The 54,684-nt window shown below is 38.4% G+C and carries 56 protein-coding genes and 2 rRNA genes; 2 read left to right on the top strand and 56 right to left on the bottom strand.

Annotated elements, in window-relative coordinates; translation table 11 throughout:
- From ACFFHF_RS00290 to metG, 46 genes are all read right to left on the bottom strand, one after another.
- A 16S ribosomal RNA gene (locus tag ACFFHF_RS00290) occupies positions 1-305 on the bottom strand; the annotation flags it as partial.
- Between the two features lie 309 nt (positions 306-614).
- Entirely contained in the window at positions 615-2,108 is a 1,494-nt protein-coding gene (gene lysS / locus ACFFHF_RS00285; RefSeq protein ID WP_377057359.1) for a lysine--tRNA ligase, read from the bottom strand.
- A 202-nt stretch (positions 2,109-2,310) separates the two neighbouring features.
- The gene (gene dusB, locus ACFFHF_RS00280; protein WP_377057358.1) at positions 2,311-3,312 is read right to left on the bottom strand and encodes a tRNA dihydrouridine synthase DusB; all 1,002 of its coding nucleotides are present in this window, start codon (positions 3,310-3,312) and stop codon (positions 2,311-2,313) included.
- 26 nt (positions 3,313-3,338) lie between these two features.
- Positions 3,339-3,554: a helix-turn-helix domain-containing protein gene (locus tag ACFFHF_RS00275; protein WP_160548447.1), complete on the bottom strand. Its 216-nt coding sequence runs from the start codon at positions 3,552-3,554 to the stop codon at positions 3,339-3,341.
- Complete coding sequence (gene folK / locus ACFFHF_RS00270; protein WP_160548446.1) at positions 3,506-4,033, bottom strand: 2-amino-4-hydroxy-6-hydroxymethyldihydropteridine diphosphokinase; 528 nt, start codon at positions 4,031-4,033, stop codon at positions 3,506-3,508. The genes ACFFHF_RS00275 and folK overlap by 49 nt, the downstream gene beginning before the upstream one ends.
- Positions 4,030-4,395, bottom strand: a complete 366-nt coding sequence (gene folB / locus ACFFHF_RS00265) for a dihydroneopterin aldolase (RefSeq protein ID WP_160548445.1) — start codon at positions 4,393-4,395, stop codon at positions 4,030-4,032. The genes folK and folB overlap by 4 nt, the downstream gene beginning before the upstream one ends.
- The gene (folP, locus tag ACFFHF_RS00260) at positions 4,388-5,161 is read right to left on the bottom strand and encodes a dihydropteroate synthase (RefSeq protein ID WP_160548453.1); all 774 of its coding nucleotides are present in this window, start codon (positions 5,159-5,161) and stop codon (positions 4,388-4,390) included. Before folP ends, folB begins: the two co-directional genes overlap by 8 nt.
- Positions 5,162-5,236: 75 nt before the next feature.
- A complete protein-coding gene (gene pabC / locus ACFFHF_RS00255; protein WP_377057357.1) occupies positions 5,237-6,097 on the bottom strand; it encodes an aminodeoxychorismate lyase in 861 nt (286 codons plus the stop codon).
- Entirely contained in the window at positions 6,097-6,696 is a 600-nt protein-coding gene (gene pabA / locus ACFFHF_RS00250) for an aminodeoxychorismate/anthranilate synthase component II (protein WP_377057356.1), read from the bottom strand. Before pabA ends, pabC begins: the two co-directional genes overlap by 1 nt.
- The gene (locus ACFFHF_RS00245; protein ID WP_160548442.1) at positions 6,693-8,093 is read right to left on the bottom strand and encodes a chorismate-binding protein; all 1,401 of its coding nucleotides are present in this window, start codon (positions 8,091-8,093) and stop codon (positions 6,693-6,695) included. Before ACFFHF_RS00245 ends, pabA begins: the two co-directional genes overlap by 4 nt.
- Before the next feature lie 105 nt (positions 8,094-8,198).
- On the bottom strand, positions 8,199-9,125 hold the full coding sequence (gene cysK / locus ACFFHF_RS00240) for a cysteine synthase A (RefSeq protein ID WP_377057355.1): 927 nt from the start codon (positions 9,123-9,125) through the stop codon (positions 8,199-8,201).
- A 131-nt stretch (positions 9,126-9,256) separates the two neighbouring features.
- Positions 9,257-10,129 carry a peptidyl-prolyl cis-trans isomerase gene (locus tag ACFFHF_RS00235; RefSeq protein WP_377057354.1) on the bottom strand — a complete coding sequence of 291 codons (873 nt, stop codon included), beginning with the start codon at positions 10,127-10,129 and terminating at the stop codon, positions 9,257-9,259.
- Between the two features lie 17 nt (positions 10,130-10,146).
- Positions 10,147-11,028 (bottom strand): Hsp33 family molecular chaperone HslO, encoded by an 882-nt coding sequence (gene hslO / locus ACFFHF_RS00230; protein WP_377057353.1) that lies wholly within the window; start codon positions 11,026-11,028, stop codon positions 10,147-10,149.
- Positions 11,029-11,064: 36 nt separating this feature from the next.
- Entirely contained in the window at positions 11,065-11,841 is a 777-nt protein-coding gene (locus ACFFHF_RS00225) for a type III pantothenate kinase (RefSeq protein WP_160548438.1), read from the bottom strand.
- A gap of 122 nt (positions 11,842-11,963) precedes the next feature.
- The gene (gene ftsH / locus ACFFHF_RS00220) at positions 11,964-13,943 is read right to left on the bottom strand and encodes an ATP-dependent zinc metalloprotease FtsH (protein WP_340901760.1); all 1,980 of its coding nucleotides are present in this window, start codon (positions 13,941-13,943) and stop codon (positions 11,964-11,966) included.
- A gap of 108 nt (positions 13,944-14,051) precedes the next feature.
- Positions 14,052-14,600: a hypoxanthine phosphoribosyltransferase gene (gene hpt / locus ACFFHF_RS00215; protein WP_340906120.1), complete on the bottom strand. Its 549-nt coding sequence runs from the start codon at positions 14,598-14,600 to the stop codon at positions 14,052-14,054.
- Positions 14,601-14,627: 27 nt separating this feature from the next.
- Complete coding sequence (tilS, locus tag ACFFHF_RS00210; RefSeq protein WP_340901758.1) at positions 14,628-16,022, bottom strand: tRNA lysidine(34) synthetase TilS; 1,395 nt, start codon at positions 16,020-16,022, stop codon at positions 14,628-14,630.
- An 88-nt stretch (positions 16,023-16,110) separates the two neighbouring features.
- Positions 16,111-17,130 (bottom strand): serine/threonine protein kinase PrkT, encoded by a 1,020-nt coding sequence (prkT, locus tag ACFFHF_RS00205; protein ID WP_377057352.1) that lies wholly within the window; start codon positions 17,128-17,130, stop codon positions 16,111-16,113.
- Positions 17,099-17,836, bottom strand: a complete 738-nt coding sequence (locus ACFFHF_RS00200) for a vWA domain-containing protein (RefSeq protein WP_377057351.1) — start codon at positions 17,834-17,836, stop codon at positions 17,099-17,101. The genes prkT and ACFFHF_RS00200 overlap by 32 nt, the downstream gene beginning before the upstream one ends.
- A 90-nt stretch (positions 17,837-17,926) precedes the next feature.
- Positions 17,927-20,401, bottom strand: coding sequence for a stage II sporulation protein E (gene spoIIE / locus ACFFHF_RS00195; RefSeq protein WP_377057350.1), 2,475 nt, complete (start codon positions 20,399-20,401; stop codon positions 17,927-17,929).
- Positions 20,402-20,738: 337 nt separating this feature from the next.
- Positions 20,739-21,218, bottom strand: a complete 480-nt coding sequence (locus tag ACFFHF_RS00190; protein WP_160548431.1) for a S1 domain-containing RNA-binding protein — start codon at positions 21,216-21,218, stop codon at positions 20,739-20,741.
- 95 nt (positions 21,219-21,313) lie between these two features.
- Positions 21,314-21,703, bottom strand: coding sequence for an FtsB family cell division protein (locus tag ACFFHF_RS00185; RefSeq protein WP_377057349.1), 390 nt, complete (start codon positions 21,701-21,703; stop codon positions 21,314-21,316).
- A gap of 15 nt (positions 21,704-21,718) precedes the next feature.
- Positions 21,719-22,351: a spore cortex biosynthesis protein YabQ gene (gene yabQ, locus ACFFHF_RS00180; RefSeq protein WP_160548430.1), complete on the bottom strand. Its 633-nt coding sequence runs from the start codon at positions 22,349-22,351 to the stop codon at positions 21,719-21,721.
- Entirely contained in the window at positions 22,348-22,653 is a 306-nt protein-coding gene (yabP, locus tag ACFFHF_RS00175) for a sporulation protein YabP (protein WP_160548429.1), read from the bottom strand. Before yabP ends, yabQ begins: the two co-directional genes overlap by 4 nt.
- 101 nt (positions 22,654-22,754) lie before the next feature.
- The gene (locus ACFFHF_RS00170; protein ID WP_119706218.1) at positions 22,755-23,024 is read right to left on the bottom strand and encodes an RNA-binding S4 domain-containing protein; all 270 of its coding nucleotides are present in this window, start codon (positions 23,022-23,024) and stop codon (positions 22,755-22,757) included.
- Positions 23,025-23,037: 13 nt separating this feature from the next.
- Positions 23,038-24,501 (bottom strand): bifunctional methyltransferase/pyrophosphohydrolase YabN, encoded by a 1,464-nt coding sequence (gene yabN / locus ACFFHF_RS00165; RefSeq protein ID WP_377057348.1) that lies wholly within the window; start codon positions 24,499-24,501, stop codon positions 23,038-23,040.
- 5 nt (positions 24,502-24,506) lie between these two features.
- Entirely contained in the window at positions 24,507-26,114 is a 1,608-nt protein-coding gene (locus ACFFHF_RS00160; protein ID WP_340901751.1) for a putative polysaccharide biosynthesis protein, read from the bottom strand.
- 124 nt (positions 26,115-26,238) lie between these two features.
- Positions 26,239-26,775 (bottom strand): stage V sporulation protein T, encoded by a 537-nt coding sequence (gene spoVT, locus ACFFHF_RS00155; RefSeq protein ID WP_160548451.1) that lies wholly within the window; start codon positions 26,773-26,775, stop codon positions 26,239-26,241.
- 233 nt (positions 26,776-27,008) lie between these two features.
- Positions 27,009-30,548 (bottom strand): transcription-repair coupling factor, encoded by a 3,540-nt coding sequence (gene mfd, locus ACFFHF_RS00150; RefSeq protein ID WP_160548426.1) that lies wholly within the window; start codon positions 30,546-30,548, stop codon positions 27,009-27,011.
- Positions 30,549-30,626: 78 nt separating this feature from the next.
- On the bottom strand, positions 30,627-30,857 hold the full coding sequence (gene fin / locus ACFFHF_RS00145; protein WP_377057347.1) for an anti-sigma-F factor Fin: 231 nt from the start codon (positions 30,855-30,857) through the stop codon (positions 30,627-30,629).
- A gap of 131 nt (positions 30,858-30,988) precedes the next feature.
- Positions 30,989-31,549, bottom strand: a complete 561-nt coding sequence (pth, locus tag ACFFHF_RS00140; protein WP_377057346.1) for an aminoacyl-tRNA hydrolase — start codon at positions 31,547-31,549, stop codon at positions 30,989-30,991.
- An 80-nt stretch (positions 31,550-31,629) separates the two neighbouring features.
- On the bottom strand, positions 31,630-32,262 hold the full coding sequence (locus ACFFHF_RS00135; protein ID WP_377057345.1) for a 50S ribosomal protein L25/general stress protein Ctc: 633 nt from the start codon (positions 32,260-32,262) through the stop codon (positions 31,630-31,632).
- 131 nt (positions 32,263-32,393) lie between these two features.
- Positions 32,394-33,353: a ribose-phosphate diphosphokinase gene (locus ACFFHF_RS00130; protein ID WP_160548422.1), complete on the bottom strand. Its 960-nt coding sequence runs from the start codon at positions 33,351-33,353 to the stop codon at positions 32,394-32,396.
- 17 nt (positions 33,354-33,370) lie between these two features.
- Entirely contained in the window at positions 33,371-34,747 is a 1,377-nt protein-coding gene (glmU, locus tag ACFFHF_RS00125) for a bifunctional UDP-N-acetylglucosamine diphosphorylase/glucosamine-1-phosphate N-acetyltransferase GlmU (protein ID WP_377057344.1), read from the bottom strand.
- 209 nt (positions 34,748-34,956) lie between these two features.
- Positions 34,957-35,247: a septation regulator SpoVG gene (gene spoVG, locus ACFFHF_RS00120; protein WP_003347151.1), complete on the bottom strand. Its 291-nt coding sequence runs from the start codon at positions 35,245-35,247 to the stop codon at positions 34,957-34,959.
- 150 nt (positions 35,248-35,397) lie between these two features.
- Positions 35,398-35,772, bottom strand: coding sequence for a RidA family protein (locus ACFFHF_RS00115; RefSeq protein WP_160548420.1), 375 nt, complete (start codon positions 35,770-35,772; stop codon positions 35,398-35,400).
- A complete protein-coding gene (purR, locus tag ACFFHF_RS00110; RefSeq protein ID WP_377057343.1) occupies positions 35,769-36,605 on the bottom strand; it encodes a pur operon repressor in 837 nt (278 codons plus the stop codon). The genes ACFFHF_RS00115 and purR overlap by 4 nt, the downstream gene beginning before the upstream one ends.
- A gap of 55 nt (positions 36,606-36,660) precedes the next feature.
- Complete coding sequence (gene ispE / locus ACFFHF_RS00105) at positions 36,661-37,530, bottom strand: 4-(cytidine 5'-diphospho)-2-C-methyl-D-erythritol kinase (RefSeq protein WP_160548450.1); 870 nt, start codon at positions 37,528-37,530, stop codon at positions 36,661-36,663.
- Between the two features lie 177 nt (positions 37,531-37,707).
- Positions 37,708-37,884: a small, acid-soluble spore protein, alpha/beta type gene (locus ACFFHF_RS00100; protein WP_119706206.1), complete on the bottom strand. Its 177-nt coding sequence runs from the start codon at positions 37,882-37,884 to the stop codon at positions 37,708-37,710.
- A 178-nt stretch (positions 37,885-38,062) separates the two neighbouring features.
- On the bottom strand, positions 38,063-38,326 hold the full coding sequence (gene veg, locus ACFFHF_RS00095; protein WP_066059266.1) for a biofilm formation stimulator Veg: 264 nt from the start codon (positions 38,324-38,326) through the stop codon (positions 38,063-38,065).
- Between the two features lie 271 nt (positions 38,327-38,597).
- Positions 38,598-39,476, bottom strand: a complete 879-nt coding sequence (gene yabG / locus ACFFHF_RS00090; protein WP_340901738.1) for a sporulation peptidase YabG — start codon at positions 39,474-39,476, stop codon at positions 38,598-38,600.
- Positions 39,477-40,218: 742 nt separating this feature from the next.
- Positions 40,219-41,097: a 16S rRNA (adenine(1518)-N(6)/adenine(1519)-N(6))-dimethyltransferase RsmA gene (rsmA, locus tag ACFFHF_RS00085; protein ID WP_160548416.1), complete on the bottom strand. Its 879-nt coding sequence runs from the start codon at positions 41,095-41,097 to the stop codon at positions 40,219-40,221.
- Positions 41,090-41,650, bottom strand: coding sequence for a ribonuclease M5 (gene rnmV / locus ACFFHF_RS00080; protein WP_160548415.1), 561 nt, complete (start codon positions 41,648-41,650; stop codon positions 41,090-41,092). The genes rsmA and rnmV overlap by 8 nt, the downstream gene beginning before the upstream one ends.
- A gap of 177 nt (positions 41,651-41,827) precedes the next feature.
- Positions 41,828-43,012: a ubiquitin-like domain-containing protein gene (locus ACFFHF_RS00075; protein ID WP_160548414.1), complete on the bottom strand. Its 1,185-nt coding sequence runs from the start codon at positions 43,010-43,012 to the stop codon at positions 41,828-41,830.
- A gap of 240 nt (positions 43,013-43,252) precedes the next feature.
- Positions 43,253-44,020, bottom strand: coding sequence for a YchF/TatD family DNA exonuclease (locus ACFFHF_RS00070; protein WP_160548413.1), 768 nt, complete (start codon positions 44,018-44,020; stop codon positions 43,253-43,255).
- A gap of 170 nt (positions 44,021-44,190) precedes the next feature.
- Positions 44,191-46,149: a methionine--tRNA ligase gene (metG, locus tag ACFFHF_RS00065; RefSeq protein WP_160548412.1), complete on the bottom strand. Its 1,959-nt coding sequence runs from the start codon at positions 46,147-46,149 to the stop codon at positions 44,191-44,193.
- Between the two features lie 463 nt (positions 46,150-46,612).
- Between metG and abrB the strand changes: the two genes are divergently transcribed.
- A complete protein-coding gene (gene abrB / locus ACFFHF_RS00060; RefSeq protein WP_066059282.1) occupies positions 46,613-46,897 on the top strand; it encodes a transition state genes transcriptional regulator AbrB in 285 nt (94 codons plus the stop codon).
- Positions 46,898-46,938: 41 nt separating this feature from the next.
- Here the strand turns inward: abrB and rsmI are convergent, their stop codons facing one another.
- From rsmI to ACFFHF_RS00015, 9 genes are all read right to left on the bottom strand, one after another.
- Positions 46,939-47,814 carry a 16S rRNA (cytidine(1402)-2'-O)-methyltransferase gene (rsmI, locus tag ACFFHF_RS00055; RefSeq protein ID WP_160548411.1) on the bottom strand — a complete coding sequence of 292 codons (876 nt, stop codon included), beginning with the start codon at positions 47,812-47,814 and terminating at the stop codon, positions 46,939-46,941.
- Positions 47,792-48,577 carry a tRNA1(Val) (adenine(37)-N6)-methyltransferase gene (locus ACFFHF_RS00050; RefSeq protein ID WP_340901729.1) on the bottom strand — a complete coding sequence of 262 codons (786 nt, stop codon included), beginning with the start codon at positions 48,575-48,577 and terminating at the stop codon, positions 47,792-47,794. Before ACFFHF_RS00050 ends, rsmI begins: the two co-directional genes overlap by 23 nt.
- A gap of 70 nt (positions 48,578-48,647) precedes the next feature.
- A complete protein-coding gene (gene yabA / locus ACFFHF_RS00045; protein ID WP_340901728.1) occupies positions 48,648-49,025 on the bottom strand; it encodes a DNA replication initiation control protein YabA in 378 nt (125 codons plus the stop codon).
- 31 nt (positions 49,026-49,056) lie between these two features.
- Complete coding sequence (locus tag ACFFHF_RS00040) at positions 49,057-49,866, bottom strand: PSP1 domain-containing protein (RefSeq protein WP_119706196.1); 810 nt, start codon at positions 49,864-49,866, stop codon at positions 49,057-49,059.
- Positions 49,859-50,866, bottom strand: a complete 1,008-nt coding sequence (gene holB / locus ACFFHF_RS00035; RefSeq protein WP_160549851.1) for a DNA polymerase III subunit delta' — start codon at positions 50,864-50,866, stop codon at positions 49,859-49,861. The genes ACFFHF_RS00040 and holB overlap by 8 nt, the downstream gene beginning before the upstream one ends.
- Positions 50,867-50,878: 12 nt before the next feature.
- Positions 50,879-51,319 (bottom strand): DUF327 family protein, encoded by a 441-nt coding sequence (locus ACFFHF_RS00030; RefSeq protein WP_160549852.1) that lies wholly within the window; start codon positions 51,317-51,319, stop codon positions 50,879-50,881.
- 14 nt (positions 51,320-51,333) lie between these two features.
- A complete protein-coding gene (gene darA / locus ACFFHF_RS00025) occupies positions 51,334-51,663 on the bottom strand; it encodes a cyclic di-AMP receptor DarA (protein ID WP_119706193.1) in 330 nt (109 codons plus the stop codon).
- Between the two features lie 161 nt (positions 51,664-51,824).
- On the bottom strand, positions 51,825-52,460 hold the full coding sequence (gene tmk, locus ACFFHF_RS00020) for a dTMP kinase (protein WP_377057342.1): 636 nt from the start codon (positions 52,458-52,460) through the stop codon (positions 51,825-51,827).
- Positions 52,461-52,487: 27 nt separating this feature from the next.
- The gene (locus tag ACFFHF_RS00015) at positions 52,488-53,918 is read right to left on the bottom strand and encodes an aminotransferase class I/II-fold pyridoxal phosphate-dependent enzyme (protein WP_377057341.1); all 1,431 of its coding nucleotides are present in this window, start codon (positions 53,916-53,918) and stop codon (positions 52,488-52,490) included.
- A 232-nt stretch (positions 53,919-54,150) separates the two neighbouring features.
- On the opposite strand from ACFFHF_RS00015, the gene ACFFHF_RS00010 reads away from it, so the two are divergent.
- On the top strand, positions 54,151-54,342 hold the full coding sequence (locus ACFFHF_RS00010; protein WP_377057360.1) for a sigma factor G inhibitor Gin: 192 nt from the start codon (positions 54,151-54,153) through the stop codon (positions 54,340-54,342).
- A gap of 90 nt (positions 54,343-54,432) precedes the next feature.
- On the opposite strand, the gene rrf is transcribed toward ACFFHF_RS00010, so the two are convergent.
- Positions 54,433-54,548 (bottom strand): 5S ribosomal RNA (rrf, locus tag ACFFHF_RS00005).
- Between the last annotated feature and the right edge of the window lie 136 nt (positions 54,549-54,684).

Here is a 54,684-nt window from a genome sequence, read left to right as displayed (position 1 = left end):
CCCAGTGTGGCCGATCACCCTCTCAGGTCGGCTACGCATCGTCGCCTTGGTGAGCCGTTACCTCACCAACTAGCTAATGCGCCGCGGGCCCATCTATGAGTGATAGCCGAAACCATCTTTCAGCTTTCCTACATGTGTAGAAAAGAATTATCCGGTATTAGCCCCGGTTTCCCGGAGTTATCCCAGTCTCATAGGCAGGTTGCCCACGTGTTACTCACCCGTCCGCCACTAACNATCCGCTCGACTTGCATGTATTAGGCACGCCGCCAGCGTTCGTCCTGAGCCAGGATCAAACTCTCCAATAAAGAGTAAGATTAGCTCTTAAAGTTAAAACGTTGGCTAGTGTATTTTTCAACACTAATCATTTTTTGTTGACGTATGATTTGTTTAGTTTTCAAAGAACATTTTATAACCCGTCGCTCTTGGGCGACTTTTTAATATTACCAGAAGCGATTGTTAGAGTCAATAACTTTTTTCATTTATTTTCTCATAACCTTAACTTCTTTTGCGGCAACAAATAATAATATATCACCTATTCGAATTGAATGCAACATGTTTTTTACAAAAAAATAGCGGACAAGAATAATTCATATTCTTGTCCGCTATTTAGATAGTTAACGATGTCTCATTGCCGGGAATAACAATACATCTCTAATAGAAGGTGCACTTGTTAGAAGCATAACAAGTCTGTCAATTCCGATTCCTAACCCACCTGTAGGAGGCATCCCATACTCAAGAGCTTCGATAAAGTCATCATCCATCATATGAGCTTCATCATTTCCTTCTTCACGCTCTTTTAATTGTGCTTCAAAACGTTCACGCTGGTCAATCGGATCATTCAGTTCAGTGAAAGCATTCGCATGTTCACGAGCCACAATAAATAATTCAAAACGATCTGTGAAACGCGGATCTTGGTCATTTTTCTTTGCAAGAGGGGAAATTTCAACTGGATGACCATAGATAAATGTCGGTTGAATTAACTTTTCTTCTACTTTTTGCTCGAAGAACTCATTAACAATATGACCGTACAGCATGGTATCCTTAATTTCTACTCCATGTTCCTTCGCTAAAACTCTTGCTTCTTCTACACTCATTTCCTTCCAGAAATCAGCACCTGTATATTCCTTAATTGCATCTACCATATGAAGCCTCTTCCACTCTGGCTTAAGGTTTACTTCATTTTCACCGTATTGAATAGTAGTTGTCCCTAATACTTCTTGAGCAATATGAGCAATTAGGTTTTCTGTAAGACTCATAATATCTTGATAATCAGCATAAGCCTCATACAGTTCAATCATTGTAAATTCAGGATTATGACGAGTAGATACACCTTCGTTACGGAACACACGCCCAATTTCATAAACTTTTTCTAAACCACCGACAATCAGACGCTTTAAATGAAGTTCGATGGCAATACGCATATATAATTCCATATCTAATGCATTATGGTGTGTAATGAACGGACGAGCAGATGCCCCACCTGCGATGGCATGCATCATAGGCGTCTCTACTTCTAGGTACCCCTTAGAATCAAGGTATCTCCTCATTGATTGAATGATCAAACTACGAGTAATGAATGTGTGTCTACTTTCTTGACTCATAATAAGATCAACATAACGTTGGCGATAGCGCTGTTCAACGTCCTTCAGACCGTGAAATTTATCAGGAAGTGGACGTAATGACTTTGTTAAAAGCTGAAAGTCTTCTACTTTTACAGACAGCTCTCCAACTTGTGTCTTAAACAATGTACCCGTTACACCAACAATATCCCCTAAATCAGCAATATTAAAGATTTCATATTGCTCTTCACCTACTGCATCTTGACGAACATATATTTGCAGCTGCCCCTTTAGATCTTGGATATGTGCAAAGCCAGCTTTACCTTTTCCACGCTTTGTCATGATACGACCAGCAATAGTTACAGCAATATTTTTATTTGCCAGCTCTTCTTTTTCCATTTCTCCGTACTGACTAATAAACTCTTGGGAGAAGCCAGAACGTTCAAATCTCTTTCCGAATGGATCGAGACCTTTTTCTTGAAGAGAAGCTAGCTTTTCTCTTCTGACTTGTAATTGGTCATTAAGTTCCTCATGACTCATTTTTATCAACTCCAATTTCCTTCTTGTATCTATCAAACATCAATTGCTTGAATTTATGTAATAACACCATCTTATAAGCATACTATATTATTTTACACAAAGTGAGAAAAACAGACATTAAAAAAGTAAAATAAAATAAAAACTGCCAGCACGAACTGGCAGTTAACATAATCAAACGTATTATATTGAATGTTCGCTTAGAAGTCAAACCTTAACCGACTTGAGATTCCATCGCTTCTTTTTCTTCTTCTTCTACAACTAGAGCTGTTAATAAAGTAACAAGATCCGCACGAGTATTGCACTCATTAATACCATTTCGCACCTTTGCATTTCCTCTAATTCCTTTTAAATACCAAGCAGCATGCTTACGCATTTCACGAACTGCTACATATTCTCCTTTAAGAGAGATAAGGCGATCTAAGTGAAGAATACATACATCAATCTTTTCACGAACGGCTGGCTCACCCATGAGCTCCCCTGATTCAAGGTATTTAACCGTACGGTAGATCATCCAAGGATTTCCTAGAGCTGCACGACCGATCATTACTCCATCACAGCCGGTTTCTTCTAGCATACGCTTTGCCTCTTGAGGAGTCGTTACATCTCCATTACCGATTAATGGAATACCGATTGATTGCTTAACCTCACGAATAATATCCCAGTTTGCTTTTCCCTCGTACATTTGGACCCGAGTCCGACCGTGTAAAGAAACTGCCTTACCACCAGCTCGTTCAACGGCCTGAGCATTCTTAACAGCGTAAATATGATCTTCATCCCAGCCCATACGCATTTTTACAGTAACCGGCTTTTTCACAACAGCCGTAACCGCAGAAACCATCTCGTAAATTTTATTAGGATCTAAAAGCCACTTTGCTCCTGCATCACATTTTGTGATTTTGGGAACCGGACATCCCATATTAATATCAATGATATCGGCATTAGTATTTTCATCAACGAATTTAGCCGCTTGGACTAATGTCTCTTTTTCACCACCAAAGATTTGCAAGCTCAGTGGCTTCTCTCTTTCATCGATGTAAAGCATATTCATTGTTTTTTCGTTTTTTAAGATAATTCCTTTATCACTAACCATCTCAGCACAAACTAGACCTGCACCAAACTCTTTAACAGTTAGACGAAAAGCAGAGTTACATACTCCAGCCATTGGAGCTAACACTACTTGATTTTTCATTTCAATATCACCAATTTTAAGCATGTTACCCCTCCGTCTTAATAATATATTTATTCATCCACCTCTTGTGGCATTAAATCCTTTACAGAAACTTTTAGTGCTTGAGCCGCTGTTTCCACTAAATGATCTGAAGGCATTCGATTTCCTCGTTCTATTTCGCCCAACACAGAAACAGAAACACCGATTTCCTTAGCAAACCCTTCTTGTGTAAAACCTTTTAGTTTTCGAAAAGCGCGAATACGTCTTCCCCATTTTTCTGCTTCCATATTCGTACCCCTTCTTTTTCAGCGTTCATTTTGAAATAGTCCTCTATCGACTTATCCTGATCTGGTATCTTGATCGAAGAATCTATCTCAAGTAATGGCGCAAGAACAAAGGCGCGTTCCTGCATTCTTGGATGTGGAACAATTAGGTTCTCTGCTTCAATATTTTCTTGATTGTAGAGCAAAATGTCAAGGTCTATTATTCTTGGACCCCACTTGAATTCCCTTTTTCTCCCTAAATCTTTTTCAATACGAAGGCAAACTTCTAATAATTCATACGGTGTAAGTGCTGTTCTAATCAAGATTACCATATTTAAAAAATCATCTTGTTCCGTATACCCAACCGGAACTGTATCATAAATAGAGGAGCTTTTTACCAAATGAATTTCCTTCTCCTCTTTTAAATAACAGATTGCATCTACTAGGTTTTTATATCGGTTGCCCATATTGGTACCTAAGGCAAGATAAGCCAAGTTATTCAATTAGATCTACTCCTCATAATTTCAACTGCGACTGATTCGTAATGTCCTTGAATGGGTGGATCTGGCTTGATGACCTTTACCGTTACAGCATGAGCTTTAGAAAATCCGCTTAAACAGCGTGAAGCAATTTCCTCAGCAACTGATTCTACTAGCTTAAAAGGTTCACCTTCCACAACGTCTTTACACAGCTGATATAGCTCGCCATAATTAATGGATTCATTCAAGTTATCGCTTTGCCCCGCTTTTTTCAAGTCCACTTCAACAACAAGATCAACCATAAATCTCTGTCCTAACCGATTTTCTTCTGGGAACACACCATGAAAACCATAAAATTGCATACGGTTAACGTAAATTTTATCCATCGTATTCTCCTTTTCCCATCATCGCGTCCATCATTTTTGCCATTCGACTAATTTCCTTCACATCATGAACTCTAACGATTTGGCATCCCTGTTGAATACCATAACATACAGTCGCTCCGGTTCCTTCCATGCGTTCATGTACAGGTAGGTCTAACACAGCACCTATCATTGATTTACGAGAGGTTCCGAGAAGAACAGGGTAACCGATAGCTACAAGCTTATGTAGATGTCTCATCATTTCCAAGTTTAACTGTACATTCTTCGCAAACCCAATGCCTGGATCTAATATAATTTGTTCATCACTCACACCAGCATCCTTCACTAGAGAAATGCTTTCATACAAATCATACATAACATCCCTGAAAAAAGACTGATAGTTCCGGTCCTCCCGGTTGTGCATGAGAATGATAGGTGCCTTTGTTTCTGCCGCTACCAGTTTCATATTCGCGTCCGCCTTAGCACCCCATACATCATTAATAATATGAGCTCCAGCAGCCAATGCTTCTCTAGCTACATCTGCTTTATATGTATCTATAGATATTGGAACATTAACCTCTTTTGATATGGCTTTAATAACAGGAACCACACGTTCAATTTCCTCTTCAGCAGGTATAAATCTCGCTCCAGGCCTTGTGGACTCCCCACCGATATCAATAATATCTGCTCCTTCATCCACCATCTCTATCGCTCGTTTGACCGCTTCATCAACTCTATCAAAGCTGCCACCATCAGAAAATGAATCAGGGGTAGCATTTAAGATTCCCATGATAATTGTTTTCTTCTCAAAATCTAATGTATATGGTCCGGCAGTAATCAAATAATTCGCCTCCTAATTCCTTTGTTACTTTATTTCCTTCCTACTCCAAAGACTATGTGTATACAATCGATACGCTTGGTGCAACATTTGAAAAAGCTCACCCTTTACACCTGGTAATACAAGTGAGTTAAATTTCGAAATAGCAACAATTTCTTGAATCGAGTTTGTAACAAAGATCTCAGTTGCTTTATCCAGTACGTCTGGTTTATAAAAACCTTCCTGAACCTGTAGTCCTTTTTTTCTAGCAAGCTCTATAGTAAAAGATCGGGTGATTCCATTTAATATTCCTGTATCCAGGTCAGGGGTAAACAATTGATTATCTATTACCCAGAAAATATTTGAGACAATTCCTTCTGCAATACATCCATCCTGTGTTAGAAAGATCCCCTCTACATCTGTCCGATTTCCTATTTCTTTTTTTGCCAATAAATTATTCATATAATGATGAGACTTCAATCGCATGGAACCTTCTGGAGTATTTCGACTGAGCTTTAGAAACTGAGCTTCCTTTTCTATCGGTCCACCAGCTTCAGGAAGAGGCTTTACAAACATCATTACATTGGCATGTTCATACGGCTCTACAGGTAGACCGACAGCACCAACACCTGCTGATACATTTAGTCGAATATAAGCATTGGATAACTGGTTCTTTTCCAAAAGAAGCTTGAGCGCTTGAATCACTTCGTCCTTATTAATAATTTTTTGAATTCCAATCATCGTTAGACTGCTATTTAGTCGCTCAAGATGATCCTCTAATAAAAAGGGATGCCCATCATATACACGAAATGTTTCAAATATGCCCATCCCATAAAGGAACCCGTGATCAAAGGGGGAGATTCTTGCCTCCTCCTCCTGGATCATTTCTCCGTTCATATACAAATACATCAATATCCCTCATTCTTTGGAGACAATTCCATTTTGTAATACGAAACAAAGTTCTGAAGCAATTGTTTCCCTGCCGTAGTCATAATAGACTCTGGATGGAATTGAACCCCCTCTACCGGAAGTTCCTTATGCCTGATGGCCATGATTTCTCCTTCTTTCGTCCAAGCAGATATTTCAAAGCAATCTGGAAGCGTGTCCCTTTTTACAATTAAAGAATGGTATCTTGTTGCAGGAAATGGATTAGGTAAGCCTTCAAAGATTGTTTTTCCATCATGATACATAAGAGAGGTTTTGCCATGCATTAACCGTTCCGCTTGCACAACATCTCCCCCGAATACTTGAGCGATCGACTGATGTCCTAGGCATACACCAAAGATAGGAATCTTCCCAGCGAATTCCTCTATCGCCCTTAATGATATCCCAGCTTCGTTGGGGCTACATGGACCAGGTGAAACCATAAGAAAGTTTGGTCCTAATTCTTCAATGTCTTTAATACTTATGGCGTCATTTCGTTTAACTTCCAAAGTCTCACCAAGTTCACCTAGATACTGAACAAGATTAAAAGTAAATGAGTCATAATTATCTATCATTAAAATCAATGGAATTCACCTTTTTCCGCTAGTTCTTTTGCTCTCCAAAGAGCCATTGCCTTTTTCAAAGATTCTTTATATTCATGTTTAGGATTGGAATCTATGACAATCCCTGCTCCCGCTTGTACAAAAGCTTGTCCGTCCTTTACTAGCATGGTTCGAATGACAATATTAATTTCCATATCATCATTGAAACCAATCCAACCCATAGATCCTGTGTAAATTCCGCGCTGGACCGGCTCGAGCTCTTCAATAATCTCCATGGTTCGAACCTTAGGAGCTCCTGTAATCGTACCACCTGGAAAGGAAGCATCAATCAAATCAAAGGATGTTTGATCTGGTCGTATGACTCCTCTCACATTCGAGACAATATGCATAACATGCGAATATCTTTCGATGACCATAAATTCATTCACTTCGACCGATCCGTACTCACAGACTCTCCCTAAATCATTTCGTTCCAAATCAACAAGCATCACATGCTCTGCTCTCTCTTTTTCATTTTCAATAAGTTCTTTAGCAAGCCTGAGATCTTCTTCCTCATTCTTTCCTCGAGAGCGTGTACCAGCAATCGGTCTTGTACTAACCTCATTTCCTTGCTTTTTAACAAGGAGCTCAGGAGACCCACCTACAATTTGAAACTCAGGAGTATGTAAATAACTCATATACGGTGACGGGTTCAATTGTCTGAGTTGGTCGTATACATTCACTGCTGGAATCGATATCGCTTTTGCTTGGCGAACAGATAAATTCACTTGGAAGATGTCACCTTGAGCAATGTATTCCTGAATTCTTTCTACTGCTTTCATAAACTGTTCGTCACTCATCGAAACATGCAGTTCATCAGTAGCTGGCATGATTCTTTCTGTTTCGAACTTCATTAGTGGACCTGTCCACTTTGACTCCCATTCATATAGAGCATCTGGATTTTCATAACCCTTTTCTTGAATCTGCAAGAGCCAGAGCGTTTCCTCTTCGTGATCAAATACAAACCATTCGTTAAATAGGAAAAAATAAACCTCAGGCATGTCCAAATCATCCGTTGAAAATCGAGGCAGTTTTTCTATATAGCGCACATAGTCATAGCTAATATAACCAATAAGGCCTCCTTGAAAATCGGGAAGTCTTTCCTGACGCTCCATCTGATACTGAGAAAGATATTCCTTCATTAAATGAAGAGGATTCCCTTCTAGTTCCTGTTTATTTTCCTTTTCAACAATCGTTAGTTTGTGGTTTTTCCCTATAAAGATTGTTTCTGGCCCAAAGGCGGCAATATTGTATCGTCCACCCCGGCCACTTTCTAACAATACATGGTGTTCATATGACCCAGAAAGCTCCCTGTACTTCTCGTAAAACCTTTCTTTATCAAAAGGTATTTGTTTGCTATTTAGTGTTAATATCTTCAAAAAAGGTTCTCCCCTTTAAAAAAGTGAAAATAAAAGTTCCTTGTCTTATTTTACTATTTGACAAAATAAAAACAACAGCCCCGGGGACTGTTGCTTATGTTTTGATTAATCTTCAAATTGATATAATGGAGTACTTAGGTAACGCTCACCGTTACTTGGAATAATTGCTAGTACTTTCTTACCTGCTCCAAGTTCTTTTGCTACCTTTAATGCTGCACAGATAGCTGCCCCAGAAGAGATCCCTCCAAGAATTCCTTCTTCCTTCGCTGCACGACGTGCAAATTCAAAAGCTTGATCATTAGAGATTTGAATTACTTCGTCGTAGACCGTTGTGTCAAGAATATCAGGAACAAAACCTGCACCGATTCCTTGAATTTTGTGTGGACCTGGTTTACCACCAGATAATACAGGTGAATCAACCGGTTCAACCGCATAAATTTTAACATTGTCAAAATTCTGCTTAAGAACTTGACCAGCACCTGTAATGGTTCCGCCCGTTCCAATCCCTGAAACGAATGCGTCAAGACCTTCGCTCATCTGTTCAACAATTTCCTTACCTGTCGTTCTTCTGTGAACTTCAGGGTTAGATAGGTTTTTAAATTGTTGTGGCATAAAGTAACCATTTTCTTTTGCTAGCTCTTCCGCTTTACGAATAGCTCCACCCATTCCTTCTGGACCAGGTGTTAAAACAAGCTCCGCTCCGTATGCACGAAGTAAGTTACGTCTTTCCATACTCATCGTTTCAGGCATAACCAGAATCGCTCTGTATCCTTTTGCTGCTGCAACCATGGCAAGACCAATTCCAGTGTTACCACTCGTTGGCTCAACAATCGTATCTCCTGCTTTAAGTTCTCCACTCTCTTCAGCAGACTCGATCATTGCAAGAGCAATACGGTCTTTTACTGAGCTTCCTGGGTTCATATATTCAAGCTTTAAGTATACTTCTGCGCTACCTTCTTCAACAAGGCGATTAAGCTTTACAATCGGTGTTTGTCCGACTAGTTCTGAAATAGAGTTTGCTACACGTACCATCAACAACCACTCCTTATTCCGACTAATTTTATTGGTTTAATTTAATTTATATCATAAATTTGCCAAGTGTCAATCTTTTTACACAAAACTTTTCTGATTATTTAAGTGAAAAATCGTTCAAATGAACCATATTAGTTCTGTTCGTAAAACCAATCAACCTTAGCCTCTTCCCAAAAGTCACGCGCCGTTGTGGTTACATCCATTTGCTCTAAGGCGATTTGTCTTCGGATACTTTCCTTCACATCATTAAACTCAAACGTTCTACCTTTTATTTGATCGTGAAGCAATACAATAGAGAAACCATTATCTGTTTTAATTGGTCCTGCCCACTCGTTTTCCTTCAACTTCTGAACAGCTGCTAAATAGTCACGGGCATATTGGTCCATCTCTTCACTAACATAACCAATATCCCCGCCTTGATTGGCACTGAATTCATCGATGGAGCGTTCCATTGCCAATGCTTCAAAACTTGTACCCTGTTCAAGCTCCTCTATTGCCTTTATTGCTTCTTCTTCCGTCTCTACAATGATATGAGAAAGGTGGTAAGCAGTCGGAATTTTGTACAGGCTAGAATTTTCCTCATAAAACTTTTTTAAATCTTCTTCCTCCACTACCACATCTTTTGTTAGAAGCTCATCCAGCATGATACTATACTGGATTTGTTGTCTCCATTTTTCTTCATCTACCATCTCATTAGATCCTGAACCATACATGGTTTTCACCAGGAGAAGCTCCCTATCTACTGCTTTTTTGGAAATGGATATATCATATTTATTAGCTAATTGAGCGATTGCTTTTTGATCGATCATCTCACTTAATACATCACGACCATAACGCTCCTCCATTTCCCCAAGCCATTCCTGTCTAGTTATTGTCTCATTCCCTATCGTTGCCACTACCTCTTTACTACCACCGTTATCCCGTGATAGAAAAAAAATAATGGTTACAATATTAAGCAAGAGAAGGCCGACAACTAAAGACTTTAAGTACTTTTTATCCACCATTTCTCCCCCAGGTTATATTAAAATTTTACCTGTTCCTTCAAGCTCTCTAATTCTTCTTTCGTAAACTGATATTTTTCATTACAGAAATGACATTGTGCTTCTGCTTGACCATCTGTCTCAATCATATCTTCGATTTCCTCTTTACCTAAAGAGATAATTCCATTAGAGAATTTCTCCTTTGAACAGCTGCATGAGAAAGTAACAGGTAATGTTTCGAGAATTTTTACATTTTCTTGACCCAATAGCTCATTTAGTATTTGTTCGGGAGTGAGTCCCTTTTCAATCATCTTAGAGATTGGTTCAATGGTTTTTAAACGATTTTCGATTTCCGTAATGGTTTTATCTTCGGTTCCAGGCATCAGCTGAATAATAAATCCACCTGCAGCGAGAATACTATTATCAGGATTTACTAAGACACCCACACCGACAGATGAAGGAACTTGTTCGGAAGTAACAAAATAATAAGTAAAGTCCTCCCCCAGTTCTCCGGACACAAGAGGTACTTGACCTGTAAAGTTCTCACGAAGGCCAATATCTTTAACGACCGATAAAAAACCATCTGTTCCAACGGCTCTTCGAACATCCAGCTTTCCATGTTCATTCAAATCAAAATGAGTTTGAGGATTCGTTACATATCCGCGCACTTCACCTTTAGCATTGGTATCAATTAAAATCGGGCCAAGAGGACCCCCACCATTGATCCGAATAGTGATTTTTTCTTCCCCTTTTAACATAGCCCCCATCATTACCCCTGCAGTCATTGCTCTTCCTAAGGCAGCTGATGCAGTAGGCCATGTATAATGACGTCTTTGTGCCTCTCCTACAGTTTCTGTACTTCTAGCCGCGTAGGCACGAACTTGCCCATCATAAGCAAGAGCTTTTATTAAATAGTCACTCATTGTGTTTACCCCTTTCAGTCTTACAAAGCTGTTATCTTACTTTATCGTTTCCAAATTTCTTTTATAAATAATCTGAAGGCCCTTTAATGTTAAAAATGGATCCACTATGTCAATAATAGTAGATTCCTGTGCAATGAGATTGGATAATCCCCCTGTAGCAATAACGGTTGGCTTCGCTTTACTTTGATCCTTCATCCGTTTGACAATTCCTTCAACCTGGCCTACATAGCCATAAAGAATCCCCGCTTGCATGGCAGCAACCGTATTTTTCCCTACAACTCCATCTGGTCGAGCAATTTCTATCCTCGGCAGCTTGGCAGCCCTTGTATATAAAGCTTCTGTTGAAATATTAATACCAGGAGCAATCGCTCCTCCCATATATTGCTTATGTTCATCTATGTAACAATAGGTTGTTGCCGTACCAAAATCAACGATGATCAACGGACTTCCATATTCATGGATAGCAGCTACCGCATTAACGATCCTGTCTGCTCCAACTTCTCTTGGGTTTTCATACTTTATATTCAACCCGGTTTTGATTCCTGGCCCCACAACTAAAGGCTTTATATGGAAATATTTTTGGCACATACGTTCTAATGAGAACATAATGGGCGGTACTACGGAAGAGATAATAATTCCGTCAATATCGGAAAAAGAAAGATTTGCATGATTAAACAAATTCCTAATAATCATTCCAAATTCATCTTCTGTTTTCGAACGGTTTGTTTCTATTCTCCAATGATGTTTTAATTCTTCTTGGTCATATACACCCAACACTATATTGGTATTTCCCACGTCAAATACAAATATCAAACGGCTCACCACTTTATTAAAATTTCTTAACCTTTAGTTTCATTCTGCCAACATCATACCATAACTATCCAACCCAAGCATAGAAAAGAGGCACTCAGTAAAAGAGTACCTCTTAAGATTTATTATTCTTTTTTACTTCTTAAATCAGGCAGTGTACTTTCATCTGAAGATGACTCATCTAATGACGATTCTTCTTCCTTCTTACCACCGATATTCACTTTCACATCATCTACCACTGATGTTGTAGGATTTGTAGTTACCCCTTCATCACTAGATGGTCGATCAGGAAGTGTACCTTTTTCAACTAAGTGCTTAATTTGCTCAGCATCTAGTGTTTCTACTTCAAGAAGTGTATTGGCTATCAAATCAAGCTTATCTCGATTTTCAGTAAGAAGCTTTTTCGCTCTAGCGTAACACTCTTTAATAATGGTTTGAATTTCAACATCGATTTCGTAGGCAATCCTATCTGAATAGTTTTGTTCATTATGAAGATCTCTACCTAAGAACACTTGACCACCAGAAGATTGACCAAATTGTAATGGACCTAATTTATCACTCATTCCGAATTCTGTAACCATTCGACGGGCAATTCCCGTTGCACGTTGGAAGTCATTATGAGCGCCTGTACTTACTTCACCGAAGACGATTTCCTCAGCAACACGTCCTCCTAGTAAGCCAACAATTTTATCAAGAAGCTCAGGTTTTGTCATGAAGTAACGGTCTTCTTTTGGAAGCATTACCGCATAGCCACCTGCTTGCCCACGAGGGACAATCGTTACCTTATGCACCATTTCTGCTTCCTCTAATACCACACCAATAACCGTATGGCCCGCTTCATGGAAAGCAACAATATTACGTTCTTTTTTAGATATCACACGACTCTTTTTCGCAGGTCCCGCAATTACACGATCAGTTGCTTCATCGATATCTGTCATATCCACCTTTTTCTTATTCTGACGAGCAGCAACTAATGCCGCCTCATTCAATAAGTTTTCAAGATCTGCACCAGAAAAGCCTGGAGTTCTAGCGGCAATCGCTTTTAAGTTTACTGATTCATCAAGCGGTTTGTTTCGTGCATGCACTTTTAATACTGCTTCACGGCCATTGACATCCGGACGATCAACCGTAATTTGACGGTCGAAACGTCCTGGGCGAAGTAAAGCAGGGTCTAGAATATCAGGACGGTTTGTTGCAGCAACAATAATAATTCCTTCGTTCGCACCGAATCCATCCATTTCTACTAGCAATTGGTTAAGGGTTTGTTCACGCTCATCGTGACCTCCACCAAGACCTGCTCCACGCTGACGTCCAACTGCGTCGATTTCGTCTATAAAGATGATACAAGGAGCATTCTTCTTTGCATTTTCGAAAAGGTCACGTACACGTGATGCCCCAACCCCAACAAACATTTCCACAAAATCAGATCCACTGATTGAGAAGAACGGTACACCAGCTTCACCAGCTACCGCACGAGCTAATAAGGTTTTACCTGTACCAGGAGGTCCTACTAAAAGTACTCCTTTTGGTATACGCGCACCTAGTTCAGCAAATTTACGCGGATCTTTTAAAAATTCAACGACTTCAACGAGCTCTTGCTTTTCTTCATCAGCACCAGCTACATCTTTAAAACGAACCTTCTTTTTCTCATCATTGTAAAGCTTCGCCTTGCTCTTTCCAAAGTTCATGACACGACTTCCGCCGCCTTGTGCCTGATTCAAAAGGAAGAAGAACAAAATAAAGATAATGACAAATGGAATAATAGAAGTAAAGAAAGTTACCCAACCACTTGTTTCTTTCGCTGGAAGCACATCCACAGTAGGGTCTGCTTGCTCAATCTTTTGTAAAAGACTTTCACTGTTCCATACGTAAGTAATAAATGATTTTCCTTCTTCAGCACCTTCAAGTGTTCCACGAACTTCATAAACTCCTCTTTCAGGCTGTACCGAGATGGAATCCACCTGTTTTGCCTCAAGATGGTCTACGAATTTACTGTAAGATATATTTTCGGTGGGTTCATTATTACCATTAAAAAAGCTAACCACACCAATAATCACTAGAAAAATTAATAAATAAAAGATGGTATTACGAAAAATCCGATTCATCCCTTACCTCCTCCCACGGGTAAACAAGCTATAGTAAATAGTAACATAGAAAATTGTTCCAGTATATGAATATGCCTTTGTAGTATGCATACAATACTTATTCTTTTCTTACTCGTTATTTGTTGAGTAAACTTCTGGTTTTAACACCCCAATATAAGGTAAATTACGGTATTTCTCTGCATAATCGAGACCATAACCTACAACAAACTCATCAGGAACGATGAATCCAACATAATCTGCCGCTATATCGGCTTTACGACCAGTTGGTTTATCTAATAAAGTGACAATACTAATTGACTTTGCTTTTCGGTAACGGAAAAGCTCCACAAGATAGCTGAGTGTTAACCCACTATCGATGATGTCTTCGATAATTAATATATCTCTACCCTCTACCGAAGTATCTAAATCCTTTAAAATTTTCACTTCACCAGAAGAGACGGTCGAATTCCCGTAACTTGACACATCCATAAAATCCATTTCAAGGTATGTATCCATTCGTTTTAAAAGGTCTGCCATAAAAGGCATCGCACCCTTAAGTACCCCAATTGCTAATGGAAACTTATCACTATAATCATGCGATAACTTTGCCCCTAGCTCTTTGATTTTTCCCTGAATTTCCTCTTCAGAAAATAAAACTTTTTCAATGTCATTTTTCATCATGATTTGATTGTGCCCCCTAGAAGTTCAATGCTTGTTATATTGTAATAGTATGTATTTCTTTTCATCAGCTTGAACGAAAGAAGATATATCTGATTTCTTTATTCCGGGAATCCAAATGATATGATCATTTGAGTCTGTAACAATAGGCCACCTATTTCTCTCTACTATGGGCAGCTTTAGATCAATAAAGATATCTTTAATCTTTTTTGTTCCTTTCATCCCTTTTACTTTCATTCGGTCTCCCTCTCTCCTTGTCCTGACTTTCAGCGGAAGACTAATACAGGTCATAGGAAGTAGAAGTTGATTAATGTTAGTATATTCTATTTCTTTATCAACATATTCCCATGTAATGAAATCCCCTGTTGGCAATAATGTTTTTCCAACTGATATTTCAATCTCATAGGATTCATCCTTTGGTGGGGAATGTTGAAATTGTAATTGCAACTCTCCATACGATCTAATTACCTTTAATTTTTCAGGTAAATCAATCACACCAGAAGGCTGAGGATTGTTGATTAGAGAAAAGATCTGTTCAATATGAACAGCAGAAAGGGAAGCTGGTTGTTGCTTATAAAGATAGTTTAATATTAGTTTAATCACTCTTCTTTGTAAAGGCATTGGCATTGAGCATAGCTTCTGAATGTCAATAACAAATTTTCCCTCACTTTGAAGCATTACGACCTTTGTTAAATGCTGATTTGCCAAGTCTTCCAAAAACTGCTCTGTTTCTTCCAGTTCCTCACTAAATCTTTGAAAATGCTCATGAACCCTCGGATTTTCAGCTTTCAAAAAAGGAAGGATCGTGTGACGAAATCGATTTCTACTATATTTGCCACTGTCATTACTAGGGTCTCTTCTTGGATCTAGCCTATTCCTTTGGCAGTATTCTTCAATTTCTTGTTTAGAGACGCATAAAAAAGGTCTTATAAGTGTCCCTTTATCAAATGGTCTTGAAAAAGGGATACCGACTCTAGCTTTTCCTGAACTTCCTCTTGTTAACCTCATAACAACTGTTTCCAATTGGTCATCCCCGTGATGTCCGAGCATTAAATAGCGAAGGTTTTCCCTTCTCATCGTTTCTTGAAAAAAGGAATATCGGCATTCTCTAGCAGCTACTTGGGAGCTTAACCCTGTTTCTTCTATGTACAATGGTACATTTATAGAACGAACAGTTACAGGAATGTTCCTCTCTTCACAAAAGGATTGAACAAACCTTGCTTCACGCTCGGACTCACCTCCTCTGAACATATGATCAACATGAGCAACAAAAAGTTTTAGATGGTACCGCTCTTGACGTCTCCACAGGAAGTGTAGGAGTGCGAGGGAATCTGGGCCTCCCGATACACCTACTAAAATGCTTGCTCCCATTAAGTTTATTTGTTTTCGAGTTAGAAAAGCTTCTACTTTTTGTTCAAGCATGAGATTCTTCCTTACTTCATTGTCTTATTATTAGCTTACCATGTTCTATACATTCCTTCAAAAACTAAGGGACCTATTTATCATTTTTTTATAGCTGTCCATAAATATAAAGGAAATAAAGAAAGGACAGTGTCGTTACAATGAGCATTGTTTCGAGCGCATGTCTTTTCTTTTTCTTTTTTACAATGGTTTGACGACTTTGACCCTTTTGATTTTGCACCTGACTTCTTTGATGATGCACAGCTGGTTTGGATCTTTGCTTTTGTGGACTTACATGTGAAGTCTTCGATGTATGGGGCTGAGAGGAAGCATGATTGCCGTCAATTATTGCTTTTCTCATATCCATTGCTGTTTGGTATTTCCCCTGCAGGGCATGAATAATCACTTGCTCAAATTTTAGTAATTCTGGCTTTTGTCTAATCATCATCTGAAGCTGATTAAGACCACCTGATGTTTTCTGGAATCGTTTAGGGTAAGCGGTATTGATTATAATCATAGCAACTGCAAACAAATCATAAGCAGGATCTGCTTTTCTTGAACCTAGTCCCCAATAGCCTCTATCATAAAACTCAGTAAATTCCTTGATTGCTCTACCTTGAATCGTTGTCCCTCCAACATCAATACAGCGAATTTTCGATGGTGGTCCTGTAACAATTAAGTTTTCTGGCTTTAAGTCGCCAAAAGTCCACCCATTGATATGCAATAAATGAAGATCAGAGAGTAACTGTAGGACGAGAACTTCAATCCATACGGCTCCCTTTTGTTGGATAAACGTTAAAAAATCCGGTCCTTTAATATATTCCATCGCATAAAAGGACACCTTTCCTGAAGATCTCATCCAATCATCTACATCAACCAAAGAAGGCCCTAGGGTTGACCCTTGGACCTTCGCAAAGGATTTGAGGACATTGACCTCAGAAGTAATCGACATGCCATTATCACTCAACTTTAACGCTACATACTTATTCAAGTGCTGAGCAAGATAAACAATTCCATTTGCTCCATACCCAAGCTCTTTGATAATTACATACCTATTCTTATGCCATTTCCCTTCGACAATTATTCCTGCTGTTATATTAGACAGATTCTTCAAAGTATTGTTCATCATCACGAGAAAGTAGGCTCCTTAACGAACGTTTTTTCTTAAAGGATGACAGTGCTTCACGAAGTGCGGGACCAGTAGGTGTAATTCCTCCTGTTGTAAGTTTTGCGAAAATACTAGTTAATGATTCTAACCTCGGGGTCCAATCTAGCAATTTTTCGACATCATTCTTTTTCCCGGGAAATACAAAAACGGAAAATTGATTGTCACCTGACCTGGCATTAAGGCTTAACGATAGGTCTAATAAGGCCTCTTTAACAGTTGGAAGCTTATGTTTCATACTTGCGCTTGTGTCGACAAGAATCAACACTTCTAGTTCTACTTTTTCTCCCAGCTCATCGACTACCTCCATGACTTCTCCTCGCTTTTCAGGAGGTAAGTCTTCCATTGTCTGTGAACCACCTAGGATTTGCTGTAATTCCTTGTTCACCACTCCTTGAAGAGTTTGTGTCATTGCCTTTCTTGTAACCATTTGTACGGTTTGAGAAAGCTGCTGTGCATAGACGACTTGGCTTACTCCCCCGCCAGCTAATGCGATATTTTCAATTTCCCTTAATCCTTGATCATCAATAACATCCTGTTCCATTACTCCTATAACATTTACGGTGATCCCTTGTTCTTTTGCTAGAGCTGAAACAGCAATTGGGTCCTCTCCTTGGTTTGAGCATCCATCAGTTATCAAAAGAATTTGTTTTAATGTGCCAGTTTTCATTCGATTCCCCTCCACGTCTAAATGTTGCTAACATTTTCGACTAGTTGGAGAGGAAATATACATATCTTTTCTCTTTACTGTATAAAATAACTAGTTTGCTTTTTGTCGATATTTATTAATTGGTATTGAGGACCACTTTGGCGTGTTATGTTTAATCTTTGAAACAACGACTGTCATATCATCCTCAATATAACCTGAACGCGAGCGAATCACCTCTTCCATAATTAAATCCGCTACCTCTTGTGGATCGTCTGTTGCTAGCTCACCGATTTTCCGCTTCATCCATAGGTCGTAGTTCTCTACATGCTTTGGTCCTTCAAATACACCATCGCTCATCATAATAAGGAGATCACCAGCTTTTAACTGATCACTTACCACATCGACATCAAACTCCTGAATGATCCCCATCGGTAGATTACTCGCTTGGACCTTAATAACAGCATTTCCTCTCTTAATAAAACTTGGGGTTGAACCAATTTTCAAGAATCTTACTGCAGCATTTTGAAGATCAATCATCGCTAAATCTAAGGTTGAGAAAATTTCATCCGTTGTACGGAGTGATAAGACGGAATTGACTGACTTAATGGCCACTTTCTCTTCTATTCCCGATTGTAGAATTTTCTGTAGGAGTTGAAGAGTTTCCTGACTTTCGATATGAGCTCTTTCTCCATTTCCCATTCCATCACTAATGGCAACCGCGTGCTTACCACCACCAAGCTCAATCGTTGAATAACTATCACCTGATACCAAGCCTCCATCCTTTGCTGCGTGAGCAACCCCTGTATCAATGGTAAAAGCCTTCGCCGAGCGGAACGTTACATGACAATAACCATTCGGATAGGAAGCACACTCTTCTGAATTAACAACGATGTTTTCCCCTAAAATGTCTGAAAGCATAGGTGCTATAAGCTTTTCACATTCTCCATGTCCATTACAATATGGAATAGTTATATCGATATCAACATTTCCTTGTTCAAGGCTGTAGATCTCAACATGTTCAATATGAACACCATACTCTCGTAATGCTTCTAAAATAAGCTCTTCTTGCTTATAATGATTATCTCTTTCCCTTTGAATCTCCTTAGCAAAGTTCCCCATGACTGTTGAAACACCCAGGAGTTGATCCGCTACAAGTCTCCTACTTTCCTGCACTTGTTTCTTTAGCTTTTGATTTGCTTGATAAAAGGTTAGCTCCTGTTGAATCGCATCCACTACCTTTTTGGATTTTGTACAATGTTTCTCCCAGTCTCGTGAAAGCTTCAATGGCACAACACCAGAATTATGATCCATTTCATTCATAATATCCTTCATATATTCATAGGTTGTATTAAAGTTTCTGGACCAGCAATTTTCCTTTTTGAAGCAAGTTTGACAGGTCTTTTCTGTTACGTTTCCAAGGAAAAAGTCCAGTTCTCTATCTTTGTCTACTTCACCACTTTCATCTAATGATGAAAAACTGTCTGACAGAGCTTGAAAGACAGAAGAAAATTGTTCCACTCGTTGCGCAGTTACATCCCTCATTTTTCTCATATACTGCTGTTGCTCAGCAGTATACTCAGGTGTTCCAGGGATATACTTTGCTAGTTTAGACGTTAGCGCTTGAGGTGTAAGGAAAAATAATAGAATCGCAGCAGATGTCTCTAAGATGGTTTTATAGAGAGAGCCACCACCCTCTCCGTACATTCCAATTAATAATGTGGCTATAAGAAGCCCAACGGCTACCCCTACTTTTTTTCCTTCCTTTAAAAGCCCACCCAATAGCCCTGAAAAGGCCAATAAACTCATATGATAGAAACTAGTAATGTTCGCTAGACTGAATATTAGTCCCGTCACAACTCCTACCGTAGAACCTACCGTTGCCCCTGCAACAAACGCGAATACCAACACTAAATACCTTGACATAATATGTTCAATAGATAGATCGTACAATGACCATCCAATAGTCCCTGTCATAATAGATGCCAGCATAATAATCAGGCAAACGATTTCTTCGGTTTTTAACGTTTGTCTTCTTTTACTTAGAGAAAGAAGGGGGATACTTTGAAGGAAAATTAGAGTAAGTATGAAGCCAAGGCTAGCCTCAACCCCTGCCATCATTCCATCGTAAAGTGAAACATTGCCTGTTGTTAGATAGCATTTTCCTATCTCACCAATACCCAGAGTGAAGAATACATAAAAGGGGATTGCACGAACTTCTGTTTTTAGCCATTTTTTTGTTAGTCGAAAGGCAAATAAAAAGAGAAAAGCTGTGCAAAAAGCAAATGCGGAATTCACAATTGAAAGGGTTGCTGCACCAGCTACTAGTCCGATTAATGCAAGAGGAGCTTTGTCCTTTTTCACGAAATAGACAGCCGCAAAAAAAGGAAGGGCAAAAGGCGTTAGTTTAGACAAGATTAGGGCTCGTCCAAGCAAAAAACCGATGAGTAGTAGAAGAATTCCTTTCTTGACGAAAAACGTCGCTAATTTTGCTTGTATCTTGTCCAACATATTTCCAAACTCGATCTTATGTTTATTAAAATTGACTTCACCGACAGGATCAATAATATTCCTTTCTACCTTTTCCATAATTTTTACACCCCATTTTTGTTTCGTTGCAAGCATTATAAAAAACATAAATTCAAAATTTTGTCATAATTACTCAGTGTATTCCAACTTTTGTTCGACGTAATTCTTGGATAAATTCAAAGCTTCTTCAATAACGTGACAAGATTCTATAAATTTCATCTCTTTCGGAACTACATTCATAACTTCGGAAGCTAAAACCCCTTCCAAAAAGAAAGGGGTTTTTGTAGAAATTAAAGGAATAAAAATAGTCATTTATTATAAATAAATAATGTCTACATACAAAAAGGCAAGCCGTTTTTCGGCTTGCCTTCATATTTATTAATGTATCAGCAGCAAGTTACCCTCTTCTAGCTCCTCTTCCACCGCGCTTAGATTCTGTATTGCGCTTAAGAGAAGACAGTCGATCTTCACTATCTTTTAAGAAACGAGCCATTTTAGACTCAAAGTTCTCTTTAGGAGGCATTCTATCATTTGTTTTCCCTTGACGAGGACGTCCTGCCCCTCTTGAATCATTTCCGCCACCGCGATACGGTGGTCTTTCCGATCTTTCTGGACGAGAGCTGCGTTCAGGTCTCTCAGGTCGATCTACAGCTTTTTTAATTGATAAACCGATCTTTCCATCTTTCTCAACATTGATGACTTTGACTTCAACTTGGTCACCAACTTTTAGATGGTCGTTAATGTCTTTAACATAATTATCTGCAACTTCACTAATGTGAACAAGACCTGTTGATCCTTCCGGTAGCTCTACAAAAGCTCCAAAATTTGTAATGCCTGTTACCTTTCCTTGTAACTTGCTGCCTACTTCGATTGACATAAAAAGAATGTTCCTCCTTAAGAATATAAAAAATCATACTTTATATATATTATACAGAAAGGAAAAAAAGCGTGTCAATAAGCCGAGTCACTGGTTCATTTTTCCTTGTCTTTTTTTTCCGCTGGGAGGTTGAAAATTATCTCGTTACTATCGGAAAGAAAGAAGTCTTTTCTTGCTAATTTAGCGATATATTCTTCATCATTAAGCTTAATGATTTCCTCTTTAAGGATCGTTTCCTCTTTTTTTAAGGCGACTAGTTCCTGATCCGCCTTTTGCTTTTCTTCCTTCATTGCCTCTAGAGTCGCGGATTGCCTTAGGAGTGTAGATACGATAAAGTATGCTGCTAACCCTACGATTACGATAAAAACAGATAGCCTTCTTATAAGCAGCGTTCTTTTTCTTGCATTTTGAATCACTGCCATTTCTTGATGCTGCACATATTGTGACGGTATTTTTGTTATATTGCGTTTTCTGACAACACTCACCTCGGCGTTCCCTCCTTACTCTTTGTTCTTTCTCCATCTAGAAAGAACGTTAATAATGGTATTCTTTATTACCTGATAATATCCTGCTAACTTATTATATAACTTCTCGACGGTTTTTTTAATATGTTTCGGCAATAAATTCCAAAATAATATCAAGAGCCATTTGACAGGGGTAAAAAGAAGCTTAATTATCATCCAAATGAACTGGATTGTCCATTTTACAAGTACAAAAAGTCCCTTTCCTATTATCGTTATCAGACTTACACAGCCTAGCAAGAGAGAGACAATGGGTCTATAAATGAGCATAAGAAATATTTTTACAGCGTACCGATAAATAGAGATTATCATGGTTATGATAATCTCTAAAACTCTTGCGTACCCACGCTTTAAGAGACTTTGGTAAGCGGCAAACCCACAGAGAATGGCCAAGAAAATATAAAACCTTAATTCTCCTTGATTAATAACAAATAAAACGTAGAAAAAAATCAAACCCTGTAGAACCCAAAAGAATATGTCGTTTAAAAATACAAGCCAAGACTTTCTTTTTGATCGAAACAAAAAACGATTATACGTATCAATCGCAGCACCTAGATAGCTTCCCATGGCGGCCATGGAAATCATTGTTAAAAATTGTGTGGTAAGTGTCATCGGAATAACTTGCTAAAGAAACCTTTAGCCTTCTCCCCATGCTGATCATCTAAGTACACAAGATCAAAAACTTTTCCCTTAATGGATACAATTCCTTTATCAACATCTAGGTTTTTCATCTGCAGATTCTGACCCTTAATGGCAAGAAAGCCCATTACGGTTTCAAGCAGAAACTCTTCATTATCAAAACTTTCAACTTGTTTCACACCTGTGATGTCTAAAAGTCTACGCCCCCTCATGATGACATCATGATCTGGTAACGTAGTTCCCTTTGAAGTATTTGTGTCATAATATTGGCTCATTCTCTCATCCCTCACAATCACTTTGTACAACCTTTTGTACATATGTATGAAGGAGATGATTCAATTAGAACTGAAACGCAAATATACGAATCCTCTTCTAGCTACTCAACGGCTTCTTCAACCTTCTCTTCCTTAACAAGGCTATACATATCTGCTGCTTCCTCTTTTCGAGAAGTTTCTTGAAGCTTTTCAATTTTTACCGTTACGATCTTTTGACCAAATCGGACAGCCAGCTCATCTCCCACTTTTACGGTTGAGCTCGCTTTTGCTTGTTGACCATTAATTGTAATTCTCCCTTGATCACTAACCTCTTTCGCAAGTGTTCTTCTTTTAATAAGACGTGAGACTTTTAAAAATTTATCTAATCTCATAGGAAACTCCTCCTCATTGTTCTTCTTTTTTTGCTTCATTCCAAAATTGATCCAGCTCTTCTAACGTAAATTCATCGAACGTTTTCCCACTAGCATGTACCTTAGCCTCAATAAAGGCAAAGCGCCGCAAGAATTTTTGATTGGTTTGGAATAATGCCTCTTCAGGCTGGATTTGTAAGAACCGAGCAATATTGACCAGAGCGAATAAGATATCTCCCAATTCCTTCTGTAAGTCATCTGTATGCGTCTCCTTAGCAAGTTCTTCCTCAAACTCTATTAGTTCCTCTTTTACCTTTTCCCATGCTTGCAATACATTTTCCCAATCAAATCCAACTTTTGCCGCTTTTTTTTGCAATTCATATGCACGTATTAAGTTAGGTAAATGTGTACCTACACCATCAAGAATAGAAACTTTTTGTTCCCCTTTTTCTTCCACTTTAATCGCTTGCCAATTTTTCAACACATCATCAGCGGTTTCGGCGGTAACATCACCAAACACATGAGGATGCCTTCTAACCATCTTAGCGGATATTCCTTCAATCACTTCATCAATCGAGAAATATCCTTCGTCCTCTCCAATTTGCGCATGTAACATGACTTGAAGCAGTACGTCTCCAAGCTCTTCAATCATGTGGTCAATATCCTCTTCATCTATTGCCTCAATTAACTCATACGACTCTTCGATCAGGTACTTTTTTAAGGATTGGTGTGTTTGCTTTTTGTCCCAAGGACAGCCATTTGGTCCACGAAGTTCAGCAATAATGTTTCTTAACTTAGAAAACTCTTTATAAGATAACTCATCTTTTTGAACAGGTGGTACATATACGGAGGTTAAATTATTTAATGTCACTTCCCGGTCAAGCTCATACAGTGGTACCTTTTTGGTTATTTCTTTAGATGTACCAGCTGCTGTTACGATGACCACATCATGGTCAAAAGGGTATTTTTCCATTAGTGTTAATTTCACTTCTGAGGCAATAAAAGTGTCATATACCTGCCCAATAATCAGATGCTGACTCATATGAATATCATCACGTTTCAGATTTGTTCCATCTAATAATTGGAATCCCTCAATCGGATCGATTTTTACTGCTTGAAACAAGGGATCTAAAAAGCTTTGACCTCCTATAACCTCAATCTCTACTTGTAGCTCACTCGCTCTTTCTAACAGAATTTGAACCGTACGTTCAGCAACCAGGGGATGTCCGGGAACAGCATATATAAGTGACCCCTCATTGGCTTTTGCTATAAGATCATCACATATAGATTCATATACCTCATCAAATGTATCTTTTGCTTCGTATATATGATCATAAGAAGTAAACTGAAAATCTTCTTCTCTAACTAACTCATCCACTACTGGATGCTCTTTCGTTCGAAGAAATACGCTCTTATTTTGTTTTAATCGTTTATATATGCCAAGGGGCAGCTGATCCATATCACCTGCACCAAGACCAACGATCTGGATTTTATTCAAATTCATCAACTCCTATTTTTTTTCGGAAGTAATTGTATTAGTTTGCTTCCAAGAGGCAATAAACTTAATTCACTCTCTTTAAAAGTATGTAATCTTACTATAATGATTAGGTAGCTCAGTCCACCTATAAGGACCCCAACCATTGCCTCAAAACCAGCCTCGACTCGACTTGGTTCATTTAGGAAATAATCCATAAGCCAGTGGTACCCTTTTAATATTAAAAACATGATGAAAGCGGCTACTGCAACCTTTACCAACTCTTTTCCTTTCATAATCTCTCCCTTTACCCTTGTTAGTAGAACAATAAACAAAAGGAAACTCATGATAACAAGCGATAAGACAGAAGCAAAGACCGCACCATACGCTCCAAAAAGTGGCACGAAATACATATTAAGAAAGTATTTTAACAAACATCCAAGACCAATTGTTATCGCAGGAAATACGATTTGTCCCAGTCCTTGAAGTACGGCACATAAAGTGATAATAAGTGAACTTAAAAGGATGATGGTGCTTTGCATAGCAAGAATGGATGACCCTTCACTATTTTGAAACAGAAAAATATTGGTCGGTTCGATAATGGATAGAAGTCCAATACTTGCTCCCAATCCAACCATTATACTAATAAGCAAGGACAAACGAATTCGATCATGTAGGACTCTCATATTGTTTTTCACTTTTTCACTAGAGATGAGTGGTACAAGAGATAAAGACATCGATGTAGCTACTACTGTCCCGAGTTGAATGAGAGGAACTCCTCGATCATATATCCCCTTAATCTCCTTTGCTGTATGTCCGTTTGTCATTATTTTTAATAATAACGAATACAGGTTTAGGGAATCAGCAAGTTGAATAAATAAGAGAAGCATACTACTTACACTAATAGCAAATCCTTGGATGCAAAGTATTTTTATTATTCCCTTGGCTTCAGACCACGATGGAATGGAGGTTTTTTCGAAAAACACCGGGAGATACTTTTGTCTTTTTTTATAAAAGAAAAGCAATACGCACACGGCTACTAGCCCTCCGACAATAGATCCGAACATGGCTCCTGCTCCCACTTTATAGAGATCATCGTTCCTTAGGGCGAAGGCAACCACTAAAATGGTGCTGACTCGAATAAACTGTTCACTGACTTGTGATATTGCCGTTGGCTTCATATCACCACTTCCCTGGAAAACCCCTCTCAAAATAGATAAAACCGGGAGTAAAAGAAAGATAAAAGAAATTGCCTTTAAAAGAAGTGCAATTTGTGGATCCTGCATAAAAGAGGCTATATAAGGAGCACCGTAAAATAAAGCTACAAATAGGATGACTCCAATCAATGATAAAAGAAATGAGGAGATTACAATTAGCTTCTTTGCTCCTCGAACATCTTTTACGCTCATTTTTTCGATATAAAGTTTAGAGATAATAACAGGAAAACCGTATGTACATAACACCAAAGCCATTCCGTAGAAGGGATAGGCTTGTTGATAAATATAAAATCCAACATCCCCAACTAGGTTTTGAAAGGGAATGCGATAAAAGGCACTTAGCACTTTGATAATAAGTGCAGAAACGGTAAGAAGTAAAGTTCCCTTTAGTATGGTATGTGACTCTTTAAGGGGTTTCACCACCCTCACCCCCAATTTATGTAATTCGGAGTTATTATAGCATATCGGAGACATGCATACATGATAAGACGGAAAAAGAGGTAGCTGATATCGCTACCTCTTTCTTTCCCTTAAATCCTTACTTTTATGATTCCATTTGTCTTGCCAAGAATCCAGCCGCTGTTTCTACAGCTTTACGCTCTACTTCACCGATCGTGGATTCTTTCGAGAAGATGATAACAGCGCCGATAGGATCACCGTTTGCGATAATTGGACCGACGGTGTATGAAGAAATCGTTTCTTCAATTCCATCGATTAATGCGACTTCACCCTGTTGTGTAATAATGACCGACGTTCTGTCTTCCATTGTTTTTTCAACAAGATCACTAATATTCTTATTTAAATAGTCCTTCTTTGAGCTACCCGCAACAGCTATGTAAGCATCTCTGTCGCAAATTAAGATTGGATTTCCTAGGCTATCGTATAGAGCCTCTGCATATTCTTTCGCAAAGTCACTTAACTCGCTGATTGGAGAATACTTCTTTAGAATCACCTCTCCATCGCGGTCAACGAAAATTTCTAACGGGTCTCCCTCACGAATTCGAAGAGTTCTGCGGATTTCCTTAGGAATGACGACACGACCCAAATCATCGATTCGACGAACAATACCAGTTGCTTTCATCCAACGTTGCCTCACTTTCATCTGATGATTTAAACGTTTGGCATCCATCTCTCTACGTTGTGAAATGATTGCCATTGTTTGAACTTAGTATCTTTCATATGGAAAGTTCTATACACTTACATAGTTTTTTCTCTAAAATGTTAAAATTAACAATAAAGGATAAATAAACCAATTTACTTTTTTATTTACCCCTTACCATTTCAATTAAACATTACTATGCTAGTATCTATCTCTTAAGAGACTATACTTCCTAGATCCTTCCTTGCATTATGAAGACCTTTCATCATCTTGAAAGCAGCGTCTAGCCACTGATCTAGCCCAACTCCCTTAATATGAAGGACCATCTTTAATTTACTACCTTCCATTCCAAGTCCAACCATACGGCCAAATTGACTACTTACCTCAAATATTTTTTGACCATCTATTTGAGAACTATCCTCTTCTGAGACAAGGATATTGATTTCATTTTTACTTTGCTTAATGGTCTCTACACCAGCCATTCTCGCATAGACCTTTAATTCAGATAATTGGAACAGGTATGCCACTTCATCCGGGAATTCACCGAATCGATCGATCATCTCCTCTTGAAGCTCTTGTACATCTTCAAGAGTTAATAGTCCACGGAATCGTTTATACATTTCTATTTTCTGATTACCATCACGAATATATGTGTCTGGTATATAGGCATCTACTTCCACATCAATCTCCACAGGCTTTATAACAACCTCTTTATCGATACCTACTTTTCTTTCCTCTATGGCTTCCTTAAGCATTTGAGAATAGAGGTCAAATCCGACAGAATCAATAAATCCATGCTGCTCGGCACCTAATAGATTTCCAGCTCCACGAATGGATAAGTCTCGCATGGCTATTTTAAATCCGGACCCAAGCTCCGTAAATTCTTTAATGGCCTGAAGTCTCTTTTCTGCAACTTCCGTTAATACCTTATCTTTTCTATAGGTAAAGTACGCATATGCCACCCGGTTAGATCGTCCAACACGTCCTCTTAGCTGATACAACTGAGACAGTCCCATACGGTCAGCATCAAATACAATCAAGGTATTTACATTAGGAATATCTACTCCTGTTTCAATAATCGTCGTACTTACAAGCACATCCGACTCTCCCTCTAAAAACCCTAGCATAACCGATTCAAGCTCATTCTCCGTCATTTTCCCATGTGCGTACGTTACACGTGCATCCGGAACAAGCGCTCTGATTTCTTCTGCTTTTCTTTCAATATCTTCCACACGATTGTAAAGGAAATAGACTTGCCCTCCACGAGCTAATTCCCTTTCAATCGCTTCTTTTACTAGTCCGCCGTTATACTCCATAACATAGGTTTGAACCGGGAAACGGTTCTCTGGGGGAGTCTCAATGACTGATAGATCTCTTACTCCGAGCATCGACATATGAAGAGTTCTCGGTATTGGAGTAGCCGTTAATGTGAGCACATCCACATTTGTTTTTAACTGCTTAATCTTTTCCTTATGTGTAACCCCAAAACGCTGTTCTTCATCAATAATCAATAGTCCTAAATCGCGATACGTAATATCTTTTGAAAGAATTCGATGAGTTCCTACCACCACATCTACCGTACCTGCCTTTAGACCATTAATGGTTTCGTTCTGTTGCTTTCTGCTCCTAAAACGACTTAATAAACCAATATTGATTGGATAATCCTGAAACCGCTCCCTCATGGTCTCAAAATGCTGTTGAGCTAAGATTGTAGTTGGCACGAGCAAAGCAACCTGCTTCCCATCTGCTATTGCTTTAAATGCAGCACGAATGGCAACCTCTGTTTTTCCGTAACCCACATCCCCACAAAGGAGTCGATCCATCGGGCGCTCTCTTTCCATATCTTTTTTAATTTCCTGGATAGAACGCAATTGATCCTCTGTCTCTTGATATGGAAATACTGATTCAAACTCTCTCTGCATATCTCCATCAGGACTGAAGGCATAACCGACCGAAGCTTCTCTTTCTGCATAAAGCTTAATAAGATCGTCAGCAATATCTTGAACAGATGACTGAACCTTCGTTTTTACCCGTTTCCAGTCATTTCCACCCAACTTATATATTTTCGGTTCCTTTCCTTCAGAACCCACATATTTTTGAACCAAATCAATTTGCTCCACAGGAACATATAACTTATCGGTTCCTTGATAGCGAATGTGTAAATAATCCTTATGCACTCCGTTTATCACAAGGGTTTCTATACCAAGATACTTCCCTATCCCATGATTCACGTGAACAACATAGTCGCCCACTTTTAATTCTGAGTAGCTCTTAATTCTCTCTGCATTCGATAACTTTTGTCTTCTAGTTGTTTTTTTCGAACGCTTATTAAAAAGCTCTTCTTCTGTTATTACAACAATTTTCTGTATGGGTAACTCGAAGCCGGTTTGAAGTCCACCTTGCATAATTTGGACTTTCCCTTTTAAAATATCCTGCTTTTGATTCGCAACAACCGCTTCAATTTCATAGTCTTCTAACACTCTTTCTAGCTTCTTACTTTTCTCACGATCTTCTCCTAAAAAAATGACAGAGTACTTCCCTTTTTTCCAACGCTCAATTTCCCCTTTTAACACATTCATCTGCCCATGGAAATTCTGCATTTGCTTACAAGTGACATTAATAATATTTTGAGGATTTGTATTAGGAACGTGTCTTAGAAAAAGTGACATATATACAATTGATTTTTTAGACTTTTGTAGCATTCCATTCAGATGGTGAGACACAGGAATATCATGGACAATCTTTCCTTCCCCTAGAAGGCTTGTATACCATTCTGCCTCCTCTTTATCCAAAGAATCGCTCATTTCCTGAACTCTACTAATTTCATCAACAAAAATAAGACCGTTTTTCGGCAAATAGTCTAATAGACTGTTTGACTTCTCATAGGCGAATGATAAGTACTTAAATAACTGCTCTGGTCTTTGACCATTCTTTAGTTGTTCGATTTCATAGCCAATGTTTTGAGACAGTAAAGTTTTTACTTTATCATCCTTCAATTTTTTCAAACTTCTGGCTAGATGCTCTTCAAGCCTTTGAGCGATTATTGGAAAATGGGAATCATCTAGTGGAGATTCCGTTGCTGGTCCTATAAAAACCGTAGACAATTTATCCTTTGATCGTTGGTCTTCCAACGAAAACGTGCGGATAGAATCTACTTCTGTATCAAAAAACTCTACCCGAATCGGGTCCGCTTCAGTAAGGGGATAAATATCTAAAATTCCCCCACGCACACTAAACTCACCAGGTGCTGCTACCATTTCAGACCTTGCATACCCCATTTTCACAAGCTGAAGACTGAGCTCACCTAGCTCAATATCCTGCCCAAGCGATATCGTATATTGTTTGGATTTCCAAAGCTCGAGCGGCGGAAGATATTTTCTAACTCCAGCAATAGGAGCAATAATAATTCCACCTGCATTGCTGCTTAAATAATTCAAAGCCTCAATTCTCTGGGCTTTTAATTCTGGACTAGCAATACTCATCTCAGCTGCTATAAGTTCATTAGCTGGGTAAAGGAAGACCTCATCTACCTCAACCAACTGAATTAAATCATCGTATAGCTTTTGAGCTTGTAACAGATTATGAGTAACGATGAGCATTGGTTTTTTCATACGCTCATACACAGAAGCCAAAAATACGGTTCTTGCAGAACCAGATAGCCCTGCTATGAGCTGTTCAGTAATACCCTCTTCTATTCCAGAAAGGACGGATTTTGTATCATCTAGTTCACTGAAAAGTTGCTTAATTGCTAACATGTATGCCCTCCTCCCAATACCTACATATGTATGTAATATAAAAACAGAAAAATGCTTTGGATGTTTCTCCAAAGCGTTTTACTGAATAAGATAGTCTTGTCCATGAAAGTCCGGATTTCTTTCTAGCGACTCCTGACAATCTTCACAAATCGATTTAATATGCATATTTCCCTCTGTATCATAACTTACCATATCGAGTCGCTCTTCACCATTTAGCTTGTGAAGACCTAATCTTTCAGTCTCTAAAGTGCTTTGTTCAATCGTACCCATTGTATGTCCGCAGTGTCGGCAATGGTAATGAATGGCCATTCTGTCCCTCCTAGTAAACAATTCATTAGGGTTAGTATTGACCTTTTAGGACAGACTTTATTCATTCATTACTTATATACGTTATGTTATCCACACCACAATGATAACTGAAGATTCATTTTTTCGTAAGATTATTGATTATAACGATTCATTACCTGCAAGAAAGGGTCCCTTAGCCAGTCCAGGCATGCTTCCCCACTTTTTTTCACGATGAGATTGATGGTTTCTTGTTCTTCCTTCGTAAATCTACTAAGGACATAGTCACTAATACTCATCCCATTTGTTGGCCTTCCAACTCCCACACGTATACGTTTGAACTCTTGTGTTCCTAGATGAGCAATGGCGGACTTTATACCATTATGACCACCAGCACTGCCTTTCTCTCTTAAACGGAGCTTCCCTACTGGCAAATCAAGGTCATCATATATTACAACGATATCTTCAATAGAAATATTAAAGTAATCCATTAACGGACGGATAGACTCTCCAGACAAATTCATATAAGTTAATGGCTTTAATAGAAAAACCTTTTCCCCATTTACATAACCAACTCCATAGGTCCCTTTAAATTTCGATTGATCAAGCTTAATATTCCATTCACTAGATAAATGGTCAATGACTTCAAATCCTACATTATGTCTTGTTTGATCAAACTGTTTTCCAGGGTTGCCTAAACCGATAAATAGTTTCATGTTCCACCTCTTACAACATCAAAAGGGGCTGGCCAAACAATTATGGTCAGTCCCTGTAGTCATTTCTTTGTTATCTTTAATTATTCGACAGCGTCTGTCTCTCTTCCTTCTAGATTTTCAGGAATTCCTGGTTCTTGTTCTTCACCAGTACTAATTTCCTCTTCTTGTCTTGGAGGGAGAATAGACACAATCGTCTCTTCATCTTCATTGTTAATATGGTAGGATGTACGTCCTTGGATATCAGCAATAGACATTGTCTCACCAACTTGTAGACCGCTAACATCTACTTCAATTACTGAAGGAATATCCGCTGGTGTAGCAGTAATGCTTACCTCATGTAATGGCTGTTGGAGAACTCCACCATCTTTCACACCTGCTGCCTCACCTACAAGTGTAACACGAACATTTACTTGTATTTCTTTTGACATATCCACAGCTAGAAAATCAGCGTGTAGTATTTCCTTTTTTATTGGATCCATTTGATAATCCGATAAAATGACATCGTATGTTTCTCCATCAAGATCAAGAGAAATCACACCATTTCTCCCCACTTCTCGAATCGTTTTTAGGAAATCGCTAGCATTTATATATAATGCTTTACTATCTACATTAGCGCCATATACAACTGCTGGCACTTGCCCTTCGTGACGCATAATTGACAAAGTGGATTGACGGAAATCCTCACGTTCCTGTGCATGTAATTGCGTAGTCAAAATCGTTTTCTCCTTCCAATATTAAGGTCTCTTTATAAAAAATGCCCTTAAACAGGAAAGTCTAAACGTAGAAAATTTTAATTTAACCTAAACAGATAAGGCTTGCACTAATAGCAAGCCTCATCACTTTATTAATCAAACAGGATACTTACTGATTGTTCTTCGTGAACACGGATAATAGCCTCTCCTAAAAGCTCAGCAACGGATAGTTCCTTAATCTTCTTAGACGCTTTCTTCTCTTCCGATAACGCAATCGAGTTTGTTACAACAAGCTCTTTAATTTTTGAGTTTTCAATTCTTTCAATCGCAGGACCAGATAGTACGGCATGTGTACAGCATGCGTACACTTCAGCCGCACCATTTTCGACAAGTGCATTTGCAGCAAGAGTAATGGTTCCTGCTGTATCAATAATATCATCGATTAATATAGCAGTCTTTCCTTCGATGTTACCAACAATATTCATAACCTCAGCAACATTTGGTCTAGGTCGACGCTTATCAATAATTGCAATTGGTGCCTTAAGTCTTTCTGCCATTTTACGAGCTCTCGTTACCCCACCATGGTCAGGTGAAACAACAACGATGTCACCACTTAGATCCTTCTTGCTAAAGTACTGAGATAGTATTGGAACACCCATAAGGTGATCAATCGGAATATCAAAGAAACCTTGAATTTGTGGTGCATGCAGATCCAGTGTAATCACACGAGTAGCTCCTGCTGTTTCAAGCAAATTAGCTGCTAGTTTAGCTGTAATTGGCTCACGAGCTCTCGCTTTACGGTCTTGACGTGCATACCCGTAATAAGGCATTACGATACCAATTGATTTTGCAGATGCTCTTTTAAGCGCATCAATCATAATCAATAGCTCCATTAAATGCTCATTAACTGGTGAGCTAGTCGATTGGATAATAAACACATCACAACCACGGATACTTTCCTCAATATTGATTTGAATTTCTCCATCGCTAAAACGAGTAACCGAACATTTTCCTAGCTCTACACCAATGACCTTTGCAATTTCTGCTGCTAGCGCAGGATTGGAATTGAGTGTAAACACCTTTAAATTTGGATCTAAATACTGATTTGACATGATGGACCTCCGATTGCTTATTTCTTTTTGCTATTTAATTTTGATACGTAAGCTTCTTTGTTAACTTGTTTTGCTCTAGCTATAGCGAGTGCTTCTCCTGGGACATCTTCAGTGATCGTTGACCCAGCTGCTACATACGCCCCTTCTCCTACTCTAACTGGAGCTACAAGGTTTGAATTACAACCAATAAATACATTGTCTTCAATTTTTGTTAAGTACTTATTTTTCCCATCATAGTTCACCGTAATCGATCCACAACCAATGTTTACATTGCTACCAACTTCAGCATCTCCAATATAGCTTAGATGGGAAGCCTTACTTCCTTTGCCGAATACCGCTTTCTTGATTTCAACAAAGTTACCTATTTTCACTTCATCATGAATACTCGATTGAGGCCTTATATGCGCAAAAGGACCAATGGCAACCTCATTACCAATTTCACTATCGAAAGCAACTGACTGACGGATAGCCGTTCCTTTGCCAATTTTACAATTGTGAATTTCAGTCTGTGGACCAATAATACAATCTTCTCCAATCACTGTTCTTCCTGCTAATATCGTTCCAGGGTAAAGAATAGTATCTTGACCAATTTCTACATCTGGACCAATATATGTACTTGAAGGATCAATGATTGTCACACCGTTACGCATATGCCACTCATTCGTACGTTCTTTAAAGATTCGTTCCGCTTCAGCTAACGCTACTCGGTCGTTAACGCCCAATGTTTCTTCAAAATCTTCTGTTTGATAAGCTGTTACTATTTCTCCAGCATTTTTGAGAATTTCAATAACATCTGGTAAATAGTACTCCCCTTGGACGTTATCATTTGAAACATTTGTAAGTGCCTCAAAGAGGGCTTTATTGTCAAAGCAATACGTTCCCGTATTAATCTCTTTTACTAATCGTTCTTCATTCGTTGCATCTTTATGCTCAACGATTTTCTCAACCGATCCATCTTCGTTTCTAATAATACGTCCATAGCCTCTAGGATCATTGGTCCATGCTGTTAAAATCGTTACTTTAGCAGAAGTCTCTTCATGATGCTTAAATAATGCTTCCATCGTCGTTTCCTTAATTAGAGGAGTGTCTCCACATACAACAATGGTAATGCCTTCTTTATCTTTTAGTATATCCCTTGCTTGCATAACAGCATGTGCTGTTCCAAGCTGTTGCTCTTGAAGCACATAGCTACTTTCATCGCCTAGCTGTGCTTTCACAAGTTCCGCTCCGTGTCCAATAACTGTTACAATGCTGTTTATATTAAGCTTTTTCACATGATCAATTACATGCTGCACCATAGGCTTACCACCAACAGGATGAAGAACTTTGTACAGTTTTGATTTCATCCTAGTTCCTTGACCTGCGGCTAATACTACCGCATACCGATTCGACATTTACTGGCCTCCAATATACCTTTTTATCCATTAAGAATATATCTTAAATACTCGTATTTTTCAAGAACAGATGAAAAACTACATGATTTTAACATTGAGAAAGGTTTAACCTTATATTTTTATGGGTAGTAGTATGTGGAGAGAAGAAATAGGTTCAAAAACATAAAAAAGAGCCTTACTCATGAAGTAGGCCCTTGTTGTTTATTTTTTTAGGAAGCTCCAGCTTCTTCAAATTCAACTTCTAATTCACCTAAACGGTGGTACTCAGCTAATACTGCTTCTTGAATCTTCCCACGTGTACCTGAATTAATCGGATGAGCGATATCGCGAAACTCTCCATCTGGTGTGCGTTTACTAGGCATAGCAACGAATAATCCGTTATTTCCGTCTATCACGCGGATATCGTGAACAACAAACTCATTATCAAGCGTAATGGATGCGATTGCTCTCATACGTCCGTCTGTATTAACGCGGCGTAATCTTACGTCTGTTACTTCCATCCTGTTCACCACCTTTGCACAATTAGATATAATCTACGTTTAAATATTCAACAAATTTTTCATATCTCCTTCTTCAAATTCAATTTTTTTTGAAAAATTAGTCAAAATCGTGAACTATTTGTAATTTATAAAGAATAAAAAACACTCGTCTTATTTGACGAGTGCAATTACTTCGATTTCTACTAATACATCCTTCGGCAATCTTGCCACTTCCACACAAGAACGAGCTGGCTTATGTACAGAAAAATATTCTCCATACACTTCATTTACTGCAGCAAATTCATCCATGTTTTTAATAAATACCGTTGCCTTTACTACTGTTTCGAGCGTTGCTCCCGCTTCTTTAAGGACAGCCTGTAAGTTTTTAAATACTTGATGTGTTTGTTCTTTTACATCTCCTTGAAGTAAATCACCCTCGGCAGTTAAAGGAATCTGACCAGAGCTATAAAACATATTGTTTACAACGATACCTTGAGAATATGGCCCGATAGCTGCTGGTGCTTCATTGGTTTGAACTACTTTCATACTAACTCCTCCTGTTTATGTAAAAAATAATTTCCTTCATTCACTTGGATTTGCTTTTCTTTTACATCCACATCCGAAAGCTTTACTAAGGATAAATAATCATCCACTAGTCTCTCTTCAATTTTCTCTGCTTCCACGAGTACGGCAATACCAGCTAAATTAGCATTAAACTCATTCAACATACTAATCATTCCGTTAACGGTTCCGCCTGCTTTCATAAAATCATCAACAATTAAAACATTAGCCCCTTGATCCATACTGCGTTTCGAAAGAACCATCGTTTGAATTCGTCCTGTTGATCCAGACACATAGTTAATACTTACTGTGGAACCCTCAGTTACTTTATTATCTCGGCGCACAATAACAACCGGCACATTTAAATGACTTGCAACCGCATATGCCAAAGGAATCCCCTTCGTTGCAACTGTCATAACCAGATCAATTTTCTCCTCTGTAAAAGCAGAAGCAAGTAAGCGGCCAGCCTTTTGAACAATCGCTGGATCTCCTAATATATCTGTCATATACAGATATCCACCTGGTAACAGCCGATCAGGATCAGCAATTAGGCCGCATAATTCGTTAATAATTGGCCTGGCTTCCCCATCTGATACTTTTACAGTAAACTTCACACCACCTGATGCTCCAGGAACCGTTTTCAGCGTCCCGATTCCTCTTTTCTCAAAAGTCTCTTTAATGATTGCTAAATCTTCACTGATAGATGATTTAGCGGAACCATACCTTTCTGAAAAGAAAGAAAGTGAAACTAATTGCTGGGGGTGCTCAAGCAAATAATTCGTCATATCTACTAACCTTTCGCTTCGACGAAACTTCATAATAGACCTCCCATATCCGAATGTTTTAACGATAATATACCATTAATGTACGGATTTAATCAAGGGTATGTCGTTCTCCTAGCATGCGTACAGCAAAAACCTGGTCACAAAATCCTCTCAGCCCATTATACAGTCGGTGCATTCTTGAATCATGGTGAACAAGGGCAAAAACAGTTGGACCGCTTCCGCTCATCAGTACTGCATCGGCGCCAAATCTTTGCATTTGATCCTTGATTTGAGCAACCTCCGGATAAAGCTTCAAAGTGACTTCTTCGAGCACATTTCCTACATTGTCACACACACCATTAAAGCTTCCTTCCTTAATCGCCTCGACCATTGCAGGTAGGTTAGGATGACTTATTCCACTTAATTCAAGCCTTCTATACACGTCTGCTGTTGAAACGCCGATAAATGGCTTTGCTAAAACTACCCAACAAGTAGGAGGTGGAGGAAGTTGTGTAATCTTTTCTCCACGTCCTTTTGCTAACGCCGTTCCACCGTAAACACAAAAGGACACATCCGACCCAATCTCAGAGCCTAATTCCGCAAGCTCGTCCAAAGTTAAATTCAATTTCCAAAGCTTGTTTAACCCTCTTAACGTTGCGGCTGCATCACTGCTTCCACCCGCCAATCCTGCGGCAACAGGAATATTTTTCTCAATAGAAATATGAACTCCAGCTTTCACTTGAAACCTTTCTTTCAACAGCTTTGCTGCTTGAAAGGCTAGATTCCGTTGATCGTCTGGAACAAACCGATTTTGAGAGTTGATTCGTATCGCATCCTCTTCTAAAAAGGTTAGTTCGACTCGATCAGCAAGGTCTATCGTTGTCATGATCATTTCTACTTCATGAAACCCATCTGATCGTTTATGTAATACATCTAACGATAAATTGATCTTTGCAGGAGCTTTTATTAAAAGCTTCAACATCTCCACCTACTTTAAACATTCTCTCTAGTCCATTTTTGTCCTATTTTACCACAAAACAATAAAAGTAAGACCTCTCCACACAAAAAAGCCGGAGAATCAGTTTTCTCCGGCTTCTGTCGCAATGAATTCGAATTGTTAGTTAACTCTCGCATGAAGTAAAAAGGTTGCTTGCTTTTAGCGCTTTTCCGTTAACTGCTGTTGCGCTATTTCGATCGCACGCTTGACCATGTTGCCAGCGTCTTTCGCTTTAATGCCACCCCAACCTTCTTTTTGAACGACATCATAAAATCCTAGCTCCTTCGCTAGTTCCTCTTTAAATCCTTCTGACATCATCCCTCTTCTTCTGCTCACGATAACATCCCCTTTCTTCATCACGACACTCTTATTATGTTGAAGTGGTTAGAAATTCATTAGCTTTTAGAGAAAAATTGATTGAATTTACGTATAGTTTTTCAAAGAAAATATAAAATAAAAAACAAATTAAAAAGCAGCAAACCCATAGTTCACTGCTTACACGATAAGGACAACCTTAACTTAGTGCCATTTGTCCTGTTGTATCTTCATAGAAAGTAATCTGAACCGTCTCTGTTAAAACGTCTGCATAGCTGTACGATACACGTTCGAAAGCATTTTCTTCTTGATCTAACTCAATTACAAACACAGATGGATACGTTTCTGCAAGAATTCCGTATCTTTCAATAGTCTTTCTTCGACCACCATTGGCCTTGAGCAAAAGTCTTTTTCCTAAATTTGAATCAAGAGCTTTTTTAATATCAACCAAAGTTTTTGCCATTCGGTCCACCTCACTATGTAAAGTATAACACGTTTACACTGTATAGTCAAACAAAATAATAAATTATAACAGTGTTTAAAAATAAAAGTCAATATTTTTTGTTCAGCATTTTCTTCTAATTTTCAACATTTTTAGGATTACCTATTTATTTTGAAATATGTACCGAATTTTTAAACAAAAGCTCTTTTCTAAAACATTGTTGCTATATACACACTTTTTAGGGAAAAACAGCCTAATTAAAAAAACACCGTTCTATTTTGAACGGCATTTCTCATTCGTGATTTCCTTTGTTATAAGGCATACCCGTTCGTAGTACGCCTTTTGTTTCGATTCCTCCAAGTCCTTTTTCTCCCGTTAACGTATTTCTCAATACATCCCATACGTTAATTCTCTCCATAAACGGAGTAAAGGAAATTTTAGCTACAATATAGACAGGATCAAGGGCGTGTATGTTAACTCTTGAAGGGGAACTTGCAAAGTTAGCACCTGCTTGAATCAATGATTCAAAATGGGACTGACAGGCCCCAGCAAATATGACCAACTGGTCGAGATGAGGGAACTTCTTTCTGGCCTCTCTTACCGCTTGAACAAAGTGTTTTGAATGTCTATATGCATTGATATCAGTAGGTTTCCCCTTGGCCTTTGAATATGCATCATGACCTGTAATAACGATAATATCAGGGCGATAATAATCAATCAAAGACCCTATTTTATTTGGCATTTCTTTTTCATTTACATGAATGCCTGTTACAGGTACTCCAATTTTTTCATACAATGTTAAGCACTTTTGCAAATAAGAAGGATCTCCATCCAGATGTAATACTTTCCCTGGCACTTGGAAATAGTTAAATGGCTTACTGTACCCTTCAGTTGCCTCAAACTCCTGTTTAAACTGTAAAAGATCCACATCCTGCCGAAAGAGCTGGTAAGATTGTTCTTCAAGTGATTGGTACTCCGATGCCACTTTAGAACGGGTATTTTGATCAATCACGACCAAATCTTCATAGGGGGCATCCGCAATTAGTCGAAAATTTTCCCCGTATAATACAGCTAACTTCTTCCCTTGTTCTTCTCGTATATCTATAACCCGAAAGATAATATCACAATTATACGAAACTCTCCCAACGACATCCAAAAGGTTGATCGTCAATGTAGTCACTCCAATTAGCCCAATAAACTAGAGCATTCAAATAGAATAATTCTTAATTATCCTATGCAAGGAACTTATAAGGCGTGATATACAGAAAAGCGCAAGTGCCTTGTTTAGCCCCGAATCGCACAGGAAAGCCTGTCTTCTGGAGTGATTTGGCTTATAACCTTATATTATTCCTAGAGGGGTTAGGGGCTGGGGCTAGACAGAGTGTAAATCCAGAAAAAAAGACCCTCAAATTTTGAATAATAACCGGAAGAATTCCGTTTAAATTGGGAAATACCCATATTTCCTTAAGAATAAGCGGAGTTTTTCCGCTTATGTGATTCAAATCTTTGAATTTTGGCTTATTTAGAGCAGTTAACCGGAATTCCTCCGCTTATTTCTGCTTCTTAAGCTTCCTCTATATACATTAACCGGAAATTCTCCGCCTATTAAATCTCTTACCTATATGAAATCATCAAGGAATAAATACAGAGCCAAAGTCAAAAGAAAAACGTGGTTTTGTAAACAAAAACAAAGCATTTTGCAGTCCAATTTACGAGGTAACAGAAATCTCTGTAACCTTACATTTTGATATACAAATTGGAATACAGTTTCACGCCTATTTTTATAATGATTCACGTTATACCAATAAAAAATGACCATCAAATTCACATACAAATTAATGGTCATTTTAATATATATGTTGGATTTTTGTGACAGGGAACAGAACCCGTTACTTTACTCAGATGCGTTCTTTTTAAGCAAAATGATCGAGCAAAGCATCGCTAAGTTGAGCAAATTCAGCAATCGACAATGTCTCGCCTCGTCTAGCAGGCTCAATTTCAGCTTTTTCAAGCGCCTGCAATATCATGTCCTTCTTTGCCTTTCCGTCGGGTAATTGGCTTGTTAAGTTGTTTAAAATCGTTTTCCGACGCTGCGCGAAGCTTGCTCTTGTTACTTGAAAGAAAAAGTCTTCACTTCGAACTTTAACGACAGGCTCTTGTCTAACCGTTAATCGAATAACTGCCGAATCAACATTCGGTTGCGGCATGAAGACGGTTTTCGGAACAACCATGACCGTCTCCGCTTCCGTATAATATTGGACAGCAATTGAAAGGGATCCATAGTCCTTTCCACCGGGTTTCGCAGCGATACGATCAGCTACTTCTTTTTGAAGCATACAAACAATTCCTCTAATTGGGAGTTTCTCCTCTAATAACTTCATAATGATCGGAGTGGTTACATAGTAAGGTAGATTGGCAACAACCATGATATCTTCTAAACCTTTGAACTGTTCCTCGATGACCTCTTTTACATTTGCTTTCAATACGTCTTCATGAATAATGGTTGTGTTCGAATAGGGAGCTAGCGTCTCTTTTAAAATCGGTAGTAATCGCTGGTCAATTTCAAACGCAACCACCTTTTCGCTATTTCTTGCTAATTGCTCTGTTAATGCCCCTATTCCAGGTCCAATTTCAATGGCTCCGGACTTTTCAGTTAAATTAGCGTGATCAACAATTCTTTTTAAAATATTGGTATCAATTAAGAAGTTTTGACCTAAGCTTTTTTTGAACGAAAAACCAAACTTCTTTAGTATTTCCTGTGTCCTTACAGGGGTAGCTATATCTTTACTCATCTGTTTCCTCCTGAAAAATAACGGATAGTGCTCTTGAAAACTCTTCTTTACTGATTTGAAACATCAATAGTCGCTTATAAAGTTGCTTTCCATTTGTATACCCAATCGAAAGGAGTTTACCAAGCTTCTCTCTTCTTTTCTTTGCCTTTGGACCACCGATTAGACCTGCTGTTAATAAATCCTCTTGAGTAATCTGTTCTTCCACTTCTTCCTTCATATGGTGAGCATGGCGAAGAGCCTTTCGAATCTCTTCCACTGAAGCGTGTTCGACACCAACACCCTTCCCTCTTTTATGTAGTGCATTCTCCTTTGGGATAAAGGCATGCTTGCAATTTGGTACATGCTCAGCAATTGTTTGTCTTATTTTTTGACCAGGATAGTCTGGATCAGTGAAAACAATAACTCCCCTTGTCTGTTGGGCCCTTCTTATCCGATTGATGGTATCCTCATTTAATGCCGAACCATTCGTTTCAATCGTATCGGCATCTACAGCCCTTCGAATGGCTGTAGTATCGTCTTTACCCTCCACAACGATAATTTCCTGTATCTTCATAAACTCCTCCCAATACACATACCATTAAATAAACTCTGTTTCTGAAAAAAATTTAAAATAATTGAAATAAAAATGAAACATTCTGGCTATTTAATTCGTCTATATAGTATAAACCAATTGTAATGAAAAACGGACAAAAACACAAAAAAGCAGAGGGCAGCCCCTCTGCATAATGAATTAGTTAAGAATTTTAATTTTAACCGTTTTATGACCCCAACGATATGCATCTGCTTTCGACGCAAAAAACACATCGATTTTATTCCCTTTAATAGCTGAACCTTTATCAGCTGCAACTGCATAGCCATAGCCTTCGACATATACCTTTGTCCCTAGTGGAATTACACTTGGATCGACTGCAATCACTTTTGCACCTGGATTAGCATGAAGGTTCAATCCCGTTGCCGTAACGCCAGAGCATCCATTGCAACTTGCGGTATAAGCAGTGGATGTAACAAAAAACTCCTTGCTAACACTGTCACTACCACGTGATACGGTTTGGGTACTTACCTTTGTTCCTACCGCGACAACCTTATCTTGCTTCTCTTTAACCTGTGTTTCTTTTAGAAGCGTTCTAGAGACTTCTTTGCCGTTCTCTAATACCACCTCATACTCCTTTGTCTTCAGTCCTTCTTGACCCGGAGTTACTACCTTTTCTGTGCCTTTTGATAGATTACTATCATTCTTTGTAACAACTGCAAAATGAATCGGTTCTTCCACTACATCGGTGACTTTTTCAACCCGAATGATGCTAACAACAGCATCCTTCTGAATAACTGAGTCTTTTTCAGGCATTACACGGTCTAGTTCTCCTAGAGTGATTTCTTGTTGTAGTAAAAAGTCAGCGACCGTAGTCGAAGTAGTAGTCCATACTTCTTCTTCTGTACCACCGTTATTTAACTTGAATGGAAACGCAATGTTTACTTCAATATTCATATTCTTCTTGATTGCAGTGTCTAAATCAGGTGTAACCTTATCGTGCTCAGTAAGTATAATTTCTTGTTCCTTTAAAAACTCTTCTACAGTATCTGCTGTAGACCAAACTGCTTTTTCCTCGGTATCTTTTACCATTTGGACCTGTTTCGCAGGTTTATATACAACCTTTAAGTTGTCTTTGACCTTTGTGTTTTCCGAGGGAAACACATAGTCTTCTGAACGAAGAGCGATGTCAAGTTCGTCGAAAATACCTTCAATTGTGGCTGCATGTGTCTTGATGATACGTTCTTGGCCATCTAGTGTCATGGTAACAGTTTCCTTCGTGGATTCATACACCGTAAACCCAGTAGCTGTTGTGAAAACTATGAAACTAGCAGAGATAATGGCCCACTTCTTTGTCCTCAAAGACCTGGAAAACAGGCTTTTCATGCTTTGAATAACGATGAAAAACGCCTCCTTTTCTCATGGAGTGATTATATAAAGTATCTTACTGCCTGTCAACCCTCAGGATTTTCCTCTGAACGTACTCATTATTATGACTAATAGAATTCAAAAAAGAAAGAGAGAGTTGTCGACACGGTTATCCTATGAGAGAAAGGAGACATGTAGAACTTTTTAGAAAAAGAAAAGATTTGGACAAGCTTTTATTTTATTCGACAGGATTCCTTATCAATTTATGCCGAATAATATTTTTGCATTTTCTGTTGTTACCTGTGAAACTTCTTCGTAACTAAGTCCCTTTAATTCAGCAATTTGCTCCGCCACTAACTTCACATAACTCGGTTCATTTCTTTTCCCTCTGTATGGATGTGGAGCAAGATACGGGCAGTCGGTTTCGATTAAAAGCTTCTTTAACGGAATCTCTTGTGCCACTTCTTTCGGCTTTTTAGCATTTTTGAATGTAACCGGTCCACCAAGGGATATATAGAAGTTCATTTCCACACATTCCTTTGCAACCTCTACGCTCCCACTAAAACAATGCATAATGCCTCCTACCTCAGCCGCGTTTTCTTCTTTTAAGATTGTAACAATGTCTGCTGTTGCCTCTCGGTTATGAATCACAATAGGTAGTTTCACTTTTTTAGCTAACTGTATTTGTTTTCTAAAGACTTCCTGTTGTACTTCTTTTGGTGATTTATCCCAATAATAATCAAGTCCCATCTCTCCGATAGCTACCACTTTAGGGTGTTTCGCAAGCTCTTCAATCCACTCCAAGTCTTCATCACGCATATCAATCGCATCAACCGGATGCCACCCAATACTTGCATAGATAAAATCGTATTCTTCGATTAATTCCATTGCTTTGATAATTGTAGGTCGGTCGAAACCTACAACCACCATGTATTGGACACCTTCCATCCTAGCTCGGTCAATTACCTCATTTAGATCCTCTGAAAATTGTTCTGCATTTAAATGTACATGTGTATCAAATAACATTTATTTCCTCCAATATTAATTTTCTGTTACATATATTTTATTTGTTTCTCAACTATTAAGTCTCTTCGCTCCCTTATATAAACAGGAAGATAAGAAAAACATAGGAATGAGCCATGTGTAATGTTACACGTGAAACATTTCTATGTTTTATCTTAGTAAGACTTTATTCCTTATTTTACTTTCGCTCCTAGTGGAAGAGAGTCACTCACTGTGGCCAACGACATAATTCCATCCTTTTGACCAGCAAGAATCATTCCTTGAGACAATTCTCCGCGTAATTTTACTGGTTTTAAATTCGTCACACAGATGACTCTTTGTCCAACTAAATCTTCTGGTTTATAAAATTGCGCAATTCCCGAAACCACCTGTCTACGCTCAAACCCAAGATCTAACTGTAGCTTTAATAGCTTATCCGCCTTTTTAATGGGCTCAGCTTCTACTACTTGCGCTACTCGCAGATCCACCTTCATAAAGTCATCAATCGTGATTTCCTCAACCTCTGGAATTTCCTCAACTTTTGGTTCTTCTGCTACAGGCTTCACAGTTGATTGCATTTTTTGTTTAATAAAAGACACTTCTTCTTGGATATCAAGTCGCGGGAAAATGGGATCACCTTTCTCCACCTTTGTACCTTCTGGAATCAACCCGAATTTTTCGAGACTTTCCCAGGACTGAAGACTACTTTCTACAATAGAAAGCTGTTTAAATATGTCTTTAGGTGTTTTTGTTAGGAATGGCTGAAGCAAGATTGCTACTCGACGAAGAGATTCAGCTAAATGAACCATAACACTTGCTAACTCATCTTTTTTCTCCTCGTCTTTAGCTAGAGCCCAAGGCGCTGTCTCATCAATATATTTATTTGTTCGGCTAACTAACTGCCAAAGGGCTGTAAGAGCAACAGAAAACTCCATTTTCTCCATTGCTTCTTCATATTTATTCACCGTTTCCTCATTCACTTGAAGAAGCTGTATTTCGAATTCTCCCTTTGAACCTTCGTACACCGGAATCGTTCCATCAAAATACTTATTGATCATTGCAACTGTACGATTTAATAGGTTACCCAAATCATTCGCTAAATCAAAGTTAATTCTTTCAACAAACCCTTCAGGTGTAAACACCCCATCCGCCCCAAATGGAACTTCTCTTAATAAGTAGTAACGAAGGGAATCTAATCCATAACGATCAATTAATGTTACTGGATCTACCACATTCCCTTTTGACTTAGACATTTTTCCATCTTTCATAAGAAGCCAACCGTGAGCGAACACCTTTTTTGGAAGAGGAAGGTCTAGTGCCATAAGCATAATTGGCCAATAGATGGTATGGAAACGAACGATCTCCTTCCCAACTAAATGTACGTCCGCTGGCCAATATGTTTCATATTTAGAAGCATCCTCTGTACCGTAGCCCAAAGCAGTAATATAATTGGACAAAGCATCAATCCATACATAAATAACATGTTTAGGATTGCCAGGTACTTTAACTCCCCAGTCAAACGTCGTTCTTGATACAGCAAGGTCCTCTAATCCTGGTTTAATAAAGTTATTAATCATCTCATTCTTACGAGACTCCGGTTGGATAAAGCCAGGGTTTTCCTCATAGTATTGCAACAGGCGATCAGCATACTTACTTACTTTAAAAAAGTAAGATTCTTCTTTCACCTTTTCTACGGGTCTACCACAGTCAGGGCAATTACCTTCATTTAATTGCCTTTCCGTAAAGAAAGATTCACATGGTGTACAGTACATTCCTTCGTATTGATCAAGATAAATATCACCTTGTTCAAGAAGCTGAGAAAATATCTTCTCTACTACCGTTTTATGTCTGTCTTGTGTCGTCCGTATAAAATCATCATACGAAATATCAAGCTTCTTCCAGAGTTCCTGAATTCCCTCTACAATATCACCCACGTAGGCTAGAGGGGTAATTCCTTTTTCCTCTGCCTTGCGCTGAATTTTCTGCCCATGTTCATCCGTACCCGTTAAGTACATGACATCAAACCCTCGTAGCCTCTTATAACGAGCCATCGCATCTCCAGCTACCGTTGTATATGCATGTCCAATATGTAAGTTTCCACTAGGGTAATAAATTGGTGTTGTTAAATAAAATGTCTTTCTTTTCTCAACCAAATCACTCACTCCTCATCCGATTATCATTCTGAATCGAGTCACTTCTTATACTCGTCAGCATAACCTCTTATCTCATCAAAATATACCTAATTATGAAGAAATGTGCAATATAATCAACTATATAGCCTTTTCCACTTCCCCCCATGTTTTATACCTTCTTCCGAGAAAAAAGTGTATGTTGATTCTTGTCGAATGATGTATTAGAATATGTCAATTTGTCGACAATCGGTTTATCATTTATTCATAATAAAATTAGGAAACATCATCCTACAGTATTCCAAAACGTTGATTTATCAACGTTATTTAACTGCTAATATTTTCTAAATTAATCAGATATAAAGTTATTGACGTTTTTGGGAATGGCTGGTATTATAAAAACATAAAAGAAATTTGTCGAATAATGACGAAAAAAAGAGACAGAGAAATATAAATACAATGGAGATTTGAGAGGAGCTAAAAAATTATGAAATCTACTGGTATTGTTCGTAAAGTTGATGAGCTTGGTCGTGTAGTTATTCCTATCGAACTAAGACGTACACTTGGTATCGCAGAAAAGGATGCTCTAGAAATCTATGTTGACGATGAGCGTATCATCCTAAAAAAATACAAGCCAAACATGACTTGCCAAGTAACTGGTGAAGTTTCTGATGATAATATCACACTAGCAGGCGGAAAGTTAATTCTTAGCCGCGAAGGTGCAGAACAACTACTTCAAGAAATCCAAAACAACTTTCAAGTATCTAAATAATGATTCGTCAAAAAAGCTTCTCGGTTAAAGAGAAGCTTTTTTTATTCTTGAACATGATAAGCCTGATACACTTCACGCTTTTGTAAATTTCTATCCTTTGCAACTTCCTTGATGGCTTCCTTAGATGACTGTCCTTTAGCATCAATATAATGCTCCACATGCTCAGGAATAGATAAACTCTCCCACCAGCTTTCTTCTTCCACTACCTCTTCCTTACTTCCTTCTATTATGATACAAAATTCCCCACGTACTTCTCCTTGAATGGACCATTCCACCAATTCAGAGACAGTCCCTCTAATAAACTCCTCGAATTTTTTTGTCAATTCTCTACATAAAGTCATCTGTCGGTTTCCTAGAACCTCTTCGATCTGCTGAAGTGTTTCTTTCAGTCGATGAGGTGACTCATAAAAGATCATGGTTGCTTTTTGATTCTTTAGTAACTCCAGTTCTTTTTTTCTATCCTTTTTCTGCCTCGATAAAAATCCATAAAAGTAAAAGGGCTGAGTTTGAATACCAGATGCTATAAGCGAAGTTAGTGCTGCATTCGCTCCTGGTAGAGGAACGACTGCAATTTCTTCCTGTGTGGCTTCCACTACCAACTCATAACCAGGATCTGAAATCGTAGGCATTCCTGCATCGCTGACAAGAGCAATCTTTGCTCCAGCCTTTAGCTTTTCAATTAGTTTTGCTCCACTCACTATCCGGTTATGTTCATGATAACTAACGATCGGTGTATCAATTTCGAAGTGATTACACAGTTTTTTTGTATTCCGAGTGTCTTCAGCTGCTATGTAATCCGCTTCTTTCAACAACCGTATAGCCCTAAAACTCATATCCTCTAAATTTCCAATTGGAGTAGGAACTAAATATAGAATCCCTTTCGTCTCTTCATTTTCAAAGCTTTTTTGTTCCCACATATCGATCACTCACTTCCGCTTTTCCTTCATTTTCTCCATACAATATTTCTTTCATTTCCTCAGTATATTCGTTGTTATCATTATAGACAAACATAGGAGCAAGTACTTTTAAATCTGGGCTTCCGCCCTTGATTGCCTCCACTAATAATATATTCGCTTCTTTTCCAACCTTTGGGTAAACCAATTGTATCCGCTTAGGTTCTAAACGGTATTTTCTCATTACAGTCACAATATCTAACAACCGTCCTGGCCGGTGTACAAATGCGACTTTTCCACCTTGTCGTACTAGCTGACTAGATACCGAAATGGCATCTTCTAAAGTGCATAGAATTTCGTGTCTAGCAATCGCTAAATGCTCATTCTCATTTCTCTCGTCTTTCTCACCAGTTAAAAAATAAGGGGGATTGCATGTAACGGCATCAAATTTTCCATGGCCAAGGCGTTTTGGCATGTCCTTAATATCTCCATGGATCATTTCAATTTGCTGATCAAGGTGATTGTATTGCACACTTCTTACCGCCATATCGTACAGACGTTCCTGTATTTCTACTCCTGTTATTTTCCCTTTTGTTCGCTTACTTAAAAAAAGGGGAATCACTCCATTTCCACTACACAAGTCGATGACATTTCCTTTTTGTATGGGCATATAAGCGAAGCGCGCTAATAATACAGCATCTAGAGAGAATGAAAAAACCGTTGGACTTTGGATAATCCGAAGTTCCTCTGCTAATAAGTAATCCAAACGTTCGTCGCCTTTTAACATATGGTGTCTTCCTCCTACCTGAATTCCTTTATTCTCCGAAAAAAAGGCCCCCTTGTCAAAGGAGACCCTCTTATTTTTTATTTAAAAAGGATAAGCAGAACAAACAGTCATCCTTTCTAGGACTTCCAAAATGGAGATTACAGATATGAAATCCTTCTTGATAAAGGCGAGCAAGGTTGTCATAACCTTCACCAATATCAACTATTTTTTCATTCTGAGTCTCCTCTGCCTTTTTCCCTTTTTTGCTTTTACTTACTTTTGGTTGCTGTTGCCTCTCGATGGATGTTCGATCAAGGTGCCTCCTCAAGTGCTCATTCTCTAGCTTTAAGGAGTTATTTTCTTCAAGTGTTTCAGCTAAATGTTGCTTTAACTCACCTAATTGCTTATATAGATGCCCAATTTGTGCTTCCATATTGCTTACTGAATCAAAAATTTCTTTTTTATTCACACCTTCCACCTCATTAATCTGTGGATTGAATCTATACAGCGCCTTCCTTTAATATCTCATCGAGAGTATATTCTAGGACACGCTCATGATCAGCCAGTTCAACCTGGAGTACTCTTTCCAGTATATTTAATCCCACCACTCGACCAGGGCCTTGTGGTGTGGAGATGACTTGACCTAGATCAGGTAGTAGCTCTTTTGCTGACTCATATTCATCATTTTCGTATTTTAAACAGCACATCAGACGCCCGCATAACCCTGAAATTTTTGTAGGGTTTAATGAGAGATTCTGATCTTTTGCCATTTTTATAGATACTGGATCAAAATCACCTAGAAAGCTGGAACAGCAAAGCATCCTACCACAAGGACCAATTCCACCAAGCATTTTCGCTTCATCTCTTACACCAATTTGACGAAGTTCAATTCTTGTACGGAATATAGCTGCTAAATCTTTTACGAGCTCACGGAAGTCAACGCGGCCATCAGCTGTAAAATAAAAAATCACTTTATTTCTGTCAAATGTATATTCAACATCCACTAGTTTCATATCCAGTTGATGTGTTGATACTTTTTCACAGCAAACATCGTATGCTTCCTTAGCCGCAAAACGATTTTCTTCAACGATTAAACGATCCTTTTGATCAGCAATTCTAAGGACTTTCTTAAGAGGAAGCACAACATCATGCTCATCAACCTGTTTCGGAGCAATAACTACCTTGCCATACTCGACTCCTCTTACTGTTTCCACAATAACAAATTCATCCTTTTGAATTGAGAGATCTCCGGGATCAAAATAATATATTTTACCCGCTTTTTTAAAGCGTACTCCTACTACATTATACAAATGAAGATCCCTCCTGCAATCGTAACACCAGCTCTTCCATTAGGAGCTGGGGGTTCATATTGGCTTGCAGCTTTCTTTTTGCCTCCAATATCCAAGACAATCCATCTGCAACTTGCCTTCCTGAAACATGAAGAGCGTATTGTTGCAGACGCGTCATTTCACTGACATAAACTACTTGGCTTGATTTCTCAAGCTGTAAATATAGTAAATCTTTATATAATAGAAGAAGTAAGTCTAAACCTTGATCAAACTGTTCTTTTTCTTTAAAGTGTAAAAACCATTCCTCTTGGAGCATCACCAATGCTTCGAGAGGGTTCTTTTTTAGCACTTCATATAATTTTAACACTATTTTTTGAGCTTGTGCAAACCAATCGTTATGACTTAGCTCCAAAGCCTCATCTAAATTATTGGTAAGTTGGGCAATTATAGGAGCTTTTGTTCTTTCTATCCCATGTTCACCCAATTTCTTTATTAAAATAGTAGGAGAGAATGGCTGGAATTTTATAATCTGACAGCGAGACAGAATAGTTGGTAGAATTTGTTGTGCTCCCTCCGTTAGTAAAATAGCTGTTGTCTCTGAATGCGGCTCTTCTAAAAACTTTAGTAAACTATTAGCTGCATTCCCTGTCATTCTGTCAGCATGCACAATAATGTACATTTTTTTCCTTGATTCCACACCCGTCTTAGAGAATTCCTCTTGTAAGTTTTGAATTTGCTTTTTCTTTATTGAAAGGCCATCCGGCTCTAACAAATGGAGATCCGGGTGATTCCCACTTGTAATCCTTTTACAATTGCTACATGCATCACATGGGATATAGTTGTCAATAGGACTAGAGCAGAAAAGGCTTTTAGCTAATAAATAACTAGCTTCTTTTTTTCCAATTCCTCTCATACCTTCGAACAGGTAAGCATGAGCTAACCTATCCTTTTGTATACTGTTTTTTAATAGCTTACCCACCATTGGCTGCACTTGATCCATCTCATCCCAAGTTTTAAGCATCGTCTCACTCACTTACGTATATAAATTAATTAAAAGGCCTTTTATTTCACCAATCTTACCGAGTAAATCAATAGAGTTTCCTTCCTTTTCAAGTACTCCCTCGGTTATCTCCACTAACTTTTCATCAATTGTCTCAACAATTTTTAACGATCTTCCTTGTCCGTACTGATTCCAGCTATGTGACTGCTTTAAGTCCATGCCAAAATCAACTGCTTCCTTCACAAACCTTTTGACTAATGTTTTATACTTAGAAAGGTCTTTGAATGTCCTTGACCTCGCTAACCTTTCACCCGCACTTTCAATATCCTTTAGGAGATTTTGAAGTTGACCAATCTGCATTTTTTGATCCTGTTTTTGCACGAGTTCATTAAATTTTAAACTAGTGTTCGCTGCTGTCTTTTGTTCAGATCGAATCTTATCTGTATTTAAACGAATATCCTGATTTATCTTCATAGGTGACCTCGCTATTAAAAGTGATGGAACTGCTCAACAGGTAAAACAAAAACTGTAGCTCCTCCTACTTCTACCTCGACCGGAAATGGAACATAGGAATCTGCATTCCCCCCCATTGGTGAAACAGGAGCCACCATCTGGTCTCTTGATTTACAATTATCTTTTATAATCTGCAAGGCTTTCTCTACACGTATATCTTCCGTTCCAATCATAAAGGTAGTATTCCCCGATTTCAAGAATCCCCCTGTTGTAGCTAGTTTTGTTGCACGAAAATTATTATCAACTAAAGCATTGGATAACCGATTACTATCTTGGTCCTGAACGACTGCTAAAATTAATTTCATATCATCCACCCCTTAGCGGTATAATATATTCTGAATTATTACCTTTATTATAACAGGTAATTAGCGTTGTACCATGCTCTAACCTATAATCTAAAAGAGGAAATTCAAGGATTGCTTTACTAAAAAAATAAAGTGTCTTAACTTGTAAGACACTTTCCCTCTTATTGTTTATCTAACACTTTTAATAAGTTATTTAAAGACTGCTGAAAGACCTGTTCTACAGACTGAGATGCATCGATCAATAAGATTCTATCCTTAAACCGATTGAGGAGGAGATGATATCCTTCTCTCACTTTCTTATGAAAATGAATCTCTTCCAAATCAAGTCTGTTTACTTCCCTTCCTTTATGCTGGCCAATTCGGTTCAGACCAATTTCAGGATCAATATCAAAATAAAAAGTAGCATCTGGCATTTTGCCTTCAATGGCAAAGTGATTAATGCTATATACTTCATCAATTCCTAGTCCTCTTGCATACCCCTGATAAGCTAATGAACTATCTATAAAACGATCGCATAAAACGATAGAACCTTCTTGTAAATGCGGCAATACCTTTTCAACTAGGTGCTGACGTCTTGCTGCAGCATACAGCAATGCTTCTGTTCTCGCATCCATGGCTGTATTTTCTTTATTCAAAATTACTTCTCGAATTTGTTCAGCAATCGGAATGCCACCTGGTTCCCTTGTTACGATGAACTTCAGCCCTCGTTCCCTTAGTGCTGTTTCTAACATTCCAATAATGGTTGTTTTCCCAGCACCTTCTGGACCCTCTATTGTAATAAATAAACCCCTACTCATAATACCCTCCAACTAGTTCACTTGTTTCTAATGATGAAATACTTTTAAGTGGTGCTGCTTTATATTTTCTCCACCCTGGAATCTCGATCCAGCTTCTAATAAATTGTGAATATGATTAATATCTTCACCTTTTATTAATTCTCCGGGTAATAGTAACGGAATGCCAGGGGGATAAGGAATAATACTCTCTGCACACACTCGTCCACTTGCCTCTGACAAAGGAATAATTTCTACTTTCCTTTCTTGCTGTTCCTTATAGGATATATGTAACGTAGAAATAGAAGAACGATTGGTTGCACCTCGGAAATTCCTTCCAAGTATTTCTACTCCCCCTATTCCTTTTTTTATCGCACACCATACTTCCTCAATAGGATATAGATCTCCTCTTTTAAGCAGTGGGAAAATAAAAAGAACATTATGCTCATCTGCTAACTCTGTAAAAATTCCATACTCCTCTAGTTTGGATTGCAGTTCAAAACCAGTTAATGCAGTTCTTGATTGTATCGTTATTTTTAAAGGATCTCCTTCATCTTTATATGAAAGTAGCTTAATGGATGGAATACGATTTAATTTGTCTCTAAACTCAGAAATCATTTGGAGAGTATAATGTAAATCTTCTTCCTCATATGTGGCAATATACTTTCTAGCAAGGTCAAGAGAAGCCATAATTGGATAAGATGGACTACTAGATTGTAACATACGGAGAAACATCCTTACCCTTTCCAAATCAACCCTTTTACTATTGTAATGCAAGTATGATCCCATAGTCATGGCTGGCAGTGTCTTGTGTGCAGATTGTACCACCACATCAGCACCTAGTTCAGTAGCACTCGGTGGAAGCCCCTTGCTTCTTTTAAAATGGGCACCGTGTGCTTCATCCACTAAAACAATCATATTACGCTCATGGCAAAAGGTAATAATCTCCTTTAAGTTCGGTGCCATTCCATAATAGTTTGGATATGTAACAATTAGTGCTTTAACCTGAGGATAGTCCTTTACTGCTTCTTTTATACTATTTAATGTGATTCCTCCGGCTACTTGCCATTCCGTGTCAAACTCCGGCGCTATAAATATTGGTTTCACATTGGCGAAGCTCAGTCCGTTCATAATTGATTTATGACAATTCCTTTGAACAAGGACTTCATCCCCTTCACCTAGAGCTGAAAGAATCATAGCCAGATTTCCAACCGTTGAACCATTTATAAGAAAGAAGCTTTTTTTTACCTCATAATAATCAGCTAACAAAGTTTCTGCTTCGAGAATGGCCTCACTAGGAGAATGCAAATCGTCTAAACCTGATAATTCGGTTACATCAACATTCAAAATGTTTTGGAATAGTGGATGAGCTTCTTTTATAAATACCTCTCCATTTTTATGCCCTGGGACATGAAACGAAATCGCTTTTTTATTTTTATGTTTGATTAATGCATCATATAATGGGGTGTTTTTTTGGTTCACATGATATCCCTCTTATCTTTTTCAAATATCATACTTGTCTATTTTAACAAACTAGTCCTTTTAATTCTTATTTATTTTTTTAAAGTTTCTATGTAGACATACAACGATTTATTTATCAAACATAAAATAGTATTCAAGCAGTCTATCGAAAAGATTATTCGAAAAATTGTATACAAATAACGCATCATGGTAACAATAGGTGTATGGAGGTGGAGTTATTTTGGAACCGATTATGGCGATAAAACAGCTAGGGGAAATTTGTGTTGTTTGCGAGCAGTCCAAACCGAAAGGAATACATCTATACACTTCATTTATTTGCGTCGATTGTGAACGAAGTTTAGTGGCTACACCAACGACAGATCCAAAATATAAATATTATATTTCAAAACTTAGAAAAATTAATAAGCCTGAGATTTTCTCCTAATTTACGAACCAGTTGAAAGTACCTTGATAGGTGCTTTTTTACCTATGTATTTATAAATAAAAAAGCACCCAATCAGGTGCTTTTTTCTTTGCCTAGCGACGTCCTACTCTCACAGAGGGAAACCCTCAACTACCATCGGCGCTGAAAAGCTTAACTTCCGTGTTCGGTATGGGAACGGGTGTGACCTTTTCGCTATCGCCACTAGACTCGTATTCAGTTGAAGAAAATCATTCCTTCAAAACTAGATAATGAATGAAGAAGAAAGAAATACGTTTCATCGTAATTTGGTTAAGTCCTCGATCGATTAGTATCAGTCAGCTCCACACGTCGCCGCGCTTCCAC

The organism is Robertmurraya beringensis, assembly GCF_042433785.1.
Classification (GTDB): Bacteria; Bacillota; Bacilli; order Bacillales; family Cytobacillaceae; genus Robertmurraya_A; species Robertmurraya_A beringensis.
Note: the sequence above shows the minus strand (reverse complement) of the source record. Positions and strands in the feature narration are given on the sequence as shown.

What these genes read in the sequence shown, in the direction of transcription:
- dusB (WP_377057358.1), bottom strand. Translation starts at nt 3,312, where the DNA reads ATGCTTAAAATTGGTGATATTGAAATGAAAAATCAAGTAGTGTTAGCT.
- ACFFHF_RS00275 (WP_160548447.1), bottom strand. Translation starts at nt 3,554, where the DNA reads ATGGAAGCAGAAAAATGGGGAAGACGTATTCGCGCTTTTCGAAAACTA.
- folB (WP_160548445.1), bottom strand. Translation starts at nt 4,395, where the DNA reads ATGGATAAAATTTACGTTAACCGTATGCAATTTTATGGTTTTCATGGT.
- folP (WP_160548453.1), bottom strand. Translation starts at nt 5,161, where the DNA reads ATGGGAATCTTAAATGCTACCCCTGATTCATTTTCTGATGGTGGCAGC.
- pabC (WP_377057357.1), bottom strand. Translation starts at nt 6,097, where the DNA reads ATGTATTTGTATATGAACGGAGAAATGATCCAGGAGGAGGAGGCAAGA.
- cysK (WP_377057355.1), bottom strand. Translation starts at nt 9,125, where the DNA reads ATGGTACGTGTAGCAAACTCTATTTCAGAACTAGTCGGACAAACACCG.
- ACFFHF_RS00235 (WP_377057354.1), bottom strand. Translation starts at nt 10,129, where the DNA reads ATGGTGGATAAAAAGTACTTAAAGTCTTTAGTTGTCGGCCTTCTCTTG.
- hslO (WP_377057353.1), bottom strand. Translation starts at nt 11,028, where the DNA reads ATGAGTGACTATTTAATAAAAGCTCTTGCTTATGATGGGCAAGTTCGT.
- ftsH (WP_340901760.1), bottom strand. Translation starts at nt 13,943, where the DNA reads ATGAATCGGATTTTTCGTAATACCATCTTTTATTTATTAATTTTTCTA.
- hpt (WP_340906120.1), bottom strand. Translation starts at nt 14,600, where the DNA reads ATGAAAAATGACATTGAAAAAGTTTTATTTTCTGAAGAGGAAATTCAG.
- tilS (WP_340901758.1), bottom strand. Translation starts at nt 16,022, where the DNA reads ATGCTTGAACAAAAAGTAGAAGCTTTTCTAACTCGAAAACAAATAAAC.
- prkT (WP_377057352.1), bottom strand. Translation starts at nt 17,130, where the DNA reads ATGATGAACAATACTTTGAAGAATCTGTCTAATATAACAGCAGGAATA.
- ACFFHF_RS00200 (WP_377057351.1), bottom strand. Translation starts at nt 17,836, where the DNA reads ATGAAAACTGGCACATTAAAACAAATTCTTTTGATAACTGATGGATGC.
- spoIIE (WP_377057350.1), bottom strand. Translation starts at nt 20,401, where the DNA reads ATGGAAAAGGTAGAAAGGAATATTATTGATCCTGTCGGTGAAGTCAAT.
- ACFFHF_RS00190 (WP_160548431.1), bottom strand. Translation starts at nt 21,218, where the DNA reads ATGTCAATCGAAGTAGGCAGCAAGTTACAAGGAAAGGTAACAGGCATT.
- yabQ (WP_160548430.1), bottom strand. Translation starts at nt 22,351, where the DNA reads ATGACACTTACCACACAATTTTTAACAATGATTTCCATGGCCGCCATG.
- yabP (WP_160548429.1), bottom strand. Translation starts at nt 22,653, where the DNA reads ATGAGCCAATATTATGACACAAATACTTCAAAGGGAACTACGTTACCA.
- ACFFHF_RS00170 (WP_119706218.1), bottom strand. Translation starts at nt 23,024, where the DNA reads ATGAGATTAGATAAATTTTTAAAAGTCTCACGTCTTATTAAAAGAAGA.
- spoVT (WP_160548451.1), bottom strand. Translation starts at nt 26,775, where the DNA reads ATGAAAGCAACTGGTATTGTTCGTCGAATCGATGATTTGGGTCGTGTC.
- mfd (WP_160548426.1), bottom strand. Translation starts at nt 30,548, where the DNA reads ATGTTAGCAATTAAGCAACTTTTCAGTGAACTAGATGATACAAAATCC.
- fin (WP_377057347.1), bottom strand. Translation starts at nt 30,857, where the DNA reads ATGGCCATTCATTACCATTGCCGACACTGCGGACATACAATGGGTACG.
- pth (WP_377057346.1), bottom strand. Translation starts at nt 31,549, where the DNA reads ATGAAACTATTTATCGGTTTAGGCAACCCTGGAAAACAGTTTGATCAA.
- ACFFHF_RS00130 (WP_160548422.1), bottom strand. Translation starts at nt 33,353, where the DNA reads ATGTCAAATCAGTATTTAGATCCAAATTTAAAGGTGTTTACACTCAAT.
- glmU (WP_377057344.1), bottom strand. Translation starts at nt 34,747, where the DNA reads ATGTCGAATCGGTATGCGGTAGTATTAGCCGCAGGTCAAGGAACTAGG.
- spoVG (WP_003347151.1), bottom strand. Translation starts at nt 35,247, where the DNA reads ATGGAAGTAACAGACGTAAGATTACGCCGCGTTAATACAGACGGACGT.
- ACFFHF_RS00115 (WP_160548420.1), bottom strand. Translation starts at nt 35,772, where the DNA reads ATGAAAGTAGTTCAAACCAATGAAGCACCAGCAGCTATCGGGCCATAT.
- purR (WP_377057343.1), bottom strand. Translation starts at nt 36,605, where the DNA reads ATGAAGTTTCGTCGAAGCGAAAGGTTAGTAGATATGACGAATTATTTG.
- veg (WP_066059266.1), bottom strand. Translation starts at nt 38,326, where the DNA reads ATGGCAAAAACTTTGGTTGATATTAAAAAAGCTCTTGATTCAAATTTA.
- rsmA (WP_160548416.1), bottom strand. Translation starts at nt 41,097, where the DNA reads ATGAGTAAAGATATAGCTACCCCTGTAAGGACACAGGAAATACTAAAG.
- rnmV (WP_160548415.1), bottom strand. Translation starts at nt 41,650, where the DNA reads ATGAAGATACAGGAAATTATCGTTGTGGAGGGTAAAGACGATACTACA.
- ACFFHF_RS00075 (WP_160548414.1), bottom strand. Translation starts at nt 43,012, where the DNA reads ATGAAAAGCCTGTTTTCCAGGTCTTTGAGGACAAAGAAGTGGGCCATT.
- ACFFHF_RS00070 (WP_160548413.1), bottom strand. Translation starts at nt 44,020, where the DNA reads ATGTTATTTGATACACATGTACATTTAAATGCAGAACAATTTTCAGAG.
- abrB (WP_066059282.1), top strand. Translation starts at nt 46,613, where the DNA reads ATGAAATCTACTGGTATTGTTCGTAAAGTTGATGAGCTTGGTCGTGTA.
- rsmI (WP_160548411.1), bottom strand. Translation starts at nt 47,814, where the DNA reads ATGTGGGAACAAAAAAGCTTTGAAAATGAAGAGACGAAAGGGATTCTA.
- ACFFHF_RS00050 (WP_340901729.1), bottom strand. Translation starts at nt 48,577, where the DNA reads ATGTTAAAAGGCGACGAACGTTTGGATTACTTATTAGCAGAGGAACTT.
- holB (WP_160549851.1), bottom strand. Translation starts at nt 50,866, where the DNA reads ATGCTTAAAACTTGGGATGAGATGGATCAAGTGCAGCCAATGGTGGGT.
- ACFFHF_RS00030 (WP_160549852.1), bottom strand. Translation starts at nt 51,319, where the DNA reads ATGAAGATAAATCAGGATATTCGTTTAAATACAGATAAGATTCGATCT.
- darA (WP_119706193.1), bottom strand. Translation starts at nt 51,663, where the DNA reads ATGAAATTAATTTTAGCAGTCGTTCAGGACCAAGATAGTAATCGGTTA.
- tmk (WP_377057342.1), bottom strand. Translation starts at nt 52,460, where the DNA reads ATGAGTAGGGGTTTATTTATTACAATAGAGGGTCCAGAAGGTGCTGGG.
- ACFFHF_RS00010 (WP_377057360.1), top strand. Translation starts at nt 54,151, where the DNA reads ATGGCGATAAAACAGCTAGGGGAAATTTGTGTTGTTTGCGAGCAGTCC.